This is a genomic window from Yersinia pekkanenii, assembly GCF_001152565.1.
Classification (GTDB): Bacteria; Pseudomonadota; Gammaproteobacteria; order Enterobacterales; family Enterobacteriaceae; genus Yersinia; species Yersinia pekkanenii.
Map to the genome: position 1 here is coordinate 126,194 of NZ_CQAZ01000001.1, position 57,671 is coordinate 183,864.

Genomic DNA, 57,671 nt, shown 5'->3' on the forward strand with positions numbered 1-57,671 from the left:
TTTCCGGTGTGGTGGTCGACTGACGTTGATTATTCAGTAGTGTAGCCAAGCGTAATAACTGAATTAACGGCAAATAATATTTTTTCTTGAATAAATTCAAGCGTGGCAGTTCATCCAGCTTAATACCTTTACGGTGCATACGGACCAGGGTTGCCAATAGCAATTGCTGCTCCTGATTGAAGCCCGGCAAGTTGGTGTTTTGCAGAATATAGGCTGAATGACGGTGCATCCCGCTGTGATTAATGCTCAGGCCGACTTCATGTAGCATTGCGGCCCATTTAAGCAGTGCTTCAAGTTGTGGCTGTACCAGCTTGGTATTCTGTGCCATCCATTGGGTATAAAGCTGTTCGGTGGTTTCCAGTACCCGACGGGCCTGTTCGCGGTCAATATTATAGTGTTCGGCCAGGCTTTTGGCTGTGCGCTGGCGAATATCCTGATGGCGGAAACGGCCTTCCATCTCATACAACACACCTTCACGCAGTGCACCGTCAGATAGCCGTAACTCTTTGATTGCTAATGCATCGAATACACCACACAGAATAGCCAGACCCGGCACAAATACGGATTGACGATCTTCCGATAATCCCGGCAAATTCAGGGCAGAGAAGTGTTTGAATTGCAGCACTTGGTCAACCAGCATTTCGAGGCGTTCCGGGGTGATCAACCCGTCCTTCTCGCCCATTGCCACCAAGACTTCGTAGGTGGCTTTAATGGTGCCAGAGGCCCCCAGTGCGTACTGCCAGCCTTGGATCCGATATTGCCATGCCAGATTTTCCAGTTTTTGTGCTGCCGCCAAACGGGCACGTTTGAAATTGGCCTTACTTATCTCACCGTGCGGGAAAAACTGTTGAGCAAAACTGACGCAACCCATGCGACGACTTTCTACCAGCAGTGGTTCGAAGTCTTCACCAATAACCAACTCGGTGGAGCCGCCACCAATGTCAATGACCAGCTTGCGACCTTTCTCCGGCTGAGTATGTTCTACTCCCATAAAAATCAGACGAGCCTCTTCCTGACCAGAAATGATCTCTATCGGGTAAGGGATAACCGCAGTAGCGCGCTTGAGGAAGGTTTCCGCGTTAGCTGCTTGCCGCAGCGAATGGGTGCCGACGATACACACGTTGTCCGGTGAAAAACCCTGTAAACGTTCGGCAAACAGTGCCAGACAGGCTAAACCCCGTTCGATGGCCTCTTCGCTGAGCATATTATTATGGTCTAAACCATCAGCCAGATGCACTCGCTGCTTCAGGCGGCCTAAAACCTGCAAAGCGCCGTTGACGACGCGAGCAATCACCATATGGAAACTGTTAGAACCCAGGTCAATGGCGGCAATTTCCTGCGGTTTGGTGGTCGTTGAATTGTTGGATAGCGGCATATTTTTAGCTCGATGCGTCTGGTTGTTCCAGCGCTTTTAAATAATCATAGATGGCAATCTGTGCACGTACTTTGCGCCTATTGCCACGCGGTACATAACGATTACTCAGTTCTTTATCAATATAACGGGCTTTTACCGTGTCGTTGAATAACAGCTCTAAAATATCCAGTACCCGCTGCTTTAACCTTGGGTCCAGCAACGAGACTGCGACTTCAATACGATAATCAATATTCCGGGTCATCCAGTCAGCGGAAGAGAGATACACCAGTTTGTCGCCTTTATTCTCAAAGACGTACACCCGGTCATGCTCTAAGAAGCGGTCAACGATACTGGTAACCTGAATATTATCGCTGATCCCAGGCATATTTGGGATTAACGAACACATACCACGCACTAATAACCGGATTTTTACCCCTGCACTGGAAGCGCTATATAACCTATCTACCAAGCCTTTATCCACTAAATTATTTATCTTCAGGGTAATACCGGCGCTTTCACCGGCCTGAGCATGAATAATTTCCTGATCAATCAATTGATACAGCATCAAGCGCGAGTTCTGTGGTGACACCATTAGATTATCAAATTTGACCGGGCGATAAGGGTTTTCAATAAAGTTAAATACCCGCCGTACTTCATTGGTAATCCTGGCATCCGCCGTCAGTAACGAATAATCGGTATAAAGGCGGGCTGTTTTCTCGTTAAAGTTACCGGTGCCAATATGGGCGTAACGGACGATTTCGTCCCCTTCCAAGCGGGAAATTAGGAATAATTTGGCATGAATCTTCAGGCCCGGCGCGGAGAAAATAACATGTACACCGGCAGCGGTTAGGCTTTTAGCCCAATGGATGTTGGCTTCTTCATCAAAGCGCGCTTGTAGCTCCACCACCACTGTGACTTTTTTGCCGTTATGGGCCGCATGGATCATTGATTCGATAATGCGCGAATCCTTGGCGACCCGATAAATATTGATTTTAATCGCTAATACGCTCGGATCGAATGATGCCTGACGCAGTAATTCCAATACGTGTTCAAAGGTATGATATGGGTAATACAGCAGCACATCCTGTTCGCGGATGGCATCAAAACCGTTGCGGAATTTATCGAACCAGATATGGCGTAGGCGGGGCATTGGCCGGTTAACCATATTGCTTTTGCCGACATTCGGGAAGCTGATAAAGTCTTTAAAATTGTGGTAACGGCCGCCGGCGATGACTGAGTCATCATTAGAGATGCCCAGCTTGTTACGCAGTAATTCCACCATCTCATCGGGCATATCGCGTTGGTAAACAAAGCGCACCGGTTCTGCCGTCAGGCGTTGTTTCAAGCTGGATGACATCAGTTCCAGCAGACTGGATTCCATTTCAGTGACCAAATCATATTCGGCATCACGGGTCATCTTCATGGAATAGGCATTCAGCGTATCGTAATCAAAGAAGCCTTTAAAGATCTCATCAAGGCAATACCTCAATATATTATCAAGTAATATCATTGGCTTGCGTCGGCGAGGGGCTTCCGGCGGCAAATTAACAAAACGTGGAACTTTATCTGAAGGAATTTCTAGCAGGGCATAGGCGATTTGCTGACCGCGGATAATTTCCACCGCCAGATAGGTGTAATCGTCTTTTAAGAATCGCACCAGATTGGTGTCATGGTTGATCAGGATTGGCGTGATGTGCTGGCGCAGGTGCTGTTTAAAGTATTGCTTCAACCAGATTTGCTGATTCTCGGAAATCTGCCGCTCATTAATCAGGAAGATCTGATTGCGCGCCATCTCCAGTAATAAATCATTATATAGCCCGTCAAATTCTTGATCGGCTTTCACCACTTTGCTCTGAATTCTTTTCAGCAAATGGCGGGAAGTCACGGCAGAGCCTTGCTCTTCGCTAATCAAAATGCGCCGTTTCAGATCGGCAAAACGGACTTTGTAGAATTCATCCAGATTATTGGAGTAAATGCCAAGAAACCGCATCCGCTCAATGAGTGGATTGCTCTTATCCGCTGCTTCCTGCAATACCCGCTCATTAAAAGATAACCAGCTGAGTTCTTTTTCGATGTAGAGCTTTTCCTGACCCATTGCAACTCCAGTAAGATTATTGTGGGAGTATTTAGTGTCCATAATCATTATTGCGAAAGATTGACAAGAAAGTCCAACAGATATCATTAGTTAACGTCCAAAGATATTGTCAGATAAGTACCATCAACATTGTCATGCAAACACCACAAAACTGACATAAGATGCTCGGTCATCTGGCTATACATTAGTGGTATAGACGCAATTGATTTGATTACAGTAACCATAGACGGATATGGCGTAGAGCATGAGGCAATCGAAGAGTATGCCGCGAACGGGCACAGTAACACCATCAGGGAGAGACAAACGCCGGGCTGTCATTGACTCTTTGGTGCGCATGATGGTGACTGGCAGTGGCATGCTAGTGTTGCTGACGTTAATGCTGATTTTCTTCTATTTGTTGTATGCCGTATTCCCCTTGTTTAAACCTGTCGCTATCAATTTGCATAATCAGTTTGCGGTCAAACGCAGTGCCCCGACTGTTGCGCTCGGCGTTGATATTCAAGGGCTGGTGGGGTATCGCATTGATAACCAGGGCAAAGGGTACTTTATTCGGCTCAATACTCAAGGGGGATCTCCGGCAGGTAGCCTGATAAGCGAACAAGTATTATCACCACCGCCGGTGTCCATCAGCCGTGCGGCGGGTGGGCAGCCTCTGTATGGTGCTGGCCTCAATAATGGTCGTTTTATTTTACTGCAACCTGATTTTTCGGCCACTCCGCCACGCTGGCAATTTCCGCTGGGTGATCAACCGCGGGTGATGGATTTGAAAGGCCAGCGCCTGCACCATTTGGTTTTGGCTGAATCGCAACCACAGCAATTTGCCATTGCCGCCGTTACCGATGATGGCCGCTTACTGGCCGGTAAGTTTACTGAGCAGGGGCAACAGCTCGCTGAACTGACTGATGTACCGAAGAAAACCGATCAACTTCTATTGGCGGCTGACGGGCGTTTACTTTATCAATTATCTGGCAACCAACTGTATATCTATCAATTCGACCCTGAGCCCAGGTTGCGTGAGGTCGTATCGTTATTTGATGATAAACCTGTATCAGACCAGCCATTGACTCTTTCTTTGCTGGCGGGTGGAACATCGCTGCTGGTGCAATCGCCGGATGGCAAATTAACCCAATGGTTCGATGTACAGCAAAAACAAGACAACCTATTTCACTTAACCTCTATTCGCAGTTTTACCCCAGCAAGTAAAGGCTTATTGGCCACCGAAAACATGCGTCGGGTATTCGCTTCATTGTCGCCTAAAGGTGAGTTATCACTCTTTTCCAGTATCCAGTCATCACCTCTACTGCAACATAAATTGGCCGATGGTATTAGCCATGCTGCTTTCTCTCCCTGGGGCGATAGTTTGCTGGTGGAGAATGCCGCCGGTTGGTCTGCTTACCAATTGGATAACCGCTATCCGGATATCAGTTGGCGTAGCTTGTGGCAACGGGTGTGGTATGAAAATTACCCTGAACCGGCCTATATCTGGCAATCAAGCTCTGCACAAGAGAACTATCAGGCTAAATTCAGCCTGGTACCGATTATTTTTGGCACATTAAAGGCGGCTGGCTATGCCATGTTATTTGCTGTACCGCTGGCATTGGCTGGCGCTATTTACACCGCCTATTTTATGTCGGCTGGCTGGCGTCGGGTGGTTAAACCGGCCATTGAGATGATGGGTGCATTCCCGACGGTAGTGATCGGTTTGATTGCCGGTATTTGGCTGGCTCCGGTGATTGAACGTTATCTGGTGGGCATTCTGTTGCTCCCCCCGTTACTGGCATTGGCCATCTTATTGTGTGGCTGGGGTAGCTCTCGTTTGGCAGAAAAGGCCCAGTGGCAGTTACCCGCAGGCTGGGATGTGATGGTACTGTTGCCGGTTATTCTGTTGACGGGGTGGTTGGCATTATGGTTAGGGCCGCAGTTATCGCTGTGGGCGCTAGGGTTGCCGTTACATGAATGGTTGGGTGACAACTATGACCAACGCAATGCTCTGGTGGTGGGTGTCGCCATGGGATTTGCTCTGATCCCGGTTATTTTCTCGCTGGCGGAGGATGCGTTGTTCAGTGTGCCCCCGTCACTAAGCCAAGGCTCGTTGGCCCTGGGCGCTACCCCGTGGCAGACCTTGGTTCGGGTGGTACTCCCCTCGGCTTATGCCGGTATATTCTCTGCTTTGATGATTGGTTTTGGCCGTGCAGTGGGTGAAACCATGATTGTACTGATGGCGACCGGTAACACGCCGATTATCAATGGCAGTATTTTTCAGGGGCTGCGGGCGATGGCGGCTAACATTGCCATTGAAATGCCGGAAGCGGTGGTCGGAAGCGGGCATTATCGGGTGTTGTTCCTGACGGCGTTGGTGCTGTTTTGCTTCACGTTCTTAGTGAATACCCTGGCAGAGGCTATCCGCCTGCGGTTGCGTGAACGCTATCAAATGGAGCGGACCGCATAATGAACACTGAGTTTAAAGCCTCTAACGCGGTAACCTCTGGCGCGGTAACCTCGGGTTCGACCAAAAAATGGTTTGCCTCCGGTTCTCCGTGGATCTGGCTGACTGCCGGTGCCGTGAGTATCAGTCTACTGGCGTTGTTGGGCATCGTATTATTGTTGGTTGGGCAGGGGATGCGCTATTTCTGGCCCGCCCCGGTCTATCTATTTGAACTCAAACAACCTGCGGCTGGCCCGGTTAAGGTGATTGGCGAAATTTATCAACAGCAGTCTCTGCCTCGCCAGCAGTTAGAACAGTCTGGGGTTATTTTACCGCCACAGGCGAGTGAGACGGTGACCCGTTATTTGATTAAAACCGGTAACCGGGAGGTTCAAGGGCTGGATTTTCGTCGGTTACTGGACAGTGATATCCAACAGCGCATTCAGCCTAAAGACTTGCTGGTACTGGATCGTCAGCATAATGGCACAGCCTACGGGTTTCTCGCCGGAATGTTGGACAACGGCCAGCCATTAGTGGGTGATAATTTGGCTCAGGAACTGCAAAAACGCCTTCCTATCATTCAGGGCCTGGTCAGACAGTCGAACGATATTCAGTTCCGCCAGATGAACATGCTCAATCAGCAGTTCGAGGCGTTGCGGCTACAGAAAAAACGCCTGCAAATAACCGGTGATCTTGACAGCAAATCGCAAGACGATATTGAAGCTGAGTGGGGGCAGTTACAGCGCCGCCATCAGGCCATGCAGGAGAAGTTGCGTAGCCTGCAAACCGAGCAAAACCGTTACACTTTACTATTGCGGGATATGAATGGGCAAATTCACTCACTGTCACTGAGCCAGATCAACCGCGCCTGGTATCCCAATGAGATGAGTTTCGGGCAAAAACTGCGTCATTGGGTGGCACAAGTTGATAAATTCCTGACTGAAAATCCGCGTAATGCCGATACCGAAGGCGGTGTTTTCCCTGCTATCTTTGGTACGGTTCTGATGGTGATACTGATGTCTATCGTCGTTATGCCATTGGGGGTGATTGCGGCAGTTTATCTGCATGAATATGCAGGGAGAAACTGGCTGACTCGGATGATCCGTATCTCGGTGGTGAATCTGGCTGGTGTGCCATCGATTGTTTATGGCGTATTTGGCCTCGGCTTCTTTGTTTACCTGATAGGCGGTTCACTGGATAAACTGTTTTATCCTGAGGCACTCCCCAACCCGACATTTGGCACGCCGGGAGTGTTGTGGGCGGCGTTAACGCTCGCTTTGCTGACGTTGCCGGTGGTGATTGTTGCCACTGAAGAAGGTTTATCGCGCATTCCGGCCAGTTTGCGGCAAGGTTCGCTGGCCTTGGGGGCCAGCAAGGCAGAGACTTTATGGCATATTGTGCTGCCTATGGCGGCCCCGGCAATGATTACCGGGTTGATTTTAGCCGTGGCACGGGCCGCGGGTGAAACCGCACCCTTGATGCTGGTTGGCGTCGTAAAATCTGCCCCACTATTACCGGTGGATGGTATCTTCCCATTCCTGCATTTAGAACGTAAATTTATGCATTTAAGCTTCCAGATATACGATATGGCGTTTCAAAGCCCCAATGTGGAGGCTACCCGTCCACTGGTGTTTGCCACCGCGTTACTGCTGGTGCTCATTGTGGTTGGCCTTAATTTGGCCGCTATTGGTATTCGCCATCATTTGCGTGAAAAATACCGAGGTTTGATGGTGTGACTGAACTTGTTAACCCGCAGGACAAAATATGGCAATCTTGACACCCGATTCGCTGCCGCTGCTGGATGTGCAGCAACTGACTCACGAGCAAACGGCACTGGCGGTCGAAGAACTCAATTTATTTTATGGTGACAAACAGGTGTTGCACGATATTTCATTGAATGTGCCTAAGCATCGGGTTACCGCACTGATTGGTCCGTCCGGTTGTGGCAAATCCACATTATTGCGCTGTTTTAACCGCATGAATGATTTGCTGGATAACTGTCGCCTTGAGGGTGAAATTCGCCTGGGGCAGGACGTTATTACCGATAAAACCACCGATGTGGCCACATTGCGTCGGCGGGTCGGCATGGTGTTCCAGCGGCCTAACCCATTCCCAAAATCAATTTATGAAAATGTGGTATATGGTCTGCGTTTACAAGGGGTCCGCGACCGACGAGTGCTGGACGATGCGGTTGAACGTTCATTGCGCGCAGCGGCATTGTGGCATGAAGTCAAAGACCGGCTGCGGGAAAATGCCTTTCGTCTCTCTAGCGGCCAGCAGCAACGTTTGGTGATAGCCAGAGCCATTGCTATTGAGCCAGAGGTGTTATTGCTAGATGAGCCGACATCGGCACTGGATCCTATCTCGACCTTAACCATTGAAGAGCTGATAACCACGCTAAAACAGCAGTACACGGTGGTTCTGGTTACCCATAACATGCAGCAGGCGGCGCGGGTCTCCGACTATACCGCCTTTATTCATCAGGGGAAGCTGGTGGAGTATAACGATACTGATGCGTTATTTACTTCGCCATATCAGCGTCGTACCGAAGATTATATTACCGGGCGTTACGGCTAATGAGCCATTGGGTATAGCGAAAGCTTCCAAGGTGTTTGCCTGATTTATCTTTCACAATTTAAGTTTACACTTTCATGTGCCGCTCGTTATTTAAGTGACTATTGAATGGAAGCATTAAGTGAAAGAGCTATTGATAACTCAGCCGGATTTTATGGAGACATTTAGCTGTGTCGGATCAGCATGTCGTGAGCACTGCTGCCACGGCCAGAATGTCACTCTTGATAGAAACCGCTATCAGAAATATATCAAAAGCCCTTATTCAGAGATTAAACGTATTGCTGTCACGCAGATTTCTGTTACTCAAGCCAGTCTGGCATCCTGGGCCAATATTAACCCTGATAGCGAGGGGAATTGTCCATTTCTTGATGAGCAGCGGCTATGTCAAATTTATAAACACGCAGGTGTTAATGCGCTGAGTAATCGTTGTGCAACCTACCCTCGGATTGAGCATATTTATAAGAATCAAAAAATTAAAAGCATGTCACTTTCCTGCCCTGAGGTAACCCGTCAGGTATTATTTTCGACTGATGCATTAACGTTGCGTTTTTCTACTATTGATCAATATGACTATTATAAAGCAGCAGATATTGTGGCCGAAGAGCGATTAGCCAATCGTGCCTGTGCGGCGATTGCAGCGAACCCACAACCGAATATTGAAGAAAACCTTTGGACGATAAATCGTTTTTTACAGGACTACCAACGCTGTAATGATGTGGGCAAAATTAAGATGGTTGAGATTGACGGCCTGCGCACTGGGTTAATTTCGGCTATGGTTGCGGGAAAGGCTGCCCGTGCGTTAATGACTGTAGAACCCGATCCTGTCATCCGTGGTGAGTTATTGGATTGCCTGCGACGATTTATGACCAATCTGCCGGATATCCGCGGGAAAAAAAGGCTTTCGGTCTATACTAATACCTTACTGAGCTATTTCATCAATGGGCAAGCTGAGCGTTATCAAGCCAAGCAACTATTAACTGATGCCTGGTGTGAATATGCGTTACCCTTTTTCTCTCAGCATACGTCAATATTGCGTAATTATTTTCTCTATCGTATTCATCATAATCAATTAGCGATGGCCGATGCATTACCGGCAACGGCTTCGTTTAATTTATATGTTATTGACTATTTTTATCTGAAAGCATTAATCAGCGCCCATGCCAATAAGAATCAACAACTAACAGAAGTTGATGTCATTAATATCATTTATTCTTACCATGCTTGTAGCGAATCTATAGATAGCACCAGCCAACAATTTAAACAGGCGCTGATGGATTTAGCATTGAGAGCGGATTTCCCATTATTATCTTTGTTGGCGTGACATGGTATTTTCTCATCTCAATCTCTGGAACCGGTTTATTGCGTTAACTTCTGAGGGGCGAGATTGGGGCCAGATGGCCCCAACAGAAGATTAAGCACTCTTTATCGATGGTGTTTTATATTTAGCCAAATATTGCGGCTGGAAAATGCACATACGGATTACTGTGCGGTATTCACCATTGATAAAGAATTCTTGCTTCAATTCACCTTCTATTTCAAAGCCTAATTTTGTATAAATATGAATGGCTTTCTCATTTTCTTTATCCACAATCAAATACAGTTTGTACAGATTCAGTACCGAAAAACCATATTCCATCGCCAATTTTGCTGCCATACCTGCATGGCCTTTACCTTGATGAGCCGGATCGATAATAATCTGAAACTCAGCACGTCGGTGAATATGGTTAATTTCAACTAATTCGACCAGACCGACTTTTGTCCCCTGACTTTCAATAATAAAGCGGCGTTCGCTCTGGTCATGGATATGTTTATCATATAAATCAGACAGTTCGACAAATGCCTCGTAAGGCTCTTCAAACCAATAACGCATCACGCTGGCATTGTTATCTAACTGATGAACAAACGGCAGATCATCCCGTTCCAGAGGACGTAACCTGACGCTGCTAGTGGTAGACATGCTTATTCCTCATAATGCGACAGCGGTTGCTGCCATGGAAATTATACTATTAGCATGAGGTGTAAGCACAAGGGAATTAAAAAGGCGCTCACCCTAAAATGGCAGCGCTTTTAATCAACCGGCATGAATAGCTGTTTTTACTCTGCCGCGTAACCTTGAGCAGGTAAGCGCTCACCATCAAGCCAGGCGGCATTATCCCGCATGGTCAGGCGGCCATCAGTAAACCAACCAACCACCAGCGGATAAATGCTGTGTTCCTGAGTTTGCACTCTTTCGACGACGTCTTCTTCGGTATCATCACTGAAAATCGGTACTTTAGCTTGCAGGATAACCGGGCCACCATCCAGCTCTTCAGTGACAAAGTGCACCGAGGTACCATGCTCCAGATCGCCGTTTTCCACGGCCTGGCGGTGGGTGTGCAAGCCGGGGTATTTCGGCAATAGTGACGGATGAATATTGAGCATTCGACCCGCATAGTGCTGAACAAACGCCGCACTGAGAATACGCATATAACCGGCTAGCACCAGTAAATCAGGTTGATACTGATCAATGGCTTGCGCCAATGCCAAATCAAAACTGGCGCGGTCAGCATAGGCTTTGGCATCTATTGCATGGTGCGCAATGCCCGCCCGCTCAGCACGTTCTAACCCATAAGCATCAGGGTTATTACTGAACACGGCGCTGATAGTGCCTGAAATACGCCCTTGTTGCTGGGCGTCGATCAGTGCTTGCAAATTGCTTCCCTGGCCTGAGACCAAAACCACTATCTTTTTCATATACCCTTCGTACTTGAAGTTGCAGGGGGTTAGCTTGCCGCCTACCTGCAACTCCAATAACTTTAGGTATAGACGTCAATGTTTACATTAAAAAATAGCGATATGACTAATCGGTAATATTATTGATTAATGATGACTTGATCTGCGCCTTCCTCTGCTGCAGCGATGACACCGATTTTCCAGGCTTTTTCGCCAGAGGCTGTCAGTAATTCAACCGCTTTATCCGCTAATTCCGCAGGCAGGACGACAACCATGCCGACACCACAGTTAAAGGTGCGATACATTTCGTGGTGGCTGACATTACCGGTTTGCTGCAACCAGCTAAAGATGGCTGGCCACTGCCAACTGGCTTCATCAATAACCGCTTGCATCCCTTGTGGCAACACGCGGGGAATATTTTCCCAAAAGCCGCCGCCGGTTAGGTGAGCAATCGCATGAATATCAAGTTTTTCAATTAGGCTAAGAATTGATTTTACATAGATTTTAGTGGGTTCCAGCAAATGGTCAGCCAGCGATTTACCTTCCAACTGGATCTGCTCTGGATGGGTATTACTGACTTCCAGAATTTTGCGAACCAGCGAGTAACCATTGGAGTGCGGGCCACTGGCACCTAAGGCAACCAGTACATCACCTGGCGTAACTTTGCTGCCATCGATGATTTCAGATTTTTCGACCACGCCAACACAGAAGCCAGCAACGTCATAATCTTCGCCATGGTACATGCCCGGCATTTCTGCGGTTTCGCCACCGACCAGTGCGCAACCGGATTGTTTACACCCTTCGGCGATACCGGTAATCACGCTAGCGGCCGTATCTACATCCAGTTTACCGGTGGCAAAGTAGTCAAGGAAGAACAGGGGTTCTGCACCCTGAACCACCAGGTCATTGACACACATGGCCACTAAATCGATACCGATGGTATCGTGGCGTTTCAGATCCATTGCCAGACGCAGCTTGGTGCCCACGCCATCGGTGCCTGAAACTAAAATAGGTTCACGGTATTTTTGTGGCAAAGCACACAGGGCACCGAACCCACCCAATCCCCCCATCACTTCTGGGCGGCGGGTCTGTTTAACCACACCTTTTATGCGATCAACAAGGTCATTGCCGGCATCGATATCGACACCTGCGTCTTTATAGCTGAGAGAGGTTTTGTTGGTCACTGCGAGGTCCCCACGGCGGTTGGCTGTTTAAGCTTATCCCTTCATCTTTGAAGCCGCAGGGTTGTTGGCTACGTTCACTTACTCGAATCACTTACTTGAGTAAGCTTATCGAGATGCGTTCGCTTGCCGCCTACCTGCAACTCCAATTATTTTGGGTATTAGGAATAAAACGCGACAATTCTAACAGCGCAGGCAAACGTTTGCGAGTAGCTTGTGATATCCCGCTGATTTTTAGCTTGCTTGACTTAATAATGATTTTCTATTGATCTTAATCAGGCTATTCATTGTGGTTTTCAAAAAAAAAGGCGGTATAATCTCGCGATTTTTTTTGGCCGTCAACCGCCTAACCAGGAGAAAAATAATGAAGATCGTTGAGGTGAAACACCCGCTAGTAAAACATAAACTTGGTTTGATGCGTGAGAATGATATCAGCACGAAGCGTTTTCGCGAGCTAGCATCTGAAGTGGGGAGCTTGCTAACTTACGTGGCAACCGCCGATCTGGAAACTGAAAAGGTGACTATCGAAGGTTGGAACGGGCCGGTTGAGATTGAACAGATTAAAGGTAAGAAGATTACGGTGGTACCCATTCTGCGTGCTGGTTTAGGTATGATGGAAGGGGTATTGGAGAATATACCCAGCGCCCGCATTAGTGTGGTGGGTGTCTATCGTGATGAAGAGACACTCAAGCCGGTACCGTATTTCCAGAAGCTGGTGGCTGATATCAACGAGCGCATGGCGTTGGTTGTTGATCCCATGCTGGCAACCGGTGGTTCGATGATTGCGACTATCGATCTGCTGAAGAACGCTGGCTGCCAGAGCATTAAAGTACTGGTCTTGGTCGCCGCACCGGAGGGGATCAAAGCGCTGGAAGAAGCGCATCCAGACGTAGAGCTGTATACCGCCTCCATCGATCAGTGCCTGAACGAACAGGGTTACATCATTCCAGGATTGGGTGATGCCGGGGATAAGATTTTCGGAACGAAATAAAAGGTCACACCATTATGCTATTCGCTTGCTATTTTGAACCTGGGCAGTGCTCGAAATCCTCACGTTATCATGATTTACAAGGTCATGGTGTACGCTCCGGTTTCTGTGCGCTGTCCGTGTCCAAACTGCCTGCGCTCATTACCGCATACTGGAATAACCTTGAGATAGCCGACTCAATAGTCGGCTTTTTTTTTGAATAATTTTTAGCGTAAATCACACCATTGAAGAGGATAGAGAAAATGAGCCGTCGCACCATTGGCATCAGCGAACGCCCACCGCTGCTCCAGACGATCCCCCTAAGTTTTCAACATTTGTTCGCCATGTTCGGTGCCACAGTTTTAGTTCCTATTCTGTTTAAAATTAACCCAGCCACGGTGCTGCTGTTCAACGGCATCGGGACCTTGCTCTATCTGTTCATCTGTAAGGGTAAAATTCCGGCTTATTTGGGTTCAAGTTTTGCGTTTATTTCACCGGTACTGCTGTTATTACCGTTGGGATATGAGGTCGCACTGGGTGGTTTTATCATGTGCGGTGTGCTGTTCTGTTTGGTGGCGCTGATTGTGAAAAAAGCCGGTACCGGCTGGCTGGATGTCATATTCCCACCTGCGGCGATGGGGGCGATTGTCGCGGTAATCGGTCTTGAGTTAGCCGGTGTTGCTGCTGGCATGGCCGGGTTACTGCCCGCCGAAGGGGTAACGGTTGATTCATCCACCATCATTATCTCAATGGTAACCTTAGGTGTGACCATCCTGGGATCGGTGTTGTTTCGTGGCTTCTTCGCCATTATTCCTATTCTGATTGGTGTGTTGGTCGGTTATGCCTTGTCATTCGTGATGGGTGTGGTTGATTTAACCCCGATTAGCAACGCGCATTGGTTGGCCTTACCGACTTTCTATACCCCACGTTTTGAGTGGTTCGCTATTCTGACCATCTTGCCAGCGGCGCTGGTGGTCATTGCCGAACATATCGGGCACCTGGTGGTAACCGCGAATATCGTGAAAAAAGATCTGATTCGAGATCCGGGCCTGCACCGTTCAATGTTTGCCAACGGTATTTCGACGGTGATATCCGGCTTCTTCGGCTCCACACCGAATACGACTTACGGTGAGAATATCGGTGTCATGGCGATAACCCGAGTTTACAGCACTTGGGTTATCGGTGGTGCTGCGATTCTGGCGATTATGTTGTCGTGTGTTGGCAAACTGGCGGCAGCTATTCAGGCGGTACCGGTGCCAGTTATGGGCGGCGTTTCACTGCTGCTGTACGGTGTTATTGCCGCGTCTGGTATCCGCGTATTGATCGAATCAAAAGTTGACTACAACAAAGCACAAAACCTGATCTTAACCTCGGTTATCCTGATCATCGGGGTGAGTGGCGCGAAAGTGAATATTGGCGCAACTGAACTGAAAGGCATGGCGCTGGCGACAGTTGTCGGTATCGGCCTGAGCCTGCTGTTTAAAGTGATCAGTTTGATTCGCCCGGAAGAAGAAATCATCGACGCAGCAGCAGAAGAGTCGGTACTTAAATAGACGTGATATCTGGCCGGGCCGTTGTTGTCTATGAATCAGTCCAATGTCTGTTCGGCCATTTTTTCGCCTAAGATCAGGTTGTTATGCTGTTGTAGCTTTTTATGGTAAGCTTGCCACGATTCCTGCCCGTTTTGTTGGTTGAGGTGCTTCTGAATACGCCGGCACAGCTTTCACTGCCACTTTATCTTCCCAATGATGAAACTTTTGCCAGTTTCTATCCGGGGGAGAATCCGTCCCTATTCGCTGCGATCCAGTCTGCTGTTCATCAGCCCCATGGCAGTTATATCTATTTCTGGTCGCGCGAAGGCGGTGGCCGCAGTCATTTGTTACATGCCGCTTGTGCTGAATTATCGCAAAAAGGTGAAGCGGTGGGCTATGTCCCACTGGATAAGCGCGCTTATTTTGTGCCGGAAGTGCTGGATGGTATGGAGCAGCTAGCGCTGGTTTGCATTGATAATATTGAGTGTATTGCTGGCGATGAACAGTGGGAAATGGCGATATTTAATCTCTATAATCGCATTGTCGAAACCGGCCGCACTCGTTTATTGATAACCGGTGATCGCCCGCCCCGGCAGCTCAACCTTGGTTTGCCTGATTTAGCGTCGCGCCTTGATTGGGGGCAAATCTATAAATTACAGCCGCTGTCAGATGATGAGAAATTACAAGCTTTACAGTTGCGCGCTAAATTGCGTGGTTTTGAATTGCCGGAAGATGTTGGCCGCTTTTTGCTAAAACGGCTGGATCGGGAAATGCGCACCCTGTTTATGACATTGGATCAACTTGATCGGGCATCGATTACCGCGCAACGTAAGCTGACTATTCCTTTTGTGAAAGAAATATTGGGTCTTTGAGATTGAACGAATAAACCACAAACACCGTCATTCGTTCAATCTTTCGCCGTCATTAAATCACTTTAAGATTTCCAACACCTGCTCTGGCGGGCGGCCCAGACGTGCTTTCCCGTTATAAACCACAATCGGGCGCTCGATCAATGTGGGATTATCGCTCATGGCTTGCAGCAATTGATCCTGTGTTAGTGCCGCATCAGCCAGATTCAGCGTTTTGTAGAGTATTTCTTTGGTACGCATCAATTGACGTGCCTCGCTAAAGCCTAACTGCGGCAACAACGCTTTTAATTCTGCCACTGACGGTGGCGTATCCAGATACAGGATCACCTGTGGCTGAATACCCTGTTGTTCAACTAACGTGAGAGTTTCCCGGCTTTTGGAACAGCGTGGATTATGATAAAACGTGACCTCTTTCATCGTCATTTTCCTTAAGACTTTTGGTATTTTTGGAAGCGTTTATCTAACTGGCGCAACTGGTCAATGCGAGCGTCATAGCGGGCCTGTTCCAAGCTGCCCAATTTTACCCGTGCACTGGCATCGCTGAGTAGGCCGATTGCTTGTGTTAGCTTGCCACTTAAGGCCAGACTTTCTGCCCGTGCGGCCAGTTCTTGATCGCGTAAACCCAGTGCAGCGGCAGCCTGAGCCAGCAGATCCCAACCATTAGGATCATTTGGATTGGTGAAAGTATAGTTGCGCAATAGCTTGATGGCCGCAGCCGGCTGCGCGCCCTGCACATAAGCATTGGCCAGATTCAGTTGGAGCACCGGCTCATCATCTTGCTTCGCGGTTGCGGCTTGTAGGCGAGCAATAGCTGCTGCTGCTTTATTTTGCCCCAAATCGATATCTGTCATCAAATCGAGGAACCAAACATTGCCGGGCTGCTGTGTTAATAGTGGCTGTAACTGATTACGGGCTTCGTCATATTTCTTCGCTTGATACAGCAAAATGGCCTGACCGTATTTGGCCGCCAGTTGCTCACGTACCGTACCTTTACTTAATGTTTCCAGTAGATCCGGGGTCAGACTGTTTTCGGTCGAGCCATACATCCCCAAAATGCGGACTTTGGCGAATAAATAATCTTGCGATGAGGCAATAGGGTGAGGCTTCATCTGATTGGCACGGTTACGCGCATCGGATAAACGGCTGTCCGGTAGGGGATGAGTCAGTAACATTTCCGGTGGTTTTGACGCATATCGCGACTGGTCAGCCAATTTTTGCAGGAAGTTTGGCATAGCTTGTGGATCAAATCCTGAACGTTGCAGCACTTGAATACCAATACGGTCAGCTTCCTGCTCATTGCCTTGAGTAAAGCTGATGACGCCCTGTTGAGCACCGGCTAACGTGCTGCTCAAACCTGCCATACCGGCTTGTGGACTGGCCATCGTCAATAGGATAGAACCTAACACTCCGACCCACGTCAGGGGCGCCATCCGTTGCTGCTCTTCCATGGCTCTTGCCAGGTGGCGTTGTGTTACATGAGATATTTCATGCGCTAATACGGATGCCAGTTCACTTTCGTTATCGGTATAGCGGAACAGCGCCGAGTGGAGCACCACGTTGCCGCCAAAAAAAGCAAAGGCGTTAATTTGATCGTTATTCACCAGATAAAAATGAAATGGCGTGCGCACTGAGTAGGCATTGGCTACCAACCGGTTACCTAGTGTATTGATATATTGGGTCAGGAGCGGGTCATAAATCAGTGGGGTGCTGGCACGCATTTGGCGGACATAAAAATCCCCCATGGCTTTTTCCTGATCGATGCTCAAGGTTGCCCCAGCGGAGGTGCCAATATCAGGCAGTTGGTCTTGGGTCTCAGCGCGGGCAGGAAGGGTGCCAGTGAGCAGCAAGCTACTCAGTAGTGTGGCGATAACTGTCTTAGTTAACCGATGCGTCATAAACGAGGTTGCCCCTGCTAATGTAATGATAATTAGACTCCGAGATGTATAAGAGTTCTTCTTCCTTGCTCTGCTCTCCAGTACAATCATCACGAAAGCGAGTTAGATCACAAAAATAGGACCAAATACGTTAAAAGATTAAGCTCATCATCCATTGCTGTGGCTCGCAACTATCTTAGTCAGCCTGTGGTTATAAATAAATAGTTATAAATAAATAGTTATGACCGAATAATGAGTCGGTCAATGGTAATAAGAGAACCGCTAACGTGTAAAGTTTACCTTCGGGTTATGCCTTTGTGTGTCGGGGCGATTAAAGGAACCCGCTAATTTGTGGGTTTCTCATGGTGGTTTTTGTGGGTTTCTCATGGTAGTTAAGGAGCAATTTCGGATGTTAGAGCTGTTGTTACAATGGTACCGTCGGCGTTTTACCGATCCGCAGGTTATCGCTTTACTGATTATTCTGTTGGCGGGATTCTGTATTCTCTACTTCTTCAGCGGTATTTTGGCTCCTTTACTGGCCGCGATTGTACTGGCGTATTTATTGGAGTGGCCGACCGCCCGATTACAACGTATTGGTTGTTCGCGCCCGTGGGCGGCCAGTATTGTCCTGGTGGTTTTTGGCAGCATAACATTGCTGGCGGTGTTTGTTGTGGCTCCGACAGTGTGGCAACAGGGCAATAATCTGATATCAGATATGCCAAAAATGCTGAATAAATTCAATGCATTTGCCCAGACATTACCTTCACGTTACCCCGCCCTGGTAGATGCGGGCATTGTCGATATGATGGCTGAAAACTTACGCAGCAAGCTGTCGGGCATGGGGGAGTCAGTGGTTAAAATCTCGCTGGCGTCATTAATCGGCCTGCTGACCTTAGCAATCTATCTGATTTTAGTGCCGCTGATGCTGTTCTTCCTGCTTAAGGATAAAGAACAGATGCTGAATGCGGTGCGCCGTATTTTGCCGCGCAACCGTGGTTTGGCGGGGCAGGTGTGGCTGGAAATGAACCAACAGATTACCAACTACATTCGGGGCAAAGTGATGGAAATGGTGATTGTTGGTATCGCCACCTATTTAGTATTCTTTGTGATGGGGATGAATTATGCCCTCTTGTTGGCGGTGTTAGTCGGCTTCTCGGTGCTGATCCCTTATATTGGTGCGGTGATTGTCACCATTCCAGTGGTGCTGGTGGCATTATTCCAGTGGGGGATCGGTGCTGATTTCTGGACCCTTTTTGTCGCCTATCTGGTGGTGCAAGGACTCGATGGCAATGTGTTGGTGCCGGTGCTGTTCTCTGAAGCGGTAAATCTACATCCGCTGGTTATTATCCTGTCAGTGATCATTTTCGGCGGTATGTGGGGTTTTTGGGGGGTGTTCTTTGCTATCCCACTGGCCACCTTGGTCAAAGCTGTTATCCATGCCTGGCCAGAAGAGTTTATCCCTGATGCGGATTAATTATCCCCTGTGCCCTTGATGCCGCAGCGGTGTTAGCTGCACTCACTCACCCGAATCACTGACCGGAGTCAGCTCATCGGGATGAGTTCGCTGGCTGCCTTGCTGCAACAGCAATGGCTTTGGGGATCATTCGATTTATTGCCAATAAAAAAGAGCGTTTGAACGCTCTTTTTTTGCTCTTCTGGCTAACTAATCACTCAGGCACTTTGGCGTAAGTAGTCCATCACGATATCGTGATGATTGGTGGTTTTGAAATTATCAAACACATGCTCCACCTTGCCGTCTGCATCAATTAAGAAACTGATGCGGTGGATACCATCGTAGGTTTTACCCATAAAACTTTTCTCGCCCCAAACGCCAAATTGCTCCGCAACCTGATGATCTTCATCAGACAATAGGGTGAAATTTAGCAGTTCTTTTTCAACGAAACGTGACAGTTTTTCAGGTTTATCGGTACTGATGCCGAGTACTTCAACACCTGCTTTCTTCAATTCATCCATATTGTCGCGCAGGCCACCGGCCTGAACAGTGCAACCCGGTGTCATCGCCTTAGGATAAAAATAGACCAAGACACGTTGTCCCTGGAAATCGGCCAAACTAATTTGCTCGCCGTCTTGGTCGGGCAAACTAAACTTCGGCGCAATATCACCGGCTTTCAATGGGCTCATTACTAACTCTCCATACGTGAGTCATGCTGTGGATAGTTCACCACGCTAATACTGCCTTGCGCGTTGAGTTCTGTACATAGCTGATAAAAAGCGTGTTCAATTATTGAACTGTTTTGGCTGGCAGGGCTGTGTGCACTGATCTGGATGTGCAACCGAGGGCGCGCACTGCCTTCAGCCGGTTGAGTTTTGGATATCAACTCTGCGATATTCATATTGTGGCAATAGAACAGGTTGGTAAACCGTTCAATAATATGAGGATAGTCATTAACTTCAACTTTTACCCATACCGTGGCGGGCATCGACTTTTGGTCTTGAGCGTTGGTACGCTTCATGACAATCAGCAAATCAAGCTCTGCGCCTTTTTGCGGCAAGGTTGATTCCAGTAGGGTAATCGCGTTCCAACTGCCCGAAAGCAGCATAATAAAGGTGAACTCCTCACCGAACATGGCCAGCCGGCTATCTTCGATATTACAACCGCAGCTACTGACATGGAGGGTGATGGTATTCACGATCCCTGGGCGGTCAACACCCAGTGCGGTAATGACCAGATAATGTTCATCAAGCTGCGGCAAAATCGCTCTTCCTGTCATGCTCTTTGGGGTTACCATGGTAAACATAAAAAAAACCTGCTGCCAAGCGCTTACAACACAGTTGTTTGCTTGCTTTTGGATAGAGGTCAAAAGTACCATGAGTAACTTGTTTAAGGAGGGGGTGGGCAATGTTTACGTTTACAGGAAGCATCGTTGCGCTGATAACGCCGATGGGCGACAACGGTGCTGTGGATCGCGCAAGCCTGAAGAAACTTATCGATTATCATGTAGCCAATGGTACTGCGGCGATTGTCTCCGTGGGTACTACGGGTGAGTCTGCAACACTGAACCATGACGAACATGTTGATGTGGTCATGCAGACGCTCGAATTGGCCAATGGCCGGATCCCAGTGATTGCCGGAACCGGTGCTAATGCCACTTCCGAAGCCATTTCTCTCACTCGACGGTTCAATAATACCGGCGTGGTGGGTTGTCTGACAGTAACGCCATACTATAATCGGCCAATGCAAGAAGGGTTATATCAGCATTTTAAAGCGATCGCAGAAAGTACCGATTTGCCGCAAATTCTCTATAATGTGCCTTCGCGCACCGGTTGCGATATGTTACCGCCGACCATTGCTCGCTTAGCCAAGATTAAAAATATTGTTGCTGTTAAAGAAGCAACAGGGAACTTAAGTCGGGTTAGTCAGATCCAAGTGCTGGTTGATGATGAAGATTTCATCCTGCTCAGTGGTGACGATGCGAGCGGACTAGACTTTATGCAACTGGGCGGCAAAGGTGTTATTTCTGTGACGGCAAACATTGCTGCGCGTGAAATGGCTGAACTTTGTGCCTTGGCGGCACAGGGTAACTTTGCAGAGGCACGCCGTTTGAATCAGCGCTTGATGCCATTGCATCAGCATTTATTTGTAGAAGCAAACCCAATTCCGGTGAAATGGGCCGCGAAGAAACTGGGGTTAATGGCGAATGACACTTTGCGTCTGCCAATGACCCCTCTGACTGATCCGGCTAAACGGGTTGTGGAAGACGCGCTGAAAAGCGCCGGTTTGCTGTAACTCTTAGGGAAATTTGATGGCAATAACATTGCAAAAGTCGACGGTGGTAACGGTAGTGGGTGTTTCGCTGGCGATGCTACTGGCGGGTTGCACCACTGACCAACGCTACAAACGCCAGGTTGGCGGTGACGAGTCTTATCTTGAAGCGCCTGCGCTGAAACCGCTTAATTCACCCGCAGGGATGATTCTGCCTGTGCAAAATGGTGATTTTGATGTCCGTTCCGTCAACGCTCAAGGCGCGGTGGGCAAACAGTTGGACATCCGTCCTCCGGTACAACCACTGGCATTGCTAAGCGGTTCTCGCGCTGAAAATGCTAACGATACCAGCAAGCTATTGTTAGAAAATAGCCCGCAAAACCATAATCTATGGGCGCAGGTTACCCGCGTGCTACAGGATAAAAACTGGGCGATAGCTAGCCGTCAGGATGCCAGCCAAACGTTAACGACTGACTGGATCAAATGGAACCGGGCAGATGAAGACGTGCAGTTTGAAGGCCGTTATCAGATAAGCGTGCAGGAGCAAGGTTATCAGTTGGTATTAGCGGTGAAATCCCTTGCTTTACAGCAAGGTGGGCAACCGATCACCAACTATACCGAAATTCAGCGCTACAACGGCGCCATGCTGAATGCCATTATCGAAGGTCTGGATAAGGTCCGTTCTGATAGCGAAAGCAGTCAGGCTGCCCGTAAAATCGGCACGCTGGATGTTCAAAGCGGTAGCGATGATACTGGCTTACCGCAACTGATTGTTCGTGCCCCTTATGCTGTGCTGTGGGAACGTCTGCCAGCCGCACTTGAGAAAGTCGGCATGAAGGTCACTGACCGTAGCCGTCCACTGGGTACGATTAGCGTTACCAGTAAATCCATGAGCAGCAGTAGCTGGGATGCGTTGGGCGCCAAAGACCCTGAATTGCCAGAAGGTGATTATAAGCTGCAAGTCGGTGACCTTGATAACCGCAGTAGCTTACAGTTCATCGGCCCGAAAGGGCAAACCTTAACTCAGTCGCAGAACGATGCGCTGGTTGCGGTGTTCCAGGCGGCGTTTAGCCAGACGAGTGCGACAAGTACCAAATAAAACCAAAGGGGCTTGGGCCCCTTTAGACCCCCCCCCNCATCTTATTACTCCAGTAATGTGAAAATGTAACTCGCTATAAAATGAATGAGCCCGTCATAATTCGAGTACTCGAATTATGACGGGCTCATTCATTTTATAGCGAGTTACATTTTCACATTACTGGAGTAATAAGATGCAAAAGCTAGCTGAGTTGTATCGTGGCAAGGCGAAGACCGTCTATACCACCGAAAATCCTGACCTATTGGTATTGGAGTTCCGTAACGATACGTCAGCACTGGATGGTCAGCGCATTGAGCAGTTCGATCGTAAGGGCATGGTAAACAACAAATTTAACCATTTTATTATGGCTAAATTAGAAGAAGCTGGTATTCCGACCCAAATGGAACGTTTGCTATCAGACACCGAAGTGCTGGTTAAAAAACTGGAAATGATCCCGGTTGAGTGCGTTATCCGTAACCGGGCTGCGGGTTCATTGGTAAAACGACTGGGTATCGACGAAGGCTTAGAACTGAATCCACCGCTGTTTGATCTGTTTTTGAAAAACGATGCGATGCATGACCCGATGGTCAATGAGTCTTACTGCAAAACCTTTGGCTGGGCGACAGAAGTACAATTAGCGCGCATGAAAGAACTGAGCTATTTGGCCAACGACGTGCTGAACAAACTGTTTGATGATGCCGGTTTAATCCTGGTGGATTTCAAATTGGAATTCGGTCTGTACAACGGTGAAGTGGTGTTGGGTGATGAGTTCTCACCCGATGGCAGCCGTTTGTGGGATAAGCAAACGCTGAACAAAATGGACAAAGACCGTTACCGTCAGAGCCTGGGTGGTTTGATTGAAGCCTACGAAGAAGTTGCACACCGTATCGGTGTAAAATTAGACTAACCACGCAATCGATTACGTTTCGTGTTTTGGGGAGGCAGCCTCTATCTCCCCCATCTCTGGTAATCATTCATTATTTTAATGGTATTAGCTCCGCAGATTTCCTACGATAATACGTAAGGAATATCTCTGGGAGCAAAGTTATGCGTTGGCAAGGTCGTCGTGAAAGCGACAATGTGGAAGACAGACGTGGAAATTCATCTGGCGGCGGTGGGTTCCGGCCTCCGAGAGGTGGCAAGGGCGGTATTGTTATCCTGATTGTGGTGCTGGTCGCTGGCTACTATGGCGTTGACCTGACGCCGCTATTAAATGGCAGTGACCCGATGTCACAAACCCAGACTCAATCACGCTCAACAAGCTCTGTTAGCGCCAAAGATGATCAATACGCTAAATTTACCTCAGTGGTGCTGGCTGATACCGAAGACACTTGGAAACCTATCTTCCAAAAAATGGGCCGTACCTATCAGGAACCTAAACTGGTGATGTACCGTGGTACAACCCGCACCGGTTGTGGTACCGGTCAGTCGGTTATGGGGCCATTTTATTGCCCGGCAGACAGCACGGTTTATATCGATTTATCTTTCTATGAAGACATGAAAAATAAGCTGGGGGCAGGGGGGGACTTTGCTCAGGCCTATGTGATCGCTCATGAAGTTGGCCACCATGTACAGCATCTGATGGGTATCGACGCTAAAGTGCGTCAGCAGCAACAGGGGGCATCTCAGGCACAAGCTAATCGTTTATCGGTCAAAATGGAATTGCAGGCCGACTGCTTTGCCGGTGTTTGGGGCAAAGCCATGGAACAACAACAGGTGCTAGAGGTGGGAGATTTACAAGCAGCGCTGAATGCCGCACAAGCCATTGGTGACGACCGGCTCCAGCAGCAAAGCCAAGGGCGGGTGGTACCGGACAGTTTTACTCACGGCACATCACAGCAACGTTATACCTGGTTTAAACGGGGTTTCGACAGCGGTGACCCCAATAGCTGCAACACCTTTGCCAGCCGCTAATAGCGCTAGAACCCCACGTCAGCAGCGATTATCATAAGACTACTTTTTATCGGCGCACTCGCAGCCGGTATTTTATTGCAAAGCAGAATAACTATTATGGTAAGGCAGAATAACTATGGCCGCTCTTGATCCCACTTTATTAATCCTCTTGGCGCTAGCTGCACTCGGTATTATCAGTCACAATATGACCGTCACACTAGCCATTCTGACATTGCTCGCCATCCGCATTACTCCGTTAAATCAGTTTTTCCCGTGGATAGAAAAATACGGTTTAACCATTGGCATACTGATTCTGACCATTGGGGTAATGACCCCGATTGCCAGTGGTAAAATCAGCGCCAGCGAGGTGCTGCACTCCTTTGTTCAGTGGAAATCGATATTAGCCATTGTAGTGGGGGTAGCAGTCTCCTGGCTAGGAGGCCGGGGTGTGTCGCTGATGACTCACCAACCGTCGGTGGTAGCCGGGTTATTAGTTGGGACGGTGCTCGGTGTTGCGTTGTTCCGCGGTGTGCCGGTCGGGCCATTGATTGCCGCCGGGCTGCTCTCATTGGTTATCGGTAAATCATAACGTGGATCATGGGATGGTGACCCACCAACCGCTGATGGCACAGCAGGGGATCCGGCGTTTATTGGTCCTCAGTGGCAGCGCTGATTGGTCACGGCAACAGGCGATGAATTTACGTCAGCAACTGCCAGGTGATTGGCTGTGGATAGCGGAGCACCGGCTGCCAAATATCAATGGTATTTCACCGACAGCGGCAAAAACCTTACTGGGGCAGGAAGGGTTACACGGCGTATTTGATGCCACCGACGGTTTGAATACTGAGGCATTGGCGGTGTTGGCGGGTACGTTGCAAGCAGGAAGCTGGTTGGTGCTACTGGTGCCGGAGTGGAACCGTTGGCCGCTCTCACCTGATACCGACAGTTTGCGCTGGAGTGAGCGGGATGCGCCGATCACCACGGCGAACTTTATTCACCATCTACAGCGCCAACTGTTGGCCTCTCCCGATGTGATTGTGTGGCAGCAGGGCCAGTTAGCGCCAGAACCGCTCTTGGAACCTCGCCCAGATTGGCAACAACCAGATGGCACGCCCACTGCGGAACAGCAGAGTATTCTTCAACGCTTGATGCAGGCAAAGCAGGGTACTTGGGTGCTGACGGCGGCGCGTGGGCGCGGTAAGTCGACACTCGCCGGTATGCTGGTGGCGCAGTGGCCAGGTCGCTGCTGGGTCACCGGGCCGGGTAAAGCCGCCACACAAAGGTTGAGCCTGCGGGCGGGATCACGGGCGCGTTTTTGGGCGCCGGATGCGCTCTTGGACTACTGTCGGCTAAACGATGTCAGTGATGTCGATTGGTTATTAATTGATGAGGCGGCGGCTATCCCAACCGCACTATTGTCGGCGCTTTTGGCCTACTTCCCGCGAGCGTTATTAACCACCACGGTGCAAGGCTACGAAGGCACCGGACGTGGATTTTTATTGAAGTTCTGCGCCACGCTGAACGATTGGCATCATTTGACATTGACCAACCCGATCCGCTGGGCCAACCATGACCCACTTGAGCAGATTATCGACAATATCATGCTGTTTAATGATGACTGGGTGAATGATATATTGTCGCCGACAGCATCCGCCATTGCACCGGTCGAGATCTCCGGTTGTAAACAGTCTGATTGGCTGAATAATCCCGAACTATTGCGCCGCTTTTACGGTTTGCTTTCCAGCGCCCATTACCGCACCACACCGCTGGATTTACGGCGTTTGATGGATGCACCGGGCATGCATTTCTCTGCCGCAAAGGTAGCAGATTCAGTGATTGGTGCCTTGTGGATGGTCGACGAGGGGGGCCTGAGCGATGCATTAGCCCAGGATGTGTGGGCAGGCAGGCGGCGGCCAAGAGGCAGTTTGGTGGCGCAATCACTGGCCGCCCACAGCGGGCAATGGCAAGCACCCACGCTGCGATCACGGCGTATCAGTCGGGTAGCGGTCGCACCATTATGGCGACAGCAGAGGATCGCCCGGCAGATGATTGCCGCCGAGCAAGCGCGTGGGCAGCAGGATAAGCTGGATTTTATTTCGGTCAGTTTTGGCTATACCCCCGAATTAATGTGTTTCTGGCATGCCTGCGGCTTTCAACTGGTGCGCCTTGGCAGCCACAGAGAAGCCAGCAGTGGCTGTTATGCCGCAATGGCGATGTTGCCGCTCAGTCTGGCGGGGAAGATGCTCTGCGAGGCAGCCCGGCAGCAATTAGAGCGTGATTGGTATTGGTTACAGCAATGGATTGATCTGGACACGCCAATATCGTTACCCCTGGCTGGACAACCTGATATCACTTTAAATGATGATGATTGGCGTGAGCTTACGGGGTTTGCTTTTGCTTTCCGTCCGTTAGAGGCGAGTTTGCCCGCGTTACAGCGGCTGCTATTGCAGACAGCGTTGCCTCTCCCTGCATTGCGGCAATATTTGCAGCAGGGGAGTGCGGCTGCGGAAGTTGTTCATCATCAGGGCCTTTCAGGGCGCAAAGCGTTGGTGACCAAATGGCGGCAGGAGGCTGCCAAGGGGATGGCGGCGATTGATATTGATAAAATGGCGAAATTCAGCCTTTTATCATCATGAATGGATACGGGTTGAATTATGCCAATGAATATGTGCGTGGAGCAGCGTTGCCATTGATGATTGATCGCGATCATTCAGCCGAGAAAGTAACCGCGTGACGCTATGTTCAGTCAGCACATCAATTTGGACTGCAGCGGTAGTTAATGCGGGCAAATAGCCTTCGGCATCAGCCAGTCCATCGAATCCGGTAGCTTCCCGGTTAAAAAAACATGACCTTGTGTTATCCCCTCGGACACTGTGCACTGTTCTGGCGGTAACGCCATGATCCTGGAAATATCGCGACCCCCTATATTTTCACCTTCAAACTTTGGGATTGGGGCGTCTGGGGTTAGATACCTATCTTTACGTGGCTTGTCGGCAACTGGATGAGTTGGCCAATAAACCGGGCTAATTCTGTGCTCATTGGTTAATCACAACGCAGGGTCAGGTTTATTCAGGTCCTACCCCTGCGTTTGATACTATTCGTAACCGAGTTATTTTTTCTTGTTTTTATCCGGCCAGTCATCATCGTCATCCCATTCCGCATTATTGTCGCGGTGGGGAGGTAACTCCGGTTTATTGCTCAAAAAACGTTTATGATCAAGACGGCGTAACTCTTTGATGCCGTTTAAGATAATACCTGCCAGTAGGATAAGGATGATCCACCAGTAATCTGCTAACCAATGCATGGTTAAGTTCCTTCCGTTGATATACCCGTCATCTTTCAAGATGCTGCGCGTTGAAATCTATTGGGTATGAATAAATCGTGAAAAAATCATGGGTAAATGACTTGCAAGCCATTCACTCCCTGCCACATCCTGTGACTGCCAGGCATCCAGCAGGATGGCTGGTGTCAGTAAATGCTGCGCCGTTGATGCCAGAGGGCGGTAACTCAAGTGCCAGGGCTCTGCCGCGACACCGCCGTGGTCCTCGCTAAATGGCCGGTAAAACCCAAATTCAGCCATATGAGCACTTAGCCATTGGCTTAGTGGATAAAAATAACCGCCAGCTTGGTATTCCCAGGGTTCCAGTTGTAATTTTGTCTCCGCAGGCAATAGCGAGGGATCGTAAATATCCAGATCACTGCCCCAGTGGTGGCGACTGGCCCCCGGCAGGGCCGACCAGCGTAAAATTGCGTTGCAACGGGCTGCCGCGTCAAGCCGGGAAATGTCGATCGGTTGGCTGTCTTTATCTAATACTGGTCGCTCACCGCGGAATTTACCATTCCAGATAGCCAATTGACGGTCAAAATCACGAAAAGTACTGGCTGGCTGTAAATCAAAACCCGCCACTTTAGCTGCCCGCTGCATCGCCTGAAATGCCTCAACGGCTTGTGGCTGCATACGGTGATTGCCTGTCAATACCACCAAATGCGCCGTTGAGCGCCCGGTAAGCATCTGTGGCGTTAATGAATAATCTGTCATGCTACTAGCTGCTCCATGATTCTCTGATACATCCGGCTCAGCAGCTGCAAATCAGCAGCATGAACGCATTCATTCACTTTATGGATTGTGGCATTGACCGGCCCCAGTTCCACCACTTGTGCGCCCATTAAGGCGATAAAGCGGCCATCAGAGGTGCCACCGGTGGTCAACAGTTGTGGTGTGATTTCAGCATAATGTTCAACGGCGTTCACCACGGCATCAACCAATGCGCCACGGGGGGTCAGGAAGGGTTGGCCGGACAGCACCCATTCGAGGGTGTAAGTCAGTTGATAACGTTCCAGCAGGGATTCTACTCGCTGCTTGATCAAGCTGTCGGTTAATTCGGTACTGAAACGAAAGTTGAACTGCACATAGAACTCACCAGGAATGACGTTATTGCTGCCGGTGCCAGCGTGTAAATTGGCAATTTGCATACTGGTGGCGGGAAAGAACTCATTACCTTCATCCCATTGGGTGGCAACCAGTTCATTCAGGGCGGGTATTGCACGGTGCACCGGGTTGTCAGCCAGATGAGGATAAGCAACATGCCCTTGAATTCCATGAATATGCAAGTTAGCGGTGATGGAACCGCGACGGCCATTCTTTACTACATCACCGACTGTGTCAGTACTGGATGGCTCACCAACCAGACAATAATCCAGCCGCTCATTGCGCGCCATCAGGGCGTTAACCACTTTTACTGTGCCGTTAATGGCTTTGGCTTCTTCATCGGAGGTAATCATAAAAGCCAACCGACCTTTATGATGCGGATGTAGCGCGACAAAACGTTCGGCGGCAACCACCATGGCGGCCAGAGAGCCTTTCATGTCGGCGGCACCACGGCCATACAGCATGCCGTCACGAATGGCTGGTTCAAACGGTGGGCTGCTCCAATGGCTCTCATCTCCGGTTGGTACCACGTCAGTATGACCGGCAAATGCCAGTGTCACGCCTTCGCCGCGCCATGCCCAGAAATTAAGGGTGTCGCCAAAATTCATCGGTTCGACAGTAAAACCGATAGCCTCTAAGCGCTTAATCATGATCTCCTGGCAACCCGCATCACACGGGCTGAGCGACGGGCGTTTAATTAATTGTTGGGCCAGTTCGATTACCGGACAGATCATGTTATTGCACCTCGATTGCGGTTTGGTTATGGATAACCTGTTGTTGATTAAGATTCTGTTGCATAAAATGTTGATAGTTTTCAATGTTGAAGCCCAGCAGCATTTCGCCATTACTGGCTTCCAGTAGCGGGCGTTTGATAATAGCGGGCTGTTCTAACATTAACACCTTGGCCGTTTGAGCATCGGTTATTGCATTACGTTGCGCTTCCGGCAATTTACGCCAGGTGGTGCCACGGGTGTTAAGCAACGGTTCCCAACCCAGTTTATTAATAAAACCTTGCAGGCGTTCGTCAGTCAATCCATCCACGCGATAATCGTGAAACTGATAGGCAATGCCTTGTTCTTCCAGCCAGCGGCGGGCCTTTTTTATGGTGTCACAATTTTTGATACCATATAGCTGACACAAACTTTTTTGAGATTCATCGTACATGAAAAAATATTACCTATATGTGGGTGTTAGTTCAGAACAACAACTATATGGCGATGGCTTAGATCGCCAAGAATCAATGTTGATTAGATACTTCGATGATAACGCAAGTTGCCAGGATTTCGCTCCCAAAGATGAGCTAACCGTAGATCGTGGTGCTCCAATGACTTGGGGTTTGGCGGTGCAAAAAACAGTCAACTGACTACATTCCCCCTTAATTTTCTTTTTAACAGATATCTCAATGTGGTGATTTAGAAGTAAAAGACAAAAGAGCAATTCATAACTATTATGGGATTGTCTATTTTTATCTGGTTTATAAAAAACAGGCGAAAATCCTATTTTTAATTTGTATGCTTGCAAAATAACATAGAATAAAAATATTAGATTATTTAATTTATACGTAAACAGGCCATAGGGAATAATATTTCATTTGAAATTTCTATACAGCAACTGAAAAAAATTCTATAGGGACTATTTTTTTACATATTATACTTATTGTGATTGGTGTTAATATATTTATTAAAAGTGATTCGTTGGATTTTGAATCTTATATTATTGCTGCAGGTGTTGGTGTTGTTATAATGAACTTCGTTGCTCCCGTTATATTGGGAGCGAAGTTGTTATTTGTATCATTTAATAAGTAATTTAATTGGTGCTATTTGCTATCGTTAATTGCTTTAACTGATAAAGCATTACCGGTACTTTCAATTGCCAATGATCCCTATCCCATAGTTTTTATGTTTCTCACATAATCAGTTGGGATATATCGAAACAGTCTCCATGTATCAGGTTTCAGAACAAGTCTTGCCATTCCATAGCCAGATAATCCAAGACTCATAAAGTTATATGCTAAGACACCCGCTTTTTTATCAAACCCCAAAAATTCGGCTGTAACTATATAACCATTTAACATAAATCCCGTGAAGAATCAGTCCCATTCTTAATATTTGATATTATTTATTGTAACCTATTAATTCCATGCAGAAAAATAGTTGCACCAGCCATTACACCCAGTATATTCCCTGTTGCTAAAGATCCCGATGCCCGGGTGAAACCGCCTAATGCTGCAAGTCCACCAATAGTTAAATAAACTCCTTGTATGACATAGCCCCATTTATCTCCATCTTTTTTAATCTCTATAGAGACAACAGTTTTAGCTCTTTTAGTTTTCAGCATATGGTCTTGTTCACGAAGGTTGCTGCATTCTTTATTTAAGCTATTAATGGCTATCTTGCAATCAGACTCTGTTCTGGCGAATTTAATTATTCTCATCTGTTCACTAATAAAATCTTTTATTTCGTTTTCGAATCTTGCCCTAACTAAGGCATCACGCAGAACAAAACGGGAAACATCCCTTGCTACCCTTAACAATTTGTCACCGTCAGCACTTGCCATAGCTTTATATTAGTTGATAATCCTTATTATCCTTAAATGATATTTTAAAGTAACTAAACCTATTATGAAAGGAAATCTCTTTTTTTCTGAGCATACCCTTTCGTAGCAAACCTCATAGGAAATGGGATGATTACCGTGTGATTTCACCCATTATTCTGTTCGAGCATATTGTTAGGATCACATTCGCAATGTTAGTAACGTGATTATCTAATATGAAAAAATAATATCTCGGCTAGAATGGCAAATAAGGTCAGCCACTGATGCGTTGGCTTGGTTTAAGAGCCATTATGTGGAGAAGGAGAGTGTCTCCAAACGGCTATTGGCAGATTAGCCTGCAAATAAGCAAGGGCTACCTGAAGGGTTAGCCAATATGGTCAAGGTCAGCGGCATATTGGCGAATGGCTTTTTGGTAGAGGCTGATGTCCTGATGGTTTGAGGTTTCAGCCAGCAGTATCAATAATGCAGCGACCGCTTCTTTGGTTTCACCCAGATTGTACAGTGTCATAGCGCGGAACAAGGTTAGCTCTTTCGCTTGCGGGAAACGCGCCAGCGCGCGGTCAAAGGTATCCAGTGACTCTTGATATAATCCCAGTGCTCGATAAGTGCTACCCAAACCGAGGTAGGCTTCCTGCAACTCTTTACCTACCAGATCATGGTCGATGGCGGCCCGATAAAAAGGGATCGCCTGCAACTCCAGCCCTTGCACATCATAAAGGGAGGCAATTTTATACAGCAGACTGGCGTTATCCGGTGAGCGCCGCAGTAAATCCTGCGCCATGGACATCGCATCATTATAACGGCCCAGCTCTTTTAACGAGTCAATGGAGTGTTTCATAGTTTCATACCGTGATTTATCAGCAAACCGGCTTTATATACCAAAGCACGCTACTCCGGAAATGGTTTACTGGCAAGCTAACAGGTAGCGCTCTTGGTCGATAAGGTTATTTAGACGATAAAGGCCATGTCGCCATGTCCATCATCTCTGAAGTCGCTTCGGCCCAAGCTTTTGCGCTTTAATTTTAGCTGATAAGCCTCTTGTTGGGCTTGGCTGCTATCAAATCGGTGTTTTAGTCCTTATCTATTATATGGTTAATAAGGCTTTTTTAGTGCGAAAAACGTTCAGCATCACAAAATAAGAAGATAAAAAACTAACTTCGTTGCTTAAAAAGAGACATTAACTATATGTTGACTTCTTGTTTCACAAATAAACATCGGAGTTAATATTATGTTAAGGAAAATAAATGTATTTGTGATCGCAGTAACCGTGTTGGTCTCTGTTTCAGCATCCGCCCAGTTCCCTGCCTATTATCCAACTGACTATCAGAATATTGTGGATGGTGCCAAAAAAGAAGGCAAAGTGGTGGTGTATTCCTCGACGGATATTAAGGCTGCGACCCCCTTGATCAAAGGGTTTGAAGCGGCCAATCCGGGGGTTAGAGTTGAATACAATGATATGAATAGCACGGAGTTATACAACCGTTATATCAGTGAACAGGCATCGGGTAGCAACAGTGGCGACGTAGTGTGGAGTTCCTCAATGGATACGGCACTGAAGCTGGCTATCGACTATGCACAGGAATATCTCTCTCCTGAGCAAGCTGAATTACCAGCATGGGCCATCTGGAAAAACAAAGCCTACGGCACCACCTACGAGCCGGTAGTCTTTATTTATAACAAGCGTCTGCTACCGCCAACTGATGTACCCGATACCCACGCCGCACTGGCAAAACTTATCGCCAGCCAGCCTGATAAGTTCAAAAAGAAAGTCACAACCTATGATATTGAAAAGTCAGGCTTAGGTTTTATGTTGTCGGTACAGGACTTCAAGGCTGACCCTAACTACTTCACGACACTGGCTGATACCGCCAAAGGCGGCCTGACGGTGCAATCCTCCACCGGTACCATGATGGAAAGGGTGTCATCCGGTGAAAATCTGATCGGCTTTAATATCCTCGGTTCTTATGCCGAAGCCCGTGCCAGGACCGATCCTTCTCTTGGCATTATTTATCCGAAGGACTACATCCTGGTATTGTCGCGAGTGACCTTTATCAGTGGCAACGCGGCCAACAGTAATGCAGCCAAACTGTGGGTTAATTATGTGTTGTCGGAACAGGGCCAAAATATTCTGGCTAATCAGTCGGATATTCCTTCCATCCGTAAAGATATCGATGGTAACAACGATATTGATGGTTTGACCCAAGAATTGGGTCAGTCACTGAAACCTATCCCGGTTGATGAAAGCTTGCTGGAATATATGGAGCAAGCTAAGCGTTTGAATTACATCAAACAGTGGCGTACTGCAGCAGCAAAATAATCTCACCATCAGGGCGCGTTTACTGTATCGGCATACGCGGCCCTTGGTTTTATGGGCTTTGTCATATATGGATCTTTAACTAAAAGGACTCACTATGAAAGCATTGCGCAGACGATGGCAGGGCTTGCCGCGCGGCTTAGTTGTGTTGATAACAGCACTGGTCATCTATATACCGCTGTCATTTATTGTCATTCAAAGTTTCCTATCCGCCCCCTTTTTCTCGCCTTCCAAGGTGTTCAGCCTTGAGTCCTTCAGGTTTATTTTTGCTGACCCCGACTTTTACAAGGCGCTGAAAAGCGGCTTTATTCTGGCCTTCGGGCTGGTGATTATCGCCATTCCACTGGGGGGTATTCTGGCCTTTCTGATGGTCAGGACGGACTTACCCGGCCGGCGGATAATAGAACCGTTGATTCTGGTGCCTATTTTTGTTTCTCCCATGGTTTTGGGATTTGGTTACGTAGTTGCTGCTGGGCCAGTCGGCTTTTTGTCCTTATGGGCCGAATCTCTGTTGGGTTTCGTTCCCTGGAATATTTACGCCATGTCCAGCATCGTGGTGATTGCTGGTCTGACTCATGTTCCCCATGCTTATCTTTATATTTCATCAGCACTACGCAGCGTCGGCTCGGATGTTGAAGAGGCTGCGCGCACCGCCGGTGCCACTCCTTTGCAGGTCATGAGCTCGGTGAGTTTGCCAATGGTGCGCCCGTCAATCCTTTATGCCTCGGTCTTGTTGTTTTTCCTGGGGCTGGAAGTGTTTGGGCTGATGCTGGTACTGGGTGATCCTGAGGGGAATTTAGTGCTGGCCACCTATCTCTACCAACTGACCAATAAATTAGGCACACCCTCTTACCACCTGATGGCCGCGGTTGCGGTGGTACTTATTTGCATCACTATTCCGTTAGTGATGTTACAACGTTTGCTGATGCGAACGGCTAATCGTTTTGTCACGGTCAAAGGTAAAGCGTCACAGGCGCGGGCCTTACCACTGGGCAAATGGCGTTGGATTGCCGGTGCCGTGGTGGCATTTTGGCTGACCGTCACCATTGGTGTACCACTGCTCGGTGTGGTGCTGCGCGCTTTTGTGTCTAACTGGGGCATGGGGGTCTCTATTTGGGATGAGTTGTCCCTCGAAACCTTCCGCACTATTTGGCAGCAACCAACCCTGCTGCGGGCTATCGTCAACTCGATGGCTATCGGCGTCTTCGGCGGTGCACTGGCGGTCGTCTGTTACTTATTTATCGGTATCGCGATGCACCGCAAACCCGATGGTGTGACTCGTTTTCTCGATTACAGCGTACTGGTGCCGCGTGCGGTACCGGGCTTGCTGGCAGGGCTGGCATTCCTGTGGGTATTCTTGTTCCTACCGATGTGGCTGGATAATTCGCTGAAAGAGGGTTGGTTGTCGGTATTGCCGATGGCCGAATGGCTGCGAGAGAATCTGGTGGTATGGCTACGTTCTTTACGCAGCACCATATTCAGTGTCTGGCTGGCTTATACCGTAGTGTGGATGGCATACGGCCTGCGGCTGATCTCCTCGACCTTGCTGCAAGTAGGGCCTGAGCTGGAAGAAGCGGCACGTAGCACCGGTGCCAGTCGAGGTCAGGTCACCCGCCATGTCACTATTCCATTATCCCGTTATGGCCTGATTGGTTCATGGCTGCTGATGTTTTTGATTTTTGAGCGGGAGTATTCCACTGGCGTTTATCTGCTCTCACCGGGTACCGAAACTATTGGTTCAATGTTGGTTTCGCTATGGGCGGCAGGGGCGATTGATATTGTCGCGGCACTCTCCTTCATTAATATCCTGCTGGTAGTCTTGGGCTTGGGTATTGCATTGCGTTTTGGAGTCAAATTAAATGATTGAACTTTCAGTAGATAATCTGCATTTAACCTATGGTGACAACCCAGTATTGAAAGGGGTGTCTATGCAATTAAAACGCGGAGAAGTTGTCTCGTTATTGGGGCCATCGGGGAGCGGGAAAACCACCTTATTACGTGCGGTTGCCGGGCTGGAAAAACCGAGCCAAGGCCATATTATCATTGGTGAAAATACGGTTTATGATGGTACCTCTGGCCGTGAGACACTTGCTGAAGAACGTAATCTTGGCTTGGTGTTCCAGTCTTACGCCTTGTGGCCCCATAAAACCGTCTTTGAGAACGTGGCCTATCCCCTGAAATTACGTAAAATCTCATCACCGGAAATTGTTCAACGCGTACAAGTGGTACTTGACCAGCTTGGGCTGGGATCACTGGGTCATCGCCATCCTCATCAACTTTCCGGAGGGCAGCAACAACGTGTCGCTATTGGCCGTGCACTGGTCTACAACCCGCCGGTTATCTTGCTGGATGAGCCCTTGTCGAATCTGGACGCCAAACTGCGTGAAGAAGCGCGGGTATTCCTGCGTGAGCTGATCATCAACCTCGGTTTGTCAGCGCTGATGGTGACCCACGACCAAAACGAAGCAATGGCCATATCTGACCGTATCTTATTGCTTAACAACGGTAAAATTGAACAGCAGGGTACGCCGCAGGAAATGTACGGCTCGCCATCGACCTTGTTCACCGCCGAATTTATGGGCAGTAATAATCGCTTACATGGCAAAATTACCGAACTACGTAACGGTAAGGCGCAAATCGAAGGTAAAGATTGGCGATTATGGGGATGGGCGGGTGAAGGCGTCACGGTAGGGCAAGAAGCCACGGCGGTGATCCGGGTTGAACGCGTAGGCCTGGAGGATTTACCCAGCGATAACCAGCTTGTGTTACCGATGCTGACCAGCATGTATCTGGGCGATCGCTGGGAATACCTGTTTCGTACTGTTGCCGATGATTTTGTGATCCGTGCTTATGGCACTAAGGTTGGTAGTCAACAACTCTGCCAGCTTTCGCTACCTATCGAGCATTTATGGATTTTCCCCAAAGTATGAAATCTGTCTTGAGGCCATATTAAGGTGTGTGACAATCGGCCTGCCCAAGAGAAAGCAGGCCGATTAACCTCCTATCGTGTTTCTAATTAGCCTGCTTGCTATTTTGACTGTTTAAAAAACCAGCGTATAATAAGTCCCGATAATTAGAGAGGAAGTTATGGTTGAATTTGAGTTAAGCACGTGGAAAGCGTTTATCGATGCTATGCTGCGTAAAGCGTAAGCGAATAAACCCGCAGTAAGATTAATATCTTTTCGTTGTTTTATCTATACATACACTAAGGGGCGAGTCATCGCTCGCAGAAAGGCAGGACCGTTACGGTGTCTGCCTTTTTTATACCCGTCATCTTTCACGTTCACGTTGCAGGTGTGTCGGCTGCTCTCGTTACTCTTTCACGCGTGGCGGCCTGCCGGGGAAGCGGCGACGTACTAAGACAAAGAACAGTGGCACAAAGAAAATTGCCAGCACGGTGGCAGAAATCATCCCGCCCATCACACCAGTACCGACGGCATGTTGGCTGCCTGAGCCTGCCCCCTGACTAATCGCCATGGGTAACACCCCAAAGACAAATGCTAATGAGGTCATCAGAATAGGCCGGAGCCGCTGGCGGGAAGCCTCTAACGTGGCCTCCACCAGATCTTTACCTTGGTTATTTAATTCACTGGCAAATTCAACAATCAAAATGGCATTTTTGGCCGATAACCCAATGATGGTCAGCAACCCAACCTGGAAATAAACGTCATTCTCCAAGCCGCGCATCCAAGTTGCCGCGACCGCACCAATCACCCCGAGCGGCACGACCAGCATCACAGAGAAGGGTATTGACCAACTCTCATACAATGCTGCCAGACACAAGAACACCACCAGCAGCGAGATGGCATAAAGGGCCGGGGCCTGCGAGCCAGATAGCCGCTCCTGATAGGACATCCCGGTCCATTCCAGCCCGAAGCCATTTGGCAGTTGTTTAACCAGATCCTCCATCACATTCATGGCGGTACCGGTACTGACGCCTGGGGCTGCCTCGCCGACGATTTCCAAGGCAGAATAGCCGTTATAACGTTCCAATCGTGGAGAACCATATTCCCAGCGGGTGGTCGAGAACGCAGAGAAAGGCACCATGCTGCCGCTTTTATTGCGCACATACCATTTGTTGACGTCCTCTGGCAGCATACGGGCGGTGGCTTCAGACTGTACATAGACCTTCTTCACCCGGCCTCTGTCGACAAAGTCGTTAACGTAAGTCGAGCCCCAGGCGGTTTTTAGCGTGTTATTAATGTCATCCAGTGATACGCCCAACGTTTGTGCTTTGCGCTGATCGATATCTATCTGTAACTGTGGGCTATCGTCCAGCCCATTATGCCGCACCCGGGTTAACGCGGGATCTTGTGACGCGAGCTGTAATAACTGGTCACGGGCCGCCATCAGTTTGTCATGACCCAATCCACCATGGTCTTGTAGTTCCATATCAAAGCCTGATGAGCCACCCAAGCCTGAAATGGCCGGTGGGCTACTGACCGAGACTTTAGCCTCGGTAATTTTATTAAACACTTTGGTGGCGCGTTCAATAATGGCAAAGGAAGAGTCGTTGCTGTCTTTTCGCTGCTCCCAGTCCGACAGTCGAATGAATAAACGCGCCACATTCTGGCCGTTACCACCCGGGCCAGACCCTACGGTTGAGAATACCGATAGCACATTATTCTGCTCTGCGGTCAGGAAGTAGTTCTCTACTTTCTCAACCACCTTTAGGGTTTGTTGTTGTGTTGAACCCACGGGAAGTTGAACCTGCGCCATAAAAACACCACGGTCTTCCAGCGGCAAGAAAGAGGTCGGCAACTTGATGAACAATAGCGCCAGCCCGCCTAACAGCAATAAATACAGCAGCATATAGCGCAAACTATGGTGCAATATCCGCGCCACGCCTTTTTCATAACGGTGGGCACTGCGGTCAAACATGCGGTTAAACCAGCCGAAAAACCCGCGTTTGGCGTGATGATGCCCCGGTGCTATGGGTTTAAGCAGGGTGGCGCAAAGTGCCGGCGTTAGGATCAGTGCGACCAAAACAGAGAGCACCATGGCTGACACGATGGTGATGGAGAACTGACGGTAGATGGCCCCGGTCGTTCCGCCGAAGAAAGCCATCGGGATAAATACGGCTGACAGTACCAATGCAATACCGACCAGTGCGCCCTGAATTTGCCCCATCGATTTACGGGTGGCTTCGCGTGGGCCAAGCCCTTCTTCGCTCATGACCCGCTCAACGTTTTCCACCACCACAATGGCATCATCAACCAACAACCCAATAGCCAATACGATGGCAAACATGGTCAAGGTATTGATACTAAAACCGAATACCGACAGTATCGCGAAAGTGCCCAACAGCACCACCGGTACTGCAATGGTTGGGATCAGAGTAGCGCGGAAGTTTTGTAAAAACAGATACATCACCAAGAAAACCAGCAGAATGGCTTCCAAGAGTGTTTTGACGACGTCCTTGATTGAGGCTTTAACGAAGGGGGTGGTTTCGTAAGCTATTTTTGCTTCAAGGCCATGAGGGAAGAAAGGGGTCAGCTCGGCAATGCGGGCTTTAACCAATGCATCGGTTTGTAGCTCATTGGCTCCTGAGGCTAGCTTGACACTCATGCCTGATGCGGCTTGCCCGTTAAAGCGGCTCAGGTAATCATATTTCTCGGCACCCATCTCGATTTTAGCTACATCACCCAGCGTGACCAGTGAACCATCGGGATTGACCCGCAGCGTAATTTCCCTGAATTGTTCTGGTGTCTGTAATTGGGATTGGGCATTAATGGTGGCATTCAGTGCCTGATTGTCTACCGAGGGGGTTCCGCCTAATTGACCCACCGCTATCTGGCTATTTTGCGATTGGATAGCGGTGACAATATCCTGGGTGGTCAGTTGATAATTATTGAGTTTATTGGGATCCAGCCAGATACGCATAGCATATTGGGAACCGAAAGCATCGATACTGCCGACCCCTTCAATTCGGCTAAGGGGGTCTTGCAGATTACTGGCCACATAGTCGGCAATATCCTGTTTATCCATACTGCCATCGGTGGAAACAAATGCCACCATCATCAGCGTGTTATCACCGGATTTTGATACGGATACACCTTGCTGCTGCACATCTTGTGGCAGCTTTTTAATCGCCGATTGCAACTGATTCTGTACCTGTTGCATCGCTTCGTTCGGATCGGTACCTGCCTGGAACGTCAGGGTTATTGATGCGTTACCGGAGTTGCTGCTTTGTGACGACATATACAGCAAACTATCCAGGCCGGTCATACTTTGCTCTATCACCTGGGTGACAGTATTTTCCAGTGTTTGTGCTGAGGCACCGGGATAAGAGGCACTAATACGGACATTGGGTGGTGCCAAATTCGGATATTGTTCAACCGGTAAGGTTGAGATTGCCAATGCTCCGGTAAGACACAAAATGATCGCCAATACCCAGGCAAAAATTGGGCGGTCGATGAAGAAGTTTGCCATGCAGTGCCAGCCTCTAAAGTTATATACAGCAGAATCTACGGTGCACTTTACGCGGGAATGCTGAAGGAAACGTGAAGAAAATAAGGAGAACCTGTAAAAAACCTCGATAAAGCCGAGTTAATTCACATTGATGTCGCCAATAAGGATAAACAGGTGTTTTTTCTGGCATCAAGTAAACTGATTAACAGTCACTCAAAATAGGACGTTGTATGGAACTCAATCCGGTGTTTGCCCGCCGTCTTTATCTCTGTTGGTTAATTAACCGTGGTGATTCACTGAATGTACCACGTTTGATGGCGTTGACTGACTGGCCACGACGCACGCGACAGGATGTTTAAAGGCACTGCCCGGTCTGGGCATCGCCTTGACATTTGTGCAGCACGGTGTACGCAATAACGCGGGCTATTATAGATTGGACCATTGGGTGCCACTTAACAAAAAATGGATACACGATAACCATGATTCTATTTTAGCGGCCATCGAATAACAGCAATATGGCTCAGTATTTTTTATTTTCTAAATACATAATGGTGGCTGCTACACGTGAACGGACATTCAACTTACGCAATAAATTGCGGATATGGACTTTCACGGTTTCTTCCGAAATGTGCAGCTCAAAGGCCACTTGTTTATTGGATAACCCGCGCGCCACTTCTTGTAGCACATCTAATTCACGTTCGGTTAATTCAGATAAAGGGTTTACCTGTTCGTGGCGAGAAGATAAATACTGTACGATTTCATCACTGAATGTATTTTCACCCTGTGCCGCCTTGCGGATATTTTCCAGTAATATTTCCGGCTCGCTGTCTTTGAGCAGATAACCATCCGCACCGGCATCAATCATTGCGTATACATCGCTACGGACATCGGAGACGGTCAGAACAATAATACGGGCATCAATGCCTTCGTTCCGCAATGCTTTCAATGTATCCACCCCGGACATCCCCTTCATATTCAAGTCGAGCAGAATGACATCTGGCTGACATTTGAGCGCTTCAGTAATGGCGTCGTTGCCGCAGTTGGCTTCGGCAACCACATCAAAGTTGCTATCCATCTCAAGTAATTGCCTGATACCGCGGCGCATCAACGGGTGATCATCAACAATCATAATAGTGTGGCTTTTGGTCATATAAGTAATGTTCCTGTAACCTGGCGGTTAAATGTTTGGCTGCTGAATTTGGATCATTTTCGATAGCCAATTTAGCTGGCCACGTTATCTATTATTGTTAGTGAAACTACGGGCTAAGTGTACCTTAAAACATGGGCCAGATTCATTTAACAACAACAGTTTATCTGAAGGAATAATGATCAAAGTGTCATCTTGTTTTGATAGCTATTCTCATTAAACAAATCGTTATATAAACAAAGTTATAATGCAAATAGATTTAACAGCGAGAAATGGCGTAAATAACCACTAAATTAATTGATCCTGCTCAATATCTACCACCAATTAACTATAAAGAGTAATTATTTTATTACTCATTATTCTGTATCTAGTAGCCAATCGTAGGGAAATTTCCTTCCTTAATACAAATAAGAATAATTATCGTTATCTAAATAGGGATGGTTGGTTTTTAAATGAAGGATCTCTCTGAACCCGCGCGGGCGCGCCAGCCAATGTTAAGGATATCAATATGGCTGATTTATCACGGCGTAAATTACTGGCCCGCTTCTGGCGAGCAGATAAACAGCAACTCTCCGTTCAGCGCCCCCCTTGGTCGGTAAGGGAGGCTGATTTTATTGCCGGTTGTACCCGTTGCCAGGCTTGTGTCGCCGCTTGCGAAACAGGGGTGTTGGTGGTGGGGAGTGGTGGATTCCCTGAGATAGATTTCCAGCGTGCTGAGTGCACCTTTTGCCAGGCCTGCGTGAAGGCGTGTGATGTCGATATCTTTATCTCGACAGCGTTGGCCGCCTGGCCGCTTAACGTCAGCATATCGGACCGCTGTTTACCTTTTCATAGCATTGAATGCCGGAGTTGCCAGGATAGCTGTGAAACTCGGGCGATTAGATTCCGCCCACGCCTCAATGGTATTGCTCAACCCGAATTAGACCTTCCTGCCTGTACAGGTTGTGGTGCTTGTGTAGCCAATTGCCCGATTCAGGCAGTAACCCTTACCCGGAGTGAAGATGGACGATAAAGAATGGCATGTCTGCGGATTGGTTCTGCAAGCCAAACCGGCCCGAATTGCGCAATTGACCGACAGCCTACTGGCTATCCCAGGAACAGAAATACCGACCCGCGATGCCTCTCTGGGCAAGTTAGTGGTGGTTATGCAGGCGGCGCGCTCAGACGTGCTGCTAAGTTATATTGAGTCAGCACGGAATTTGGATGGTGTGCTGGCGGTATCGCTGGTTTATCACCAGCAGGAAAGCCAAGGTGAGGAAATGCCATGAAACTCAGTCGCCGGGATTTTATGAAGGCCAATGCGGCGGTAGCCGCCGCTGCCGCCGCCGGATTGACCATACCCACTGTTGCTAAGGCGGTGGTTGGTGAGACCACAAATGCCATAAAATGGGATAAAGCCCCTTGCCGATTCTGTGGTACCGGCTGTGGTGTATTAGTCGGGACACAGAATGGCCGTATCGTCGCATCACAGGGTGACCCGGATTCACCGGTTAACCGTGGGCTGAACTGCGTGAAAGGCTATTTCCTGCCAAAAATTATGTACGGCAAAGACCGTCTGACCCAGCCGTTGCTGCGGATGAAAGAGGGCCAATATGATAAAGACGGCGATTTCACCCCAATAAGCTGGGAGAAAGCCTTTGATATCATGGAATTGAAATTCAAAACTGCACTGAAAGAAAAAGGCCCGACGGCCGTGGGAATGTTCGGATCCGGCCAATGGACGGTGTGGGAAGGTTATGCGGCGTCGAAGCTGCTAAAAGCAGGTTTCCGCTCCAATAACCTTGATCCAAATGCCCGCCATTGCATGGCCTCTTCGGTGGTGGGCTTTATGCGCACCTTCGGTATGGATGAGCCGATGGGTTGCTACGATGATATTGAAGAAGCGGATGCATTCGTGCTCTGGGGCTCCAATATGGCGGAGATGCACCCGGTTTTATGGTCGCGAATGACCAGCCGCCGCTTGACCAATGATCATGTCAGAATTGCCGTCCTCTCTACTTTTGAGCACCGTAGCTTTGAACTGGCAGATAACCCGATCATCTTTACCCCGCAGACTGATCTGGTGATGATGAATTACATCGCCAATTATATTATTCAGCATAATGCCGTCGATCAGGGCTTCCTTGACCGCCATGTGAATTTCCGCCGGGGAGCGACCGATATCGGCTATGGCTTACGGCCAACGCATCCACTGGAAAAAGCGGCGAAGAACCCTGGCAGCGATGCATCCGAACCGATGAGTTTTGATGATTTCAAAGCGTTTGTCGCCGAATATACCCTGGAAAAAGCCGCCAAAATGAGTGGCGTGCCGGAAGATCAACTCGAGTCACTGGCGCAGTTGTATGCGGATCCGAAGGTAAAGCTGGTTTCCTACTGGACTATGGGCTTTAACCAACATACCCGAGGTGTTTGGGCTAATAACATGTGCTACAACCTGCACTTGTTAACCGGCAAGATCTCCAAACCGGGTTCTGGCCCGTTCTCCCTGACTGGCCAGCCATCGGCCTGCGGCACGGCCCGAGAAGTGGGGACGTTCTCTCACCGCCTACCCGCAGACATGGTCGTTACCAACGAAAAACACCGCCAGATTGCCGAAACTAAATGGCAATTGCCTGCTGGCACCCTCCCCGAAAAAGTCGGTTTACATGCGGTGGCACAAGATCGGGCGCTGAAAGACGGTACCCTCAATGCCTACTGGGTGATGTGCAATAACAACATGCAGGCGGGGCCAAATATTAATGAAGATCGCATGCCGGGTTGGCGTGATCCTCGCAACTTTATTGTGGTCTCGGATCCGTATCCAACCATCAGTGCGCTATCGGCGGACCTTATCCTGCCCACTGCGATGTGGGTCGAGAAAGAGGGCGCTTATGGTAACGCTGAACGCAGGACTCAGTTCTGGCGTCAACAAGTGTCAGCACCGGGCGAGGCAAAATCTGATTTGTGGCAGATAGTCGAGTTCGCCAAACGCTTTAAAGTCGAAGACGTCTGGCCTGCCGAGTTAGTGAATAAAAAACCGGAGTATCACGGTAAGACGCTGTATGACGTGCTGTTTGCTAATAATATGGTGAGCAAGTACCCACTGAGTGAAATCCCTGCCGATCAACTGAATGACGAAGCGCGCGATTTCGGCTTCTACATTCAGAAAGGGCTGTTTGAAGAGTATGCCGGTTTTGGTCGCGGCCACGGTCACGATTTGGCACCTTTCGATGTCTATCATCAGGAGCGCGGCCTGCGTTGGCCGGTGGTGAATGGCAAAGAAACCCTCTGGCGTTACCGTGAAGGTTTTGACCCCTTTGTGCCGCAAGGTGAGGACGTCCGTTTTTATGGCAAACCGGATGGCAAAGCGGTGATATTTGCGCTGCCTTATGAACCGGCGGCCGAAAGCCCTGATCAAGAATATGACCTGTGGCTCTCTACCGGGCGGGTGCTGGAACACTGGCATACCGGCTCAATGACCCGTCGTGTTCCTGAGCTACACCGTGCTTTCCCTGAAGCGGTGTTATTCATTCACCCACTGGATGCCAAGGCACGTGGCTTACACCGTGGCGATAAGGTGAAAGTGATTTCACGCCGTGGTGAGGTGATTTCTCTGGTGGAAACCCGAGGCCGCAACCGCCCACCTGAGGGGCTGGTTTATATGCCGTTCTTCGATGCCGCACAGTTGGTCAATAACCTGACGCTGGATGCCACCGATCCGTTATCCAAAGAATGTGACTTTAAGAAATGTGCCGTGAAATTGGCGCGGGTGGTTGCGTAGCTCAGCAAAGACGGTGTACTCAGGAGAAAATAATGAATAACACGATAGTTAACTTATTAAACCGCCGGTTTTTGTCCGTCATATCGTTGCTGGCGCTATTGGTGCTGGCTGGTGTGGCGAGTGCTGCCAGCAATGTCGACATGGATTTAAGCCAATCACCGGAAGCTTCTGCTACGGCGGAAGGCAAGGTGAAAATGCCGAAACAGCAACAACGGATGGCGTTGAATTATGTTAACCAGCCACCGCTTATCCCGCACAGTGTGGATGGTTATCAAATCAGTAAAAATACCAACCGCTGCTTGCAATGTCACGGCGTTGAGCATTATCGAACTACCGGCGCACCGCGTGTCAGCCCGACCCACTTCATCGACCGTGATGGCAAGGTGTCGAGTGACGTTTCTCCACGCCGCTATTTCTGCCTGCAATGCCATGTACCACAAACCGATGCCGCTCCGATCGTGGGTAACAGCTTCCAACCGGCCCCAGGCTTTGGTCAATAACCGAGGCGTTATGGTGAGATTAGTGATGAGAGAGGCCAGTGATGAGTGAAATTAAAAAAACCGGTATTATTCGACGGAGTTGGCAGTGGTGGCGCAGGCCAAGCCGCTTGGCTCTCGGTACTTTACTGCTGATTGGCTTTGTCAGTGGCATCATTTTCTGGGGTGGTTTTAATACCGGCATGGAAATGGCGAATACTGAAAAATTCTGTATTAGCTGCCATGAAATGAAAGACAACGTTTATCAGGAATATATGGGAACCATCCACTATAGCAATCGCAGTGGTGTGAAAGCGACCTGTCCGGATTGCCACGTTCCCCATGAGTGGGGGCCGAAAATGCTGCGTAAAATCAAAGCCAGTAAAGAGTTGTATGCCAAGGCATTTGGCTTGATTGATACCCCGCAGAAGTTTGAGGCTCACCGCCTGACGATGGCCGAAAATGAGTGGGCGCGGATGAAGTCCAATGGTTCGCAAGAGTGCCGTAACTGCCATAATTTCGACAATATGGATTTCACCGCACAAAAAACGGTCGCGGCGAAAATGCACAGTAAGGCCATTAGCGAAGGCAAAACCTGCATTGACTGTCATAAAGGGATTGCCCATAAGTTGCCGGATATGAAGGAATACCCTTAGTACTTGAAGCTACCGGGTGTTAACTGCGCTCGTGAACCCGAATCAAATGCTCTGTGGACGTGATGTCGACAGGGCATTTTTATTGTGTCTGTTCTTATTGCAAAACCAGGGGGACTAGCGTTAGCTAGGTAAATAAAATCTTGTGGCGTTATTCGGAGTAGAGAAAGTCCTATGTCAGTTAGAATTGAAAATATACAAAAAGAATTGTTATCAAAGAACTGGTTTAAGCTGCATAAATATACCTTTGATTTAATAACCGATAACGGGACGCCAGTACAACAGATTCGCGAAGTCTATGACCGGGGTAACGGCGCGACCATTCTGCTGTATAACCGTAAAAAAGGCATGGTAGTGCTGACCAACCAATTCCGCATGCCAACCTATGTAAACGGCAATCCTACTGGGATGTTGCTGGAAGCCTGTGCCGGTTTGCTGGATAACAACTCACCGGAGGAGTGTATTCGCCGGGAAGCCATGGAAGAAACCGGCTATCAGATTGATAAAGTACAGAAGCTGTTTGAAGCCTATATGTCGCCGGGTGGCGTCACCGAAGTAGTTTATTTCTTTGCGGCTGAATATGATCATAATCAGAAGGTTACCGACGATGTTGGGGTGGAGGACGAAGTGATCGAAGTGGTCGAACTCCGGTTCAGCGAAGCCATTGCGATGATGGCGGATGGTCGTATTAAAGACGGCAAAACCATCATGCTGTTGCAGCATGCCCAAATCCAAGGCTGGTTCAAATAAATACCCAATTCATTGGATGTTGCCGTGTTGCTAGCGGCACTCATTCCCTCGATTGTTGATAATCTCCTTTGATGAATAAGTAAATTTGGCAGTCGATGCAAAAATGTTATCCAGAGTATGCCCTGCTTCATAGATTGTGCTAAATCACTCACTATACTGGTTCTGTGATTGGTCATATATACCCTTCGATCTTAAAGCTGCAGCGGTGTTAGCTACGTGGGTTACTCGGCCCATCCGTGGGCCTCGCCTCGTTGAGGCCGCTGCAAGCAGCGTTCAAATCTGCTCCCGGCAGATTTGTCACCCGAATCACTTACCTGAGTAAGCTCATCGGGATGCGTTCGCTTGCTGACGGCCTGCAACTTCAAGTTTTTTGGGTATAACCTCGAAGCATAAAAGCAAAGGGAACCTATAATGGACGAACAATTGAAACAGAGCGCGCTTGATTTTCACCAATTCCCCACCCCAGGGAAAATTCAGGTGTCGCCAACCAAACCGCTAGCCACCCAACGGGATTTGGCGCTGGCTTACTCTCCCGGCGTTGCGGCCCCGTGTCTGGAAATTGCGGCTGATCCTTTGGCTGCTTATAAATATACGGCACGGGGTAATCTGGTTGCGGTGATTTCCAACGGTACTGCGGTGCTAGGGCTGGGCAATATTGGCGCATTGGCCGGTAAACCGGTGATGGAAGGTAAGGGTGTTCTGTTCAAGAAATTCTCAGGTATTGATGTCTTTGACCTTGAGATCGATGAACTCGATCCGGACAAACTGATTGATATTATTGCTTCACTGGAACCGACCTTCGGTGGCATTAATCTGGAAGATATCAAAGCGCCGGAGTGTTTCTATATTGAGCGGAAATTGCGCGAACGGATGAAAATCCCGGTATTCCATGATGATCAGCACGGTACCGCAATTATCTGTACTGCTGCGGTACTCAATGGCCTGCGGGTGGTGAAGAAAGATATCAGTGATGTGAAACTGGTGGTCTCAGGGGCAGGGGCGGCATCCATTGCCTGCCTAAACTTGCTGGTAGCGCTGGGACTAAAGCATCACAACATTACTGCATGTGATTCCAAAGGTGTAATTTATAAAGGCCGTGAAGCCAATATGGCTGAAACCAAAGCGGTTTATGCCATCGAAGATAACGGTCAGCGCACATTGGACGATGCCATGCCGGGTGCAGACATCTTCCTCGGCTGTTCTGGCCCCGGTGTTTTAACGCAGGATATGGTAAAAACCATGGCCCCTAGCCCGCTGATTTTAGCGCTAGCGAATCCTGAACCGGAGATCCTGCCGCCATTGGCAAAAGCCGTGCGGCCCGATGCGATTATCTGTACTGGCCGTTCGGATTATCCTAATCAGGTTAACAACGTGCTGTGCTTCCCGTTTATCTTCCGTGGTGCGCTGGATGTGGGTGCCACCACCATTAACGAAGAGATGAAACTGGCGTGTGTCCATGCTATTGCTGACCTGGCTATGGCTGAACAGAGTGATGTGGTAGCGTCGGCCTATGGTGAGCAGGACCTTTCTTTTGGCCCTGAATATATCATTCCTAAACCCTTCGATCCGCGCCTGATTGTCAAAATAGCCCCTGCGGTGGCTAAAGCGGCGATGGATTCCGGTGTGGCAACCCGTCCAATCACTGACTTTAGTGCTTATATCGAAAAACTGTCTGAGTTCGTCTATAAAACCAACCTGTTTATGAAGCCTATCTTCTCGCAAGCGAAGAAAGAGAAGAAACGGGTGGTATTGGCGGAAGGGGAAGAAGAACGGGTATTGCATGCCACGCAGGAGCTGATTTCTCAGGGGCTGGCTTACCCTATTCTGATTGGCCGCCCAAGTGTGATCGAGACCCGGCTGAAGAAACTGGGCCTGCAAATTACCGCAGGGAAAGACTTCGAAGTGGTTAATAATGAGTCCGATCCGCGCTTTAATGAATACTGGCTTGAATACTATCAAATCATGAAACGCCGTGGGGTTTCGCAAGAGCAGGCCCGCCGCGCAGTGATTGGCAATCCAACCCTGATTGGCTCCATCATGGTACACCGTGGGGAAGCTGATGCGATGATTTGCGGGACTATCGGCACTTACCACGAGCATTACGATGTGGTAGAGAAAGTGTTCGGTTTCCGTGAGGGCGCACATGTGGCTGGCGCGATGAATGCGTTACTGCTACCCACCGGTAACACCTTTATTGCCGATACCTACGTCAACGATGATCCAACGCCGGAACAACTGGCTGAAATCACCTTGATGGCCGCTGAAACTGTGCGCCGCTTTGGTATTGAGCCGAAAGTGGCACTACTCTCTCATTCAAGCTTCGGCACCTCAAATTGCTCGGCGGCCCGTAAAATGCGTCGCACGCTGGAGTTGGTTAATCAGATGGCCCCAGATCTGGAAATTGACGGTGAGATGCACGGTGATGCTGCGCTGGTGGAAAGCATCCGTCATAATATTATGCCGGACAGCCCACTGAAAGGTGCCGCTAATGTACTGATTATGCCAAATATGGAAGCCGCACGTATCAGCTACAACTTGCTACGAGTGACCTCTTCGGAGGGCGTAACCGTCGGGCCAGTGCTGATGGGGGTAGCAAAACCTGTTCATATTCTGACGCCGATTGCTTCAGTGCGGCGTATCGTGAATATGGTGGCGTTGGCGGTGGTTGAAGCGCAAACCGAGCCACTATAAAACCTCTTCGCCCTTAGCATTGAGTATTCCATTACTCACTGAAACCCGCTGCGGCGGGTTCAGACCACTGACAACGTTCAAATGAAGGGGAAACATGCCGTTGGGGCCGTAGCGACGTGAGTCGCCGAAGTGCTCCTAGGGGCGGTCAACCCTTCACACTCTGAGTTATAAATAGGTTTATCAGAATCTAACTGCGGCTTCTTGCCGCTTGCTGTAACCACTTATCCAATTCGTTGGCAAATTGCTGGCGATCACGCTGATTTAAAGTATTGGGGCCACCCGTCTGGATACCGCTGGCCCGCATGGTATCCATAAAGTCACGGATATTCAGCCGTTCACGAATGGTATCCGGGGTATAACGCTCACCGCGTGGATTCAACGCAATACCGCCTTTCTCAATCACCTCTGCCGCCAACGGGATATCGGCGGTAACCACCAGATCATTTTTTTCTACCCGCTGTACGATTTCGTTATCGGCAACATCAAAACCAGAAGCCACCTGTAAGGTGCGGATAAATTTTGATGGCGGGGTTTTCAGCGGCTGATTAGCCACTAGCGTGACTATTATCCCGGTCCTTTCTGCGGCACGGAACAACACGTCTTTAATCACATTCGGACAAGCGTCTGCATCAACCCAAATTTGCATCAGTGGTATTCTCCTGCGGTCAGCCAATCTTTTACCGGCAGAAAATCGCGGTACAGTACTGCTTCAGCGCTATCTGCCGCTGGCTGATAATTATATTCCCAGCGCACCAGTGGCGGCAGGGACATCAAAATAGATTCTGTGCGCCCGCCGGTTTGCAAACCGAACAAGGTGCCACGATCCCACACCAGATTGAATTCAACATAGCGGCCACGGCGATAAAGCTGGAACTGACGCTCTGTCTCACCCCAGCTTAATGCCTTGCGCCGCGCCACGATCGGCATATAGGCATCGAGAAAACCGTCGCCGACTGCCTGAGTAAAGCGGAAACAATGGGCAAAGTCGGGGCTGTTCAAATCGTCAAAAAATAACCCGCCCACGCCACGGGCTTCATTGCGATGTTTAATATAAAAATAGTCATCGCACCATTTTTTATAGCGCGGATATAGCTGTTCACCGAAGGGCTGACACAGTTGATAAGCCGTCTGATGCCAGTGCACGACATCCTCTTCAAAACCATAAAACGGGGTTAAATCAAAGCCACCGCCAAACCACCAAACAGGTTCTTCGCCAGTTTTCTCGGCAATAAAAAAACGCACATTCGCATGGCTGGTGGGCAGATAGGGGCTTAGTGGGTGAATAACCAGTGATACCCCTAGCGCCTGAAAGCTACGACCGGCTAATTCAGGCCGATGTACGGTCGCTGATGCCGGTAACGTCGCGCCAGAAACATGAGAAAAATTCACTCCGGCCTGCTCAAATACCGCGCCATTAACCAATACCCGGCTGCGGCCGCCGCCGCCTTCCTCACGGATCCAGTTTTCTTCTGTGAATGCTGCCCGGCCATCGGCCTCTGACAGTGCGGCACAGATTTTATCCTGCAATTCCAGCAGGTAGGTTTTGATTTGGGCTATATCGGGTGAATTCATCAGAAGGGTTCACTGGCCTGGAAATTTTCAGGGGCCAAGTATACCCCGATTTGCCTTCATTATTGTACTCTCAGTGTGGATTAGCGCGGTAACTCACTCTTATTGAGTGGGCGGGGGCAAGATTTATCGGGTTCCTCTCAAATATCATTACGCACTATTACTGCGGGAAATATCACTTTAATCTTGCGTGATAGAATATTTTCACAATAATCAGAATATCCATTTTACTCAAGGGTGCGAACATCCATGGAAATCCGCGTATTTCAGCAAGACGATTTTGAAGAAGTAATTCTGCTGTGGGAGCATTGCGACTTGCTGCGTCCCTGGAACGATCCGGAAATGGATATTGAACGTAAGCTAACTCACTCACCTGAATTGTTTTTGGTGGCAGAAGTCAGTGGTGCAATCGTCGGTTCAATCATGGGAGGTTATGACGGACACCGTGGTTCTGCTTATTATCTGGGTGTTCACCCCGATTTTCGTGGCCGTGGCTTTGCCAATGCGCTGATCAGCCGCCTCGAGAAGAAATTAATTGCCCGTGGCTGCCCGAAGCTGAATATCATGGTGCGCGAAGACAATGACGCAGTGATCGGCATGTATGAAAAGCTCGATTACGAAACCCAAGACAGCATCATGCTGGGCAAACGGCTGATTGTTGATCAGGAGTATTGAGGGGTTATTGTGACTCTCTAACTATGTTGGAGGCTCTTCAATACTTGAAGCCACAGACGGATGATTACACTGAATTAACCTAAACTTTCCCTCCAGTCAGGAGGGGAAGTTTAGGTTAGATTATATATTTATACTGCTGGAATGATCGTTAGCATTATCGGTGAGTTATAAAGAGTTTGTATTGCTGGTGCTGGATCAAGATTTTTTTCTTGAAAAGATGCCATATATTCAATTAAGGTCTTTTCTGACGATGATTTTCTTGCAATCACGGTTTCATATTCGTCAGTCAGTTGTGAGTTGAGATGAAGGGCAATGTTTTTTTCACTCATGAGTGATTGTACTATTTCTGTGTTTCCATTGTTGCTTGCAATGTTAATCTCGTTATCTAATGTATCAATGAAGCTAAGAGTGACGTTAGAAAGCACTTCTGATGTGATTATGCCATCTTGATAATAGTCATGAGCATTTCTAAGAGTATGTTTTATATCACCATATTGTGTATTGGCATACTCCGGTGTTGGGTTGGGTATCATGGTGTTAATTTCTTTTAGTTGATTAAAACTGTCAGCAATATTCTTTTTATATTCAGCAAGCTTTGTTGATGCATTTTCAATTGTCATTATATATCTCTATGATTGATGTTGGCTTTGTGATTGAGTTATCTGTAGGTTTATATGTCAATAAAGTCCTGACAGGCACTTACTGTAATCAATTTTAAATATCATAAAAATAAACAATCAATAAACATAATTCCACAGAAATATAATTAAATATATTTATATTGTGATGGTTTTTAGTGCGAAACATTCAATGAATAAACCGAAATAGATGATGCGAGGGGATCTACCTCTGGCACTGAATCCGGCAATGGTTGCCCGAATGATGCGCGCCGCTTTCACACTATGTATTCGTCGGTTATCACCGCAGGGCTTGCTTTAGGCTCTTCCGTCATACAGCAAACTACATGTGCGTTGGTTGCCTTCCTACAACTCGAATTATTTAGGATATAGGTATTCTACTTTCTGCATATTGACATCTGAAAATGTTATAAAGAAGTGCCATTTTAAATTATCATTCGCATGATATAGTCAAATTATATTGTTTTACCAAAAAGACTCACAGCGATTTTAGTTAATCGTCTTATTTATATTTTTTATAATTTTAATGTATTAGATTATTTTATATAAACAGGGGAGTATTATCTTATGCGAAAAATGACTTATTTAATGACAACATTAGCTATTACCTTTAGTACCTTTGCATTTTCAGCTAATGCTGCGCCGAAAGGCAAAGATGCGCCGGTGACGATCTTAGTCTCGGCATTAACATACAGCTTCCCCCATTTTGTTTTTTTACAAGAACAACTTGAAGATGAAGCTAAAAAATTGGGTAATGTAAAAATCATTCGCTCTGATGGTCAATTAAGCGCGCCTAAACAAATTGCTGATATTGAAGCGGCAATTGTTCAAGGGGTCGATGGTATTATTATTGCTCCGGCTGATGCGACTGCTCTGGCCCCGGTATTACGTAATGCAATTAAAGAAGGTATTTCGGTCGTGACTATTGACCGCCCAGTTAATGGGGTGCCAGAGGTGATTGCCAATGTGGCCGCAGATAATTTAATTGGTGCACAACGCCAGGGTGAGGCGGTAGAAAAATTATTCCCACAAGGAGCGACAATTATTAACTTGCAGGGGATCCCTGGTGACAAAACGGCAAATGACCGTAATAAAGGCGTGCATGACACATTAGATAAGCATCCTGAACTTTACAAATTTGTTGCCGAGCAAACTGCGCGCTTTAACCGTGACCAGGGTTTATCGGTGACAGAAAATCTGCTAACGGGTTTGGCCAATACCCCAACAGTGATTGTCGCGGGTAACGACGACAGTGCATTGGGTGCCGCTCAAGCGGTTGAGGCTCGTGGCCTGAAAGGTAAAATTGCTATTTTTGGTTACGATGGTTCAACCGATGCATTGAACGCGGTGCGTGAGGGGGTATTAACCGCGACAGTCGATCAGTATCCAGGTAAACAAGGCCGTGAAGCGGTAAAAATTCTGACTGATTACATCCGCACGGGTGCCCGCCCGGCAACAACCGATATTTTGGTTAGCCCGGTCGCGATTACCAGCAAAAACCTTAATGATGCAGAACGTATCGGCCTGGTAAAATAATGTCGCTCGAGACTTTATTATTATCTTCATATCCCGATGCTACTCCAGTGAATCGGGATAGAGAAGAATATATTAGCGTCCAGAATCTGACCAAATCATTTTTTGGTCAGACGGTACTCGATAGCATCTCTTTTTCTCTGCGAACAGGGGAAATAAGAGCGTTATTAGGGGAGAATGGTGCGGGGAAATCTACGCTAATTAATATATTAAGTGGCGTGCATCAACCTGATGGCGGCAGTATTATTTTACAAGGCCATTCGGCAATATTTAATAAACCACTTGATGCCTGGAAAGCCGGTATTACGACTATTTATCAGGAGTTCAGTCTCTTTCCTGATTTAACTGTTGCCGAAACTATTTTCGCCGGACATCTACCGATTAATCGATTTGGTTTTATTCGTTGGAAAGTCATAGTAAATGATGCGCGCCAGATATTGGCATTACTGGGTGTATCTATCAACCCGTTACGTAAGGTTGCAGAGTTAAGTATTGCTGAACAACAGTTGGTAGAAATAGCGCGTGCGCTAACATCCCAACCTCGATTAATTATCATGGATGAGCCCACGGCGGCATTAAGCCCCCCGGAAGTCGAAAAATTAAAACAGGTGGTGCGGACCATTTCTGAAACGGGTGTTGCTGTTATTTACGTCAGTCACCGCCTTGAAGAAATTATAGCATTATGTGAAACCTACAGCGTGTTACGAGACGGCCAGCTTGTCGGTCAGGGTGAGGTTAAGGATGTCTCTATCGATAGTCTGGTTCGGCTGATGGTCGGGCGTGATTTAGCCGAGTTTGACCGCTCTGCGCGCGGCATTACGGGTAGCAATATTCTGGCAGTCGACAATCTGTCGAGTGCGTCTGTGGGAGTCGATCGCGTTAGCGTACGTAATGTCAGCTTCACCGTGAACGCGGGTGAGATTGTAGGGTTTGCCGGGTTGGTGGGAGCAGGAAGAACGGAGATTGCCCGGCTGTTATTTGGCGCAGATCCGATAGGCAGCGGCACCTTGCGTATTCAGGGGAAAGCTTATCACCCGTCATCTCCGCGTGATGCAATTGCCGCCGGTATCGGCCTGGTGCCGGAGGACCGTAAGCAGCAAGCTTTGTTTATGTCTCTGACAGTAGAAGAAAATTTCGCAATTATCTATTCCCCTTTACGCGCTGCCCGCCACTTTATTAACCGGCAACGTGAACGGGTCTCCTTGCTTGATTTTAAAAAACAGTTAAACCTGCGTGCCGTTAGTTTGGGGGCCGATATTGCCACGTTATCGGGTGGCAACCAGCAAAAAGTCGTGCTGGCTCGGTGGATGGCTCTGCACCCGGCACTGCTGATTGTCGATGAGCCGACTCGCGGAGTCGATATTGCCGCGAAAGCGGATGTTCACCGGTTGTTGCGTGATATGGCGGCAAAGGGCGTCGCGATCATTCTGATTTCCTCAGACTTACCGGAAGTTCTTGCCGTTAGTGATCGCATTATCACTATGCGCACGGGGCAATTGACCGGCGAATTGTCGGCGCATGAGGCCAATGAAGAAAACGTCATGCAATTGATGACGAGCCCTATTGTGCCAGTGTGAATTAATTTATTTATTGGATTAGAGATATGACGATGAGCTCGACAATCTTGATTGGAAATAAAAACAGTAATAAAACTAAAGCTATTCTGGCGCGTTATGCCCCGCTTATTTTTTTGGTGCTGTTAATGGCGTTATTTACCTTATTGGCACCGCGTTTTCTTTCATCAATCAATCTTTTTAATATTGTCAGACAAGTTTCTATCTACGGCATTATCGCGGTGGGGATGACATTCATTATTTTGACTCGCGGCATTGATTTGTCCGTCGGGGCCATTGCCGCGTTGTCGGGAATGGTGGCGGCTGTTGTCGCCAAGGGCGGTATTGAAGGCCAATTTATGCTGTTCTCTAATGCGCGGGAGATTGCCTGGCAATGGGCAGCATTGGCCGCAATTATCACCGGAGGGCTGGCCGGGGCATTACAAGGATTGATCATCGCGCGTTTGGCGGTACCGGCATTTGTCGTGACTTTAGGTGGGTTGACCGTGTTTCGCGGCCTGACATTAATGATAAGTAACGGCAGCCCAGTCAGTGGCGTCGATGAGGCCTTTGGCTGGTGGGGGCGCGGCATGGTGGGGCCAGTTCCGGTTCCGGTTATTGTTTTTGCGGCAGTGGCCATTCTCGCCTCAGTGACGTTGCACTTTACCCGCTACGGCCGTTCGATTTATGCCATTGGCTCCAATCCCGAAGCAGCACGGTTATGTGGCTTGAATGTGAAAGGGGTCCTGACCAGCGTTTATGTGCTGACCGGATTATTAGCCGGATTGGGGGGTTTTTTGCTCACGGCACGCCTGAATTCGGCGGAGGCCGTGGCGGGTAATCAATATGAATTGTATGTCATCGCGTCGGTGGTTATTGGGGGCACCAGTTTGTATGGCGGTACCGGCAGTATTTGGGGAACGGTGATTGGCACACTGCTGATTGGCGTGTTGTTAAATGGCCTGGTCATTCTGAATATCTCGCCATATATACAGCAGTTGCTGATTGGCATCATCATTGTTGCCGCCGTGACGTTCGATATCTTTATCAAGAAGCAAAAAAGATGAGCAGAGCTGTCTTCCTTACCGGCACCTCGACCACTGAGACGCCGAAACAAACTTTGTCAGCAAGGTCTTTATCCGCCGAATTTGATAATGGGTCTTTGCGCTGGATCCGCTGGCGAGGGATAGAAGTGTTGCGCGCGCTGACATTCCTGGTGCGCACGCCGGGTTGGGGAACTCCCGACCCTCAGATTAGCGGCTTAGATATTCAGCAGAGTGATGATGAGTTTACCGTGAACTATCAGGCATATTACGTCAATGGTAGCGAGCAGCTCAGCGTCAATATCCGCTTTGCCGGGCGCAGCGATGGATCACTGTCAGCTAGCGCTCGCATTGCTGCCGCTACGCCTTTTGAAACCAACCGTACCGGGTTTGTGGTGTTGTATCCTTTGGCGGGTTTTGCGGGAACCGCCGTGCATGTCGAACATGCTGGAGGAGAAAGTGTCGAGTTAACCATTCCAGAGGTCATTAGCCCGGGACAACCTATATTCGATATTCGCGCCATTACCCATCGCCCGGTTGAAAATCTGTCGGTGACCACCCGATTTGATGGCGATACCTTTGAAGCTGAAGATCACCGTAATTGGTCGGATGCCTCGTTTAAAATATATAGCCGCCCAATTGGTTTGCCTTATCCCTATCGTCTGCTGCCAGAGCAGGTGTCACATCAGTCGGTAAGCATGAATATTAGCGATCAGGCTACCCCACAGGCTGATAAATCTGTCAGTAACCGCGAGGTCTCGGTTCGGGTCGCGGTGGGGGCAGTAGCAAAACAGCTCATGCCCGCCATCGGTCTGGGGTTGTCTGCTGATGAGAGTGCGGAGGCGATTGATTACGCACCACAACTGGCAAGCCTTGGCCCGGTTCATTTGTTACTGCGCTATGACCCTGCCGCCCAGCACCATATTGAACATCTCGCCGCCGCCAGCCAACTGGCTGCCAGCACTCATTTGCCGGTAGCATTTGAATTACTGCTTACCGCCACCGATGACCCGGTAGCGGAAATCGTGCAGGCGGCGAAACAACTGAAGGATGTCGGTATTTCGCCGCTATCAGTGGCTATTTTCCCCAAAGTTGATGAGCGCTCATTCCAGCCCGGAGAAGTTCGCCCACCATCACCTTCTGATGTGGATATCTATACCGAGGCTAAAAAAGCCTTTCCTGGTATTCCCGTCGGCGG

The 57,671-nt window shown here is 48.6% G+C and carries 50 protein-coding genes and 1 pseudogene (2 of these 51 running past the window's edge); 30 read left to right on the plus strand and 21 right to left on the minus strand.

From position 1 onward, the window contains the following. Positions 1–1,375 carry the 5' portion of an exopolyphosphatase gene (gene ppx / locus AEP37_RS00535; RefSeq protein WP_049608229.1) on the minus strand. It extends 200 nt beyond the left edge of the window, so 1,375 of the gene's 1,575 nt are visible here — the first part of the coding sequence; its start codon is at positions 1,373–1,375; its stop codon lies off the left edge, out of view. A 4-nt stretch (positions 1,376–1,379) separates the two neighbouring features. Further along, positions 1,380–3,449 carry a polyphosphate kinase 1 gene (gene ppk1, locus AEP37_RS00540; protein ID WP_049608232.1) on the minus strand — a complete coding sequence of 690 codons (2,070 nt, stop codon included), beginning with the start codon at positions 3,447–3,449 and terminating at the stop codon, positions 1,380–1,382. A 262-nt stretch (positions 3,450–3,711) separates the two neighbouring features. Here ppk1 and AEP37_RS00545 point away from each other — a divergent pair, with 262 nt between their 5' ends. The 4 genes from AEP37_RS00545 to fliB all read left to right on the plus strand — a co-directional run bounded on the left by AEP37_RS00545 (position 3,712) and on the right by fliB (position 9,769). Continuing rightward, positions 3,712–5,898 carry an ABC transporter permease subunit gene (locus AEP37_RS00545; RefSeq protein WP_049608235.1) on the plus strand — a complete coding sequence of 729 codons (2,187 nt, stop codon included), beginning with the start codon at positions 3,712–3,714 and terminating at the stop codon, positions 5,896–5,898. Beyond that, entirely contained in the window at positions 5,898–7,610 is a 1,713-nt protein-coding gene (gene pstA / locus AEP37_RS00550; RefSeq protein WP_049608238.1) for a phosphate ABC transporter permease PstA, read from the plus strand. The genes AEP37_RS00545 and pstA overlap by 1 nt, the downstream gene beginning before the upstream one ends. 28 nt (positions 7,611–7,638) lie before the next feature. Next, positions 7,639–8,451, plus strand: coding sequence for a phosphate ABC transporter ATP-binding protein PstB (gene pstB, locus AEP37_RS00555; protein ID WP_049608241.1), 813 nt, complete (start codon positions 7,639–7,641; stop codon positions 8,449–8,451). A gap of 118 nt (positions 8,452–8,569) precedes the next feature. Further along, entirely contained in the window at positions 8,570–9,769 is a 1,200-nt protein-coding gene (gene fliB / locus AEP37_RS24460; RefSeq protein WP_072086214.1) for a flagellin lysine-N-methylase, read from the plus strand. A gap of 90 nt (positions 9,770–9,859) precedes the next feature. Here the strand turns inward: fliB and speG are convergent, their stop codons facing one another. From speG to purM, 3 genes are all read right to left on the minus strand, one after another. Next, on the minus strand, positions 9,860–10,405 hold the full coding sequence (gene speG / locus AEP37_RS00565) for a spermidine N1-acetyltransferase (RefSeq protein ID WP_049608244.1): 546 nt from the start codon (positions 10,403–10,405) through the stop codon (positions 9,860–9,862). Between the two features lie 137 nt (positions 10,406–10,542). Beyond that, positions 10,543–11,181: a phosphoribosylglycinamide formyltransferase gene (gene purN / locus AEP37_RS00570; RefSeq protein ID WP_049608247.1), complete on the minus strand. Its 639-nt coding sequence runs from the start codon at positions 11,179–11,181 to the stop codon at positions 10,543–10,545. A 119-nt stretch (positions 11,182–11,300) separates the two neighbouring features. Further along, entirely contained in the window at positions 11,301–12,344 is a 1,044-nt protein-coding gene (gene purM, locus AEP37_RS00575; protein WP_049608250.1) for a phosphoribosylformylglycinamidine cyclo-ligase, read from the minus strand. Positions 12,345–12,705: 361 nt separating this feature from the next. On the opposite strand from purM, the gene upp reads away from it, so the two are divergent. The 3 genes from upp to hda all read left to right on the plus strand — a co-directional run bounded on the left by upp (position 12,706) and on the right by hda (position 15,712). After that, on the plus strand, positions 12,706–13,332 hold the full coding sequence (gene upp, locus AEP37_RS00580) for a uracil phosphoribosyltransferase (protein WP_049608254.1): 627 nt from the start codon (positions 12,706–12,708) through the stop codon (positions 13,330–13,332). A 239-nt stretch (positions 13,333–13,571) separates the two neighbouring features. After that, a complete protein-coding gene (gene uraA / locus AEP37_RS00585) occupies positions 13,572–14,861 on the plus strand; it encodes a uracil permease (RefSeq protein ID WP_049608258.1) in 1,290 nt (429 codons plus the stop codon). 143 nt (positions 14,862–15,004) lie between these two features. Then, entirely contained in the window at positions 15,005–15,712 is a 708-nt protein-coding gene (hda, locus tag AEP37_RS00590; protein ID WP_049608482.1) for a DnaA inactivator Hda, read from the plus strand. A gap of 57 nt (positions 15,713–15,769) precedes the next feature. Here hda and arsC read toward each other — a convergent pair whose 3' ends face one another. Together arsC and bepA are read right to left on the minus strand one after the other, a co-directional pair. After that, entirely contained in the window at positions 15,770–16,126 is a 357-nt protein-coding gene (gene arsC / locus AEP37_RS00595; RefSeq protein WP_049608261.1) for an arsenate reductase (glutaredoxin), read from the minus strand. Positions 16,127–16,137: 11 nt separating this feature from the next. Then, positions 16,138–17,604: a beta-barrel assembly-enhancing protease gene (gene bepA / locus AEP37_RS00600; RefSeq protein WP_049608263.1), complete on the minus strand. Its 1,467-nt coding sequence runs from the start codon at positions 17,602–17,604 to the stop codon at positions 16,138–16,140. A gap of 388 nt (positions 17,605–17,992) precedes the next feature. Between bepA and AEP37_RS00605 the strand changes: the two genes are divergently transcribed. Beyond that, positions 17,993–19,057 (plus strand): AI-2E family transporter, encoded by a 1,065-nt coding sequence (locus AEP37_RS00605; protein WP_049608265.1) that lies wholly within the window; start codon positions 17,993–17,995, stop codon positions 19,055–19,057. A 197-nt stretch (positions 19,058–19,254) separates the two neighbouring features. Here the strand turns inward: AEP37_RS00605 and bcp are convergent, their stop codons facing one another. Further along, a complete protein-coding gene (bcp, locus tag AEP37_RS00610) occupies positions 19,255–19,725 on the minus strand; it encodes a thioredoxin-dependent thiol peroxidase (RefSeq protein ID WP_049608269.1) in 471 nt (156 codons plus the stop codon). 2 nt (positions 19,726–19,727) lie between these two features. After that, a complete protein-coding gene (locus AEP37_RS00615; protein WP_049608272.1) occupies positions 19,728–20,297 on the minus strand; it encodes a glycine cleavage system transcriptional repressor in 570 nt (189 codons plus the stop codon). A gap of 146 nt (positions 20,298–20,443) precedes the next feature. Between AEP37_RS00615 and dapA the strand changes: the two genes are divergently transcribed. The 6 genes from dapA to AEP37_RS00645 all read left to right on the plus strand — a co-directional run bounded on the left by dapA (position 20,444) and on the right by AEP37_RS00645 (position 26,914). Next, a complete protein-coding gene (gene dapA / locus AEP37_RS00620; protein ID WP_049608274.1) occupies positions 20,444–21,331 on the plus strand; it encodes a 4-hydroxy-tetrahydrodipicolinate synthase in 888 nt (295 codons plus the stop codon). A gap of 16 nt (positions 21,332–21,347) precedes the next feature. Continuing rightward, entirely contained in the window at positions 21,348–22,406 is a 1,059-nt protein-coding gene (gene bamC, locus AEP37_RS00625) for an outer membrane protein assembly factor BamC (protein ID WP_049608276.1), read from the plus strand. Positions 22,407–22,578: 172 nt separating this feature from the next. Further along, the gene (purC, locus tag AEP37_RS00630) at positions 22,579–23,292 is read left to right on the plus strand and encodes a phosphoribosylaminoimidazolesuccinocarboxamide synthase (protein WP_049608279.1); all 714 of its coding nucleotides are present in this window, start codon (positions 22,579–22,581) and stop codon (positions 23,290–23,292) included. Positions 23,293–23,432: 140 nt separating this feature from the next. Then, positions 23,433–24,299 carry a KPN_02809 family neutral zinc metallopeptidase gene (gene ypfJ / locus AEP37_RS00635; protein WP_049608282.1) on the plus strand — a complete coding sequence of 289 codons (867 nt, stop codon included), beginning with the start codon at positions 23,433–23,435 and terminating at the stop codon, positions 24,297–24,299. A 115-nt stretch (positions 24,300–24,414) separates the two neighbouring features. Further along, positions 24,415–24,867 (plus strand): DUF441 domain-containing protein, encoded by a 453-nt coding sequence (locus AEP37_RS00640; protein WP_004876835.1) that lies wholly within the window; start codon positions 24,415–24,417, stop codon positions 24,865–24,867. 13 nt (positions 24,868–24,880) lie between these two features. Further along, positions 24,881–26,914, plus strand: coding sequence for a tRNA(Met) cytidine acetyltransferase TmcA (locus tag AEP37_RS00645; protein ID WP_202905465.1), 2,034 nt, complete (start codon positions 24,881–24,883; stop codon positions 26,912–26,914). A gap of 473 nt (positions 26,915–27,387) precedes the next feature. On the opposite strand, the gene AEP37_RS00650 is transcribed toward AEP37_RS00645, so the two are convergent. The 7 genes from AEP37_RS00650 to AEP37_RS00680 all read right to left on the minus strand — a co-directional run bounded on the left by AEP37_RS00650 (position 27,388) and on the right by AEP37_RS00680 (position 32,098). Beyond that, the gene (locus tag AEP37_RS00650) at positions 27,388–27,582 is read right to left on the minus strand and encodes a YpfN family protein (protein ID WP_049608289.1); all 195 of its coding nucleotides are present in this window, start codon (positions 27,580–27,582) and stop codon (positions 27,388–27,390) included. Positions 27,583–27,639: 57 nt separating this feature from the next. Then, positions 27,640–28,317 carry a M15 family metallopeptidase gene (locus tag AEP37_RS00655; RefSeq protein WP_082170634.1) on the minus strand — a complete coding sequence of 226 codons (678 nt, stop codon included), beginning with the start codon at positions 28,315–28,317 and terminating at the stop codon, positions 27,640–27,642. After that, positions 28,314–29,441, minus strand: a complete 1,128-nt coding sequence (gene dapE, locus AEP37_RS00660) for a succinyl-diaminopimelate desuccinylase (protein WP_049608292.1) — start codon at positions 29,439–29,441, stop codon at positions 28,314–28,316. Before dapE ends, AEP37_RS00655 begins: the two co-directional genes overlap by 4 nt. Before the next feature lies 1 nt (position 29,442). Beyond that, on the minus strand, positions 29,443–29,871 hold the full coding sequence (locus AEP37_RS00665; protein WP_049608295.1) for an ArsC family reductase: 429 nt from the start codon (positions 29,869–29,871) through the stop codon (positions 29,443–29,445). 718 nt (positions 29,872–30,589) lie between these two features. Next, entirely contained in the window at positions 30,590–30,781 is a 192-nt protein-coding gene (locus AEP37_RS27530) for a DUF4225 domain-containing protein (RefSeq protein WP_268872734.1), read from the minus strand. 44 nt (positions 30,782–30,825) lie between these two features. Beyond that, positions 30,826–31,263, minus strand: a complete 438-nt coding sequence (locus AEP37_RS27535) for a DUF4225 domain-containing protein (RefSeq protein ID WP_072086216.1) — start codon at positions 31,261–31,263, stop codon at positions 30,826–30,828. A 361-nt stretch (positions 31,264–31,624) separates the two neighbouring features. After that, complete coding sequence (locus AEP37_RS00680; protein ID WP_049608301.1) at positions 31,625–32,098, minus strand: tetratricopeptide repeat protein; 474 nt, start codon at positions 32,096–32,098, stop codon at positions 31,625–31,627. A gap of 390 nt (positions 32,099–32,488) precedes the next feature. Here AEP37_RS00680 and AEP37_RS00685 point away from each other — a divergent pair, with 390 nt between their 5' ends. The 3 genes from AEP37_RS00685 (at position 32,489) to AEP37_RS00695 (ending at position 36,504) form a co-directional block, all read left to right on the plus strand. Next, the gene (locus tag AEP37_RS00685; protein WP_049608304.1) at positions 32,489–33,577 is read left to right on the plus strand and encodes an ABC transporter substrate-binding protein; all 1,089 of its coding nucleotides are present in this window, start codon (positions 32,489–32,491) and stop codon (positions 33,575–33,577) included. Positions 33,578–33,671: 94 nt separating this feature from the next. Further along, positions 33,672–35,441 carry an ABC transporter permease gene (locus AEP37_RS00690; protein WP_049608307.1) on the plus strand — a complete coding sequence of 590 codons (1,770 nt, stop codon included), beginning with the start codon at positions 33,672–33,674 and terminating at the stop codon, positions 35,439–35,441. Continuing rightward, positions 35,434–36,504 (plus strand): ABC transporter ATP-binding protein, encoded by a 1,071-nt coding sequence (locus tag AEP37_RS00695; RefSeq protein ID WP_049608311.1) that lies wholly within the window; start codon positions 35,434–35,436, stop codon positions 36,502–36,504. The genes AEP37_RS00690 and AEP37_RS00695 overlap by 8 nt, the downstream gene beginning before the upstream one ends. Before the next feature lie 382 nt (positions 36,505–36,886). Here the strand turns inward: AEP37_RS00695 and acrD are convergent, their stop codons facing one another. Then, the gene (gene acrD / locus AEP37_RS00700) at positions 36,887–40,006 is read right to left on the minus strand and encodes a multidrug efflux RND transporter permease AcrD (RefSeq protein WP_049608316.1); all 3,120 of its coding nucleotides are present in this window, start codon (positions 40,004–40,006) and stop codon (positions 36,887–36,889) included. Positions 40,007–40,215: 209 nt separating this feature from the next. Between acrD and AEP37_RS00705 the strand changes: the two are divergent. Further along, positions 40,216–40,493, plus strand: a pseudogene (locus AEP37_RS00705) (helix-turn-helix domain-containing protein). Positions 40,494–40,505: 12 nt separating this feature from the next. Here the strand turns inward: AEP37_RS00705 and AEP37_RS00710 are convergent. Then, a complete protein-coding gene (locus AEP37_RS00710; RefSeq protein ID WP_049608321.1) occupies positions 40,506–41,135 on the minus strand; it encodes a response regulator in 630 nt (209 codons plus the stop codon). A 505-nt stretch (positions 41,136–41,640) separates the two neighbouring features. Between AEP37_RS00710 and napF the strand changes: the two genes are divergently transcribed. From napF to maeB, 7 genes are all read left to right on the plus strand, one after another. Then, complete coding sequence (gene napF, locus AEP37_RS00715; RefSeq protein ID WP_049608327.1) at positions 41,641–42,144, plus strand: ferredoxin-type protein NapF; 504 nt, start codon at positions 41,641–41,643, stop codon at positions 42,142–42,144. After that, positions 42,134–42,400, plus strand: coding sequence for a chaperone NapD (napD, locus tag AEP37_RS00720; RefSeq protein ID WP_049608330.1), 267 nt, complete (start codon positions 42,134–42,136; stop codon positions 42,398–42,400). The genes napF and napD overlap by 11 nt, the downstream gene beginning before the upstream one ends. Further along, positions 42,397–44,892, plus strand: coding sequence for a nitrate reductase catalytic subunit NapA (gene napA / locus AEP37_RS00725; protein ID WP_049608333.1), 2,496 nt, complete (start codon positions 42,397–42,399; stop codon positions 44,890–44,892). The genes napD and napA overlap by 4 nt, the downstream gene beginning before the upstream one ends. A gap of 32 nt (positions 44,893–44,924) precedes the next feature. After that, complete coding sequence (napB, locus tag AEP37_RS00730) at positions 44,925–45,392, plus strand: nitrate reductase cytochrome c-type subunit (RefSeq protein WP_049608335.1); 468 nt, start codon at positions 44,925–44,927, stop codon at positions 45,390–45,392. A 41-nt stretch (positions 45,393–45,433) separates the two neighbouring features. Then, positions 45,434–46,024, plus strand: coding sequence for a cytochrome c-type protein NapC (napC, locus tag AEP37_RS00735; protein ID WP_049608337.1), 591 nt, complete (start codon positions 45,434–45,436; stop codon positions 46,022–46,024). 171 nt (positions 46,025–46,195) lie between these two features. Then, entirely contained in the window at positions 46,196–46,771 is a 576-nt protein-coding gene (gene nudK, locus AEP37_RS00740; protein WP_049608341.1) for a GDP-mannose pyrophosphatase NudK, read from the plus strand. 411 nt (positions 46,772–47,182) lie between these two features. Next, positions 47,183–49,462, plus strand: coding sequence for an NADP-dependent oxaloacetate-decarboxylating malate dehydrogenase (gene maeB, locus AEP37_RS00745; protein ID WP_049608343.1), 2,280 nt, complete (start codon positions 47,183–47,185; stop codon positions 49,460–49,462). Positions 49,463–49,649: 187 nt separating this feature from the next. Here the strand turns inward: maeB and AEP37_RS00750 are convergent, their stop codons facing one another. Further along, entirely contained in the window at positions 49,650–50,108 is a 459-nt protein-coding gene (locus AEP37_RS00750) for a YaiI/YqxD family protein (protein WP_049608346.1), read from the minus strand. Further along, positions 50,108–51,034 (minus strand): oxygen-dependent coproporphyrinogen oxidase, encoded by a 927-nt coding sequence (hemF, locus tag AEP37_RS00755; protein WP_049608350.1) that lies wholly within the window; start codon positions 51,032–51,034, stop codon positions 50,108–50,110. Before hemF ends, AEP37_RS00750 begins: the two co-directional genes overlap by 1 nt. 246 nt (positions 51,035–51,280) lie before the next feature. Here hemF and AEP37_RS00760 point away from each other — a divergent pair, with 246 nt between their 5' ends. Continuing rightward, a complete protein-coding gene (locus tag AEP37_RS00760) occupies positions 51,281–51,706 on the plus strand; it encodes a GNAT family acetyltransferase (RefSeq protein ID WP_049608353.1) in 426 nt (141 codons plus the stop codon). A 128-nt stretch (positions 51,707–51,834) separates the two neighbouring features. Here the strand turns inward: AEP37_RS00760 and AEP37_RS00765 are convergent, their stop codons facing one another. After that, positions 51,835–52,326 (minus strand): hypothetical protein, encoded by a 492-nt coding sequence (locus AEP37_RS00765; protein WP_049608355.1) that lies wholly within the window; start codon positions 52,324–52,326, stop codon positions 51,835–51,837. 585 nt (positions 52,327–52,911) lie between these two features. On the opposite strand from AEP37_RS00765, the gene AEP37_RS00770 reads away from it, so the two are divergent. The 4 genes in view from AEP37_RS00770 to AEP37_RS00785 are tightly spaced (at most 32 nt apart) and all read left to right on the plus strand, a layout consistent with a single transcriptional unit that may run on beyond the window. Beyond that, positions 52,912–53,880, plus strand: a complete 969-nt coding sequence (locus AEP37_RS00770; protein ID WP_049608357.1) for a substrate-binding domain-containing protein — start codon at positions 52,912–52,914, stop codon at positions 53,878–53,880. Beyond that, positions 53,880–55,454, plus strand: a complete 1,575-nt coding sequence (locus tag AEP37_RS00775) for a sugar ABC transporter ATP-binding protein (protein ID WP_235801329.1) — start codon at positions 53,880–53,882, stop codon at positions 55,452–55,454. The genes AEP37_RS00770 and AEP37_RS00775 overlap by 1 nt, the downstream gene beginning before the upstream one ends. 32 nt (positions 55,455–55,486) lie before the next feature. After that, a complete protein-coding gene (locus AEP37_RS00780; protein ID WP_049608488.1) occupies positions 55,487–56,497 on the plus strand; it encodes an ABC transporter permease in 1,011 nt (336 codons plus the stop codon). Continuing rightward, positions 56,494–57,671, plus strand: partial view of a hypothetical protein gene (locus AEP37_RS00785; RefSeq protein ID WP_049608360.1) — the 5' portion only. Its footprint extends 808 nt past the window's final position; only the first 1,178 of its 1,986 coding nucleotides appear in the window; its start codon is at positions 56,494–56,496; its stop codon lies beyond the right edge, outside the window. The genes AEP37_RS00780 and AEP37_RS00785 overlap by 4 nt, the downstream gene beginning before the upstream one ends.

Bases quoted from the DNA above. Each gene is read 5' to 3' on its own strand.
- uraA (WP_049608258.1), top strand. From the start codon at position 13,572: ATGAGCCGTCGCACCATTGGCATCAGCGAACGCCCACCGCTGCTCCAG.
- AEP37_RS00640 (WP_004876835.1), top strand. From the start codon at position 24,415: ATGGCCGCTCTTGATCCCACTTTATTAATCCTCTTGGCGCTAGCTGCA.
- napA (WP_049608333.1), top strand. From the start codon at position 42,397: ATGAAACTCAGTCGCCGGGATTTTATGAAGGCCAATGCGGCGGTAGCC.
- nudK (WP_049608341.1), top strand. From the start codon at position 46,196: ATGTCAGTTAGAATTGAAAATATACAAAAAGAATTGTTATCAAAGAAC.
- upp (WP_049608254.1), top strand. From the start codon at position 12,706: ATGAAGATCGTTGAGGTGAAACACCCGCTAGTAAAACATAAACTTGGT.
- napB (WP_049608335.1), top strand. From the start codon at position 44,925: ATGAATAACACGATAGTTAACTTATTAAACCGCCGGTTTTTGTCCGTC.
- AEP37_RS00655 (WP_082170634.1), bottom strand. From the start codon at position 28,317: ATGACAGATTATTCATTAACGCCACAGATGCTTACCGGGCGCTCAACG.
- AEP37_RS00685 (WP_049608304.1), top strand. From the start codon at position 32,489: ATGTTAAGGAAAATAAATGTATTTGTGATCGCAGTAACCGTGTTGGTC.
- purN (WP_049608247.1), bottom strand. From the start codon at position 11,181: ATGAAAAAGATAGTGGTTTTGGTCTCAGGCCAGGGAAGCAATTTGCAA.
- purC (WP_049608279.1), top strand. From the start codon at position 22,579: ATGCAAAAGCTAGCTGAGTTGTATCGTGGCAAGGCGAAGACCGTCTAT.
- napF (WP_049608327.1), top strand. From the start codon at position 41,641: ATGGCTGATTTATCACGGCGTAAATTACTGGCCCGCTTCTGGCGAGCA.
- AEP37_RS00710 (WP_049608321.1), bottom strand. From the start codon at position 41,135: ATGACCAAAAGCCACACTATTATGATTGTTGATGATCACCCGTTGATG.
- AEP37_RS00605 (WP_049608265.1), top strand. From the start codon at position 17,993: ATGTTAGAGCTGTTGTTACAATGGTACCGTCGGCGTTTTACCGATCCG.
- bamC (WP_049608276.1), top strand. From the start codon at position 21,348: ATGGCAATAACATTGCAAAAGTCGACGGTGGTAACGGTAGTGGGTGTT.
- AEP37_RS00680 (WP_049608301.1), bottom strand. From the start codon at position 32,098: ATGAAACACTCCATTGACTCGTTAAAAGAGCTGGGCCGTTATAATGAT.
- hemF (WP_049608350.1), bottom strand. From the start codon at position 51,034: ATGAATTCACCCGATATAGCCCAAATCAAAACCTACCTGCTGGAATTG.
- napD (WP_049608330.1), top strand. From the start codon at position 42,134: ATGGACGATAAAGAATGGCATGTCTGCGGATTGGTTCTGCAAGCCAAA.
- dapA (WP_049608274.1), top strand. From the start codon at position 20,444: ATGTTTACGTTTACAGGAAGCATCGTTGCGCTGATAACGCCGATGGGC.
- acrD (WP_049608316.1), bottom strand. From the start codon at position 40,006: ATGGCAAACTTCTTCATCGACCGCCCAATTTTTGCCTGGGTATTGGCG.
- napC (WP_049608337.1), top strand. From the start codon at position 45,434: ATGAGTGAAATTAAAAAAACCGGTATTATTCGACGGAGTTGGCAGTGG.
- AEP37_RS00690 (WP_049608307.1), top strand. From the start codon at position 33,672: ATGAAAGCATTGCGCAGACGATGGCAGGGCTTGCCGCGCGGCTTAGTT.
- AEP37_RS00775 (WP_235801329.1), top strand. From the start codon at position 53,880: ATGTCGCTCGAGACTTTATTATTATCTTCATATCCCGATGCTACTCCA.
- ppk1 (WP_049608232.1), bottom strand. From the start codon at position 3,449: ATGGGTCAGGAAAAGCTCTACATCGAAAAAGAACTCAGCTGGTTATCT.
- maeB (WP_049608343.1), top strand. From the start codon at position 47,183: ATGGACGAACAATTGAAACAGAGCGCGCTTGATTTTCACCAATTCCCC.
- AEP37_RS00545 (WP_049608235.1), top strand. From the start codon at position 3,712: ATGCCGCGAACGGGCACAGTAACACCATCAGGGAGAGACAAACGCCGG.
- pstA (WP_049608238.1), top strand. From the start codon at position 5,898: ATGAACACTGAGTTTAAAGCCTCTAACGCGGTAACCTCTGGCGCGGTA.
- dapE (WP_049608292.1), bottom strand. From the start codon at position 29,441: ATGATCTGTCCGGTAATCGAACTGGCCCAACAATTAATTAAACGCCCG.
- arsC (WP_049608261.1), bottom strand. From the start codon at position 16,126: ATGAAAGAGGTCACGTTTTATCATAATCCACGCTGTTCCAAAAGCCGG.
- bcp (WP_049608269.1), bottom strand. From the start codon at position 19,725: ATGAGCCCATTGAAAGCCGGTGATATTGCGCCGAAGTTTAGTTTGCCC.
- AEP37_RS00650 (WP_049608289.1), bottom strand. From the start codon at position 27,582: ATGCATTGGTTAGCAGATTACTGGTGGATCATCCTTATCCTACTGGCA.
- AEP37_RS00765 (WP_049608355.1), bottom strand. From the start codon at position 52,326: ATGACAATTGAAAATGCATCAACAAAGCTTGCTGAATATAAAAAGAAT.
- AEP37_RS27535 (WP_072086216.1), bottom strand. From the start codon at position 31,263: ATGGCAAGTGCTGACGGTGACAAATTGTTAAGGGTAGCAAGGGATGTT.
- speG (WP_049608244.1), bottom strand. From the start codon at position 10,405: ATGTCTACCACTAGCAGCGTCAGGTTACGTCCTCTGGAACGGGATGAT.
- AEP37_RS27530 (WP_268872734.1), bottom strand. From the start codon at position 30,781: ATGTTAAATGGTTATATAGTTACAGCCGAATTTTTGGGGTTTGATAAA.
- ypfJ (WP_049608282.1), top strand. From the start codon at position 23,433: ATGCGTTGGCAAGGTCGTCGTGAAAGCGACAATGTGGAAGACAGACGT.
- AEP37_RS00780 (WP_049608488.1), top strand. From the start codon at position 55,487: ATGAGCTCGACAATCTTGATTGGAAATAAAAACAGTAATAAAACTAAA.
- AEP37_RS00695 (WP_049608311.1), top strand. From the start codon at position 35,434: ATGATTGAACTTTCAGTAGATAATCTGCATTTAACCTATGGTGACAAC.
- AEP37_RS00770 (WP_049608357.1), top strand. From the start codon at position 52,912: ATGCGAAAAATGACTTATTTAATGACAACATTAGCTATTACCTTTAGT.
- AEP37_RS00645 (WP_202905465.1), top strand. From the start codon at position 24,881: ATGGTGACCCACCAACCGCTGATGGCACAGCAGGGGATCCGGCGTTTA.
- pstB (WP_049608241.1), top strand. From the start codon at position 7,639: ATGGCAATCTTGACACCCGATTCGCTGCCGCTGCTGGATGTGCAGCAA.
- bepA (WP_049608263.1), bottom strand. From the start codon at position 17,604: ATGACGCATCGGTTAACTAAGACAGTTATCGCCACACTACTGAGTAGC.
- AEP37_RS00760 (WP_049608353.1), top strand. From the start codon at position 51,281: ATGGAAATCCGCGTATTTCAGCAAGACGATTTTGAAGAAGTAATTCTG.
- AEP37_RS00665 (WP_049608295.1), bottom strand. From the start codon at position 29,871: ATGTACGATGAATCTCAAAAAAGTTTGTGTCAGCTATATGGTATCAAA.
- AEP37_RS00750 (WP_049608346.1), bottom strand. From the start codon at position 50,108: ATGCAAATTTGGGTTGATGCAGACGCTTGTCCGAATGTGATTAAAGAC.